Genomic DNA, 57,258 nt, shown 5'->3' with positions numbered 1-57,258 from the left:
CGCCTCGTGGGCATCATCTAGGGGGAGGATCGCGAAACGGACGTCACCTGGGGCAGAGGACATAACCAGGAGAACGATCATGCGAACAGGAACAACCTTCCGCACCGTTCTATTGCTTGCGATCGCGGCCGGGCTGTCGAGCGCACACGCCCTGACACAGGAGGAACTGGTCGCCAGGATTACGGCGGCCGGCTACTCAGAGGTCAGCGACATCAAGTCGACCGCCGAGGGTACGACCGCCAAGGCCGTGAAGAACGGCAAGGAGGTGCGGCTCGTCGTCGACAGCAGCGGCCAGATCAAGGAGCAAAAGTGAGACGCCGGCTGCTGAGGACCCCAAATTGAAGCTCAAGGGAGTTAGATCCATGCGAAAGACAATCTCGGCGCTGATAGGCATCGGCGCGTGCTTCTGCGCGACCAGCGCAAGCGTTCAGATCGTGGATTGGCGAGCGTTCACCGGACTCTTCGTCGCGACAGCTCACGCGCAAGATGCCGATTGGCAGAAGGTCGATGAAACGCTGGGCCGAAAGGCGGCGGTGACCGGCGACGTCCATCGTTACGGCTTTCCCCGCACTGACCTCACGGTGACGCTCGACGGGGTGACCATCAAGCCGGCACTCGCGCTGGGCGGCTGGGTCGCATTCAAGCCCGCTCATGGCGGCGTCACGGCGATGGGCGACCTGGTGCTGCTGGAATCGGAAATCAATCCGGTCATGCTGAAGATGATCGCGAGCGGGCTCGATATCACCGCCGTTCACAATCATCTGCTCGGCGCGAGCCCGGCGACGTTCTACATGCACGTGGCCGGGCACGGCGATCCGGTCAAGGTCGCGACCGCCATCAAAGATGGGCTTGCCGAAAGCAGGACGCCGCTGTCGGCGGCGGCTCCGGCGGCCCCTGCGCCCGCCGTCGATCTCGACACCGCACAGCTCGACCAGATCATCGGCATCAAGGGGCAAGCCAACGGCGGCGTCTATCAGTTCAACGTTCCCCGCCGCGATCCGGTGACCGAGGAAGGGATGCAGTTGAGCCCCGCAGGTCCGCTCGGCGTCGCAACCGGCATCAACTTTCAACCGACCGGCGGCGGCAAGGCGGCCATCACCGGCGATTTCGTTCTGACCGGCGACGAGGTGAACCCCGTGATCAAGGCACTACGATCGCATGGCATCGGCGTGACGGCGCTCCATAGCCACATGCTGGACGAACAGCCGCGCCTTTTCTTCATGCACTTCTGGGCCAACGACGACGCCATCAAGCTTGCCAACGGCTTGCGTGCCGCACTCGACAAGACGGCCAGCACGAAGAGCTGAGGCCAGGGGCGCGCGTGATAATGTTCGTCGAGCCGGGCGCGTGCTTGACCGAGCCCCAAGTCATCCAACGCGCTCGGTCCACGGCGTGGGCCCGGAGCAAGGCACTTGTTCGTGCCGTTGTCCCGCAGTGCCGCGCCAAGGGTTGTGATCCTTTCTGAACTCGTGTGCAGGCCGGTCGTTACCGTTCATCGAACAAAGGAGGAAACCATGCGTGTCCTGACGATGATAGCGGCAGCTCTGCTGTCCTGTACCGTCGGCCCCTCGCTTGGCGAACGCATCCTGACGATCGTGAGCGACGGTGAGTCGACAGCCAGCCGGGACACCCGCAAGCGCGGGTTTGTCCTACGACTGGGTTGAGATATCCATCCGTCGGGTCAGCGCGGCGTGCATTTGACAAATCCCCCCGCTGGGCATTAGTTGCGGGTACGGGGAAGCGATCTCCCCGTGAGGCGACATGCCCAAGAATCGCGTCCCGTTACAACAAGGACGCTGCATGTCTGCCGTTTTCCGATCCCCTCTCCAGGCCCTTTTATCCGTCTCGCGCGCGCTAGGACCTCGCAGTCGGCGATGGGATCGCCGTGCCGATGGCCTCGGCCGAGCAGCCAGGCATCGCGAACGGGCGAACTTGAAACTCTCCTGTGATCTCAATGGAGGACTGCCATGACCTACGTCATGAAGCCGCTGTCGTGCGACCCGAGCCGCATCCGCGGCATGTCGGAGCGGATGATTATCAGCCATTACGAGAACAACTATGGAGGGGCGGTCAAACGGCTGAATCTGATCGAAGAGAAACTTGCCGGGCTCGACTTTGACACCGCGCCTGGCTTTCTGATCAATGGGCTGAAGCGCGAACAGCTCATCGCAGCCAACTCGATGATTCTCCACGAAGTCTTCTTCGATGGTCTGGGCGACGAGAGCGAGCCGGGTGCGGGCCTGAAAGCGGCTCTGGCGCGGGACTTCGGTTCGTATGAGCGGTGGCGGTCCGAATTCATCGCCATGGGCAAGGCGCTCGGCGGTGGCTCCGGCTGGGTCTTGCTGACGTGGTCACCACGCGACCGCAAGCTCGTCAACCAGTGGGCGTCGGATCACTGTCACACCCTCGCCGGCGGAACGCCAATTCTGGCGCTCGATATGTACGAACACTCCTATCACATCGATTATGGCGCCAAGGCAGGTAGCTATGTGGATGTCTACATGGCGGCGGTCAATTGGAGCGTCGTGCAGCGGGCTTATGACGGGATGCAGGGATGAGGCGCGCTTCACGCTATGCTTTGCGCCTGATTGGCTGTGCAGCGATGCTGGTCCCTGCGATCGAAGCACGCGCAGCAGATCAGCTTCGGAAGCTGGACGGCAAACAGATCCGTGCGCGCATGATGGGCAAAGACATCACGGATGGGGCGCACTGGTCGCTTTATCTCCGACCAGACGGCTCGATCGTTGGTTCGGAGTCGGGAGAGTCATGGACCGGAAGCTGGAAAATTCGCGACGACAGGCTCTGCATGACGCAGCCGGGAAGCACCTCGCTTGTGTGCAACGAGGTCTGGATGTCGGGCGCGAATATCAGGATGCGCGCCAGCGGGGATGAGAAGGCCTTGGATGCGATGGTCATGGCTCACCAACCGAAGCAATGAGACGACTTCAGGCACGGCCCAGCAAGCGGGCTGCATTGGATAACACGGCCAGTATCGAAGAAAGTCAAAATGAAGGTTCCGCGCCCCGGGCAGGGCGCACCTCACGAAAGGAAAATCGAATGCGAAATGCGGCTCTTGGTTTATGCATGCTGACGGGTCTCTTGGCTGCGAGCGCGACGGCGCAGGCTCAAACATCCTGCAAGGTATGCGCCGAACAGCAAAAGGCGTGCATGAAGAACTACGCCGGACCGGCCTGCAAGACCGAGTACCAGATGTGCCTCAAAGCCTGCAAGAAGTGAGGGCCATGGAGCCGGGAAGTTTGCGAGCGACTTGTTTCATCGCGGCGCTCGCTGCCGGCGCCCTGGGCCTGATCACCTTCCATGCTGGTTTTGCCGCAGCCAAAGATGTGCAGTTCCTCACCGGTGCGCAGATTCGCGCGGGCTTGACGGGGAAGCAGCTCACGGACGAAGTCCACTACCGTTTCGTCTATGACCGGGACGGCACGCTTCGAAGCTATTCGATGGGCGTGAAGAAGATCTGCAAATGGCGTGTTGAGAAGGACGAATTATGCCTCGATCTCGGAGAGACGGACGATGGCTGCTATCGGGTTACTCTCAGCGGCGAACGGATCGAACTGATGCCGACCGGTCTAGGCGGTTCGCTCGACGGCATTTTGCAGCCGGCATATCGGGACGATAGCGCGGCGAGCCGCATGCCTTCTCGATCGCCTGAACGTCGATGATAGGACAATTGATGATCTGCACCCCCGAAAGCTTTCCGTCGCGATCTTCTGCATGGGCCAAGCTTGCGCTGGCGTCGATGCTGGCTTTGTTAATGGGAGGAAATGCCGTGGCCGAGACTCTGAATTTTGACAACGCTCCTGCCGGAACATCGCCTGAAGGGTGGACTTTGACGATGACCGGCAAGGGAGAACCGAAATGGACCGTTGAGGCGGAGCCCACGGCGCCAAGCAAGCCGAACGTCCTCAAGCAATCCGGACGGGCAACGTTTCCGTTGGCCATCAAGAGCGATACGTCCATCCGCGATGGCTTCGTCGAGGTGAAATTCAAGGCCGTCGCCGGGTCGCAGGATCGCGCAGCGGGGATCATCTGGCGCGCGAAGGATGCCGACAATTACTACGTCGTTCGGGCCAACGCGCTGGAGGACAATGTCGTGCTGTACAAGACAATCAAGGGCATTCGAACGTCGCTGGCGATCGTGGGGCGCAAAGGCGGCTATGGCGTCAGCGCGCGGGTGCCGTCCGGGCAATGGCACGTGCTGCGTTGCGACTTCGCAGGAAGCCGGTTCAGGGTGACCTATGACGGAAAGCAATTATTCGAGGTGGAGGACATCACGATTGCGCAAGCGGGCATGATCGGCCTGTGGACCAAGGCGGATAGCGTGACCCTGTTCGACGATCTGACATATGGTGAGATCAAATAGGCGTTTGGCCAACTTTGCCGGAGATTGCCATGAATGTTCGATGCCTGTCGGTCTCGATAGCCCTGCTGATTGCGTCCATCTGCCCCCTACGGGCGGAAGAAGGTTTGGTCGCCTACAAATCACTCAGTCCGGAGTTGGCGCTCGACCTTGCGCGCGCTGCGTTGGGCAGTTGCCGCGTTCGCGGATACCAGGTTGCAGTCGCTGTTGTCGATCGCTTCGGCGTCACGCAAGTGATGCTGCGCGATCGCTTTGCAGGTCCCCACACACCATCAACGGCAGCTGGCAAGGCGTGGACAGCCGCGTCGTTCAAAGCCAGCACGACCGAGCTGAATGCGATCAGCCAGCCGGGCATGATGCAGTCTGGCATTCGCAATCTTACCGGAGCGGTTATCATTGGAGGAGGATTGATCGTCGAAGCAGGCGGCTCTCTGGTCGGAGCGGTCGGCGTGTCCGGCGCTCCGGGCGGCGACGCGGACGAGGCGTGCGCGAAAGCCGGAATTGACGCCATACAAGACAAGCTGGACTTCTGAGGGGGACGGCAAGATCGCGGACCCGCGTGGCCATCGAGTTAAAATCGCGCGGGCGTGTGAACCGGCTCATACAACCGACCACAGGTCTCTCTTATCTTTGCGATCGCGGTCACGTGGGCAGGCTTATTGCAGCGACCCTCCGTTTGCCCCTGAGGAGCGTCCTCTGGCGCTCTCCCGACCGAAACGGACGCGATAGGACCGAACGTCGCGCACCGCGGAGATAACACCTCGAAAGGAGCTCTCCCATGCTGACCTTTCTGCGACAGGACCCTTCCATTCAGGTTGATATTCAAGACACCGAGTTCGCACGGGATTTGCTCGGCAGATACGTGTGCAGCACCTTCGACGAAGCGGTGAACAGTGGCGGCAGGCCGTTCGATGTCGTGGTCATCGGCGCGGGGATGTTCGGCGCGTACGTCGCCAGCAAGACTTATCGCGCCGGCGCCGATCAGAACCTGCGGGTACTCCTTCTCGACGCGGGAGGCTATTTTGCCCCGACGCACGTGCAGAATATGCCGCATCTCGGCCTGAATGCGCCGGATACCGCGCTGGTGACGCGTAACGATCAGGATCCACGTGCGCGCAATGGTGTCTGGGGCATTCCCTGGCACAGCAACGAGCCGTTCACCGGACTGGCCTATTGCCCGGGAGGAAGGTCGCTATTCTGGGGAGGCTGGGCGCCGCGGCTCATGCCGGCTGACCTGGCTGCGTGGCCCAAAGACGCGCGCGATTTTCTTACCGCGAATTACCCTGACGTCGAGTTCGAAATCGGCGTTCAGGACAAGGCGGACTACCTGTCGGGTCCGCTCAACACGGCGATCAATGCACAGCTGCAAGCCGTCGCGACAAGCTCCAACCCGATCATGCCTGATGTAACGTTAGACGCCGTCGACGAAGCTCCGATCGCGGTGCAGGCGAGCTCGCCCGGGCCCGGGCTGTTTTCGTTCGACAAGTTCAGCAGCGGCCCCATGCTGCTGGAAAGCATCCGGGATGATATCACCAAGCGCTGGACCTTGAATGATAACTCGCGGCGGCGCTTCTTCCTCGTTCCACGGTGCCACGTGATACGGCTACAGACCAGCGGGGGCAGGGTCACCGGCATCGATCTCACCTACAATGGTCAGTTTCGATCGCTTTCAGTTCCGACGAACCTCAGCCCCGATTGCCAGATCATCGTAGCAGCAGGGACGATCGAATCGACACGGCTGGCGATCGAGTCGTTCCCGGTGACGCGCGGCGCGTATAGCATGGGTGCCAATTTCATGGCGCACCTGCGTACGAATCTTACGGTGCGCGTCAAACGCAGCGCGCTCGGGCTTGGAGCAGCCACAACACTCGAGCAGGGCGGCGCGATAGTGCGTGGCGAGATCACGAATCCGGACGGAAGCAAACGCCGCTATCATATTCAGGTGCTCGCATCGGCCGAGAAAGGACAGAACCCGGAAGCGACGATGTGGACGATGGTGCCCGACATCGACCTGTTGCGGAACCTGCTTTCAAACGAGGACCCGGATTGGGTGGCGATCGTCTTTCGTGGCCTCGGAGAGATGGACGGCGACAAGAGGGCCGGACCCGGCGGCGCGACGAGTTTCGTAAATCTCACCAATGCGGCAGATCCACTTCAAAACGATGGCATGAGCGCGCGCGCCTGGGTCAATTTCACGCCGACCTCAAACGACTACGCGGCATGGGGCAAACTCGCCGTCGCGGCGGTCAGGTTGGCCGGACGCCTCGCCAAGAGCGCAGGCGACGTCCAGTACCTGTACAACGGCGGCTGGCAAAGCGCACCGCCACCCGATCCGTTCGCGACCACGAAGGACCAGTTGGGCAACACGCACCACGAAGCGGGCACGCTGTGGATGGGCGATGATCCGGCCACGTCGATTACAGACTCCAGCGGGCGATTCCATCATATCTCGAACGCCTACGTTGCTGGCCCTGCCTTGTTCCCCACCGTCGGCTCGGCCAATCCGTCCTTGACAGGCCTTACGCTCGCGCGTCGGACAAGCGCGGCCGTTGTTGCGGCATTGGCGCCGACGCCTTTGGCGCGTTTCAAGCCGCTATACGCCGGGAGCTTGGCAGACTGGCAGATGTCGGGAGGCGGAAGCTTCCTCCAAGTGTACGACATTCTTGAGTCCGTTGGCGGGCCTGGATTGCTCTGGTACACGCGCGAAAGCTTCTCCGACTTCGTGCTTGAGTTCGAATGGCAATCCGCAAACCGCACGGACAACTCCGGTGTTTTCATCCGCGTGCCCAATCTGAACAGCTCGAATCCGGGCGATTGGATGGCCGCGATCGACCAGAGCTACGAAATCCAGATCGATCCGCGTGGATACAACTCCGAAAAGAACATGGAGAACGATCCTTTGCGAAGCACCGGTGCGATCTACAACCTCAATGCGCCGATCCGCACAGATGTTGCGAAAGGCCCGTGGCAGTGGAACACGTTTTTGATCGAAGCGGTCGGGAGCCGCATCAAGGTGACGCTCAACGGTGTACTGGTGAACGACTTCACGGATCCTAAGCCCCGGTCTCTTCGGGGGCACATCGCGCTGCAAAACCATCACGATGGATCGAAGGTGCAATTTCGAAACATTCGCATCAAGGCGGTGGTGCCGGGGGTCACTGACCTGCCTCTGCCGAGGGTTGCCTAGTCTCTTCACCGCCGCCGTTCTCGCGATCCTGACGATGTCGGTCTCGGCGTGCGAAGCGCGGCGCAAACTGCCAATTCTTCGATGATGGCATTTTGCGCCTGTTTTGCCCGACGAGTCAAAGGACGCTTGGATTGAGACCATCGGGATGGAATCCTGCGGGAGTGTTTGAGCTTGAGCGGGCCGAGGGCTGCGTCCAACCAGCTTTGCCGAGAAGCGACGAAGCGAAATGGAATGGCTGCCAAGCACTTAGCTACTGTGCATGGGGTTGTTTTGCAGCTTTTGTTTCAGCCTGCGAAACGTTCCGCTCAGCACCGGCCGCGCGGAGCTTCGGCCTTGGCCGGCCCGCGGTGAAATCGAGAGACGAGGTGTGGGCCTGGGGTTCTCCCGAAGCGCGGATCAGAAACACCGAAGCGCCCGCGTATCGGCGAGGTACTCTGTTCTGCGCTGATGAAGAAGCTCCGCGTTGAATTGCTCGAAGGCCTATGGATGTTTTGTCTTCGCGATTTCGTTGTCGACGAAGGCTCCTTCAGACGCTTCATGCGGTATTGACCATCCGAAGTAGACCTCCGTGTTATGAATTTGGCCATTCCGGATAGTTAGAATCTCCGTGTTTCGAAAGCCCGAGCCTCTGCTCGAACGGCCTTCATAAGTGACCACCACGAGATCGTCTGCGGGAAGCACACGGACGAATTCGAACCCAGTGATGAAGTTGTGATTGGGCCAGCACCGTTCGAAGAAGGTCGTTCGATCGATGCGATTGTCTCGCGGACTTGTGAAATGGAAGTCGGGCGCGATCAGCCGTTCGATAGCGTCGCGGTCGCCATCGGCAAACGCCTGGTACAAGGCTTTGGCGATTGCAGCCAATTCGTCCTTCTGGCGAGGTGCCCATTCTTTGGCATTGTCGCCCACCGTGCCGCGTCCCCGCCCGAAGTACACAAACACCTCGCGGATTTGGTTGCTTGAACCGAAGAGGATCTCCGTGTTCTGAAAGCTGTCACCGGTGATCGGTGTAAGCTCATAGTGGACAAACACCTCGCCATCTCTCTCCCACAGGCGCTTGATGTCGATCGACCGGGTGCGTTTGCTGTTCGGCCAGCACCTTTCAAGATAGGTCGCCCGGTCGATTCGATCATCCAGCGGGCTTGAGAACCGGAAGTCGGGGTTGAGCAGGGCCTCGATTTCCTCGCGGTCCTTGGTCTCATAGGCGCGGTAATAGCGGCGGACCGCCTCCGCTAAGCTCGACGTCTGGGTCATTGAAGGTCTCCTTTTCGAAGGTTGAGAAAGGTTACGGCGTCATGCCCGGCGCAGGGCGCGAAAGCAGTTCCGTATCTCCTGAACAAAGAGCGCTGGCTGTTCGAGCGCGGCGAAGTGGCCGCCGCGGTCCAGCTCGTTCCAATAGAAGAGGTTGGGGTACATGCGCTCAGCCCAACTGCGCGGCGCGCGATAGACCTCGCGCGGGAAGATGCTGCATCCGACCGGCAGCTCGACGACACCGGCGTTATTCCTTGGCCCCAGCGCGCGCTGCTCGAAATACAGCCGGGCTGAGGACGCCGCGGTGTTGGTCAGCCAGTAGAGGCTGATCTGGTCCAGCATCTCGTCGCGCGTCAGCGCCTGCTCCGGATCGCCGTTGTTGTCTGTCACGCCACGGTAGATGTCGAAGAGCCAAGCCGCCCAGCCCGCCGGCGAGTCCGCGAGCGCATATCCGATGGTCTGAGGCCGCGTCGATTGCATCGTGAAGTAGCCGAAGCCGTCCCGCTGGAACCGCGCCATGCCCTCCACGGCGCGGCGTTCCTCTGACGGCAGTTCGGCCGGAATCTGATCGGGAATGACTTGCGGGAAATTGAGATGGATGGCGGCGAGGCCCGGCGCGCGCTGCTGGGCCATGGCCGTTGTGACGAAGGCGCCCCAGTCGCCGCCCTGAGCGACGTATCGGCGGTAGTCCAGCCCCGACATGAGCGTGGCCCAGGCGCGCGCGATGCGCTTGGCGTCCCAGCCCGGCCCGGCTGGCTTGTCGGAAAAGGCGAAGCCCGGAAGCGAGGGGATAATGACATCGAACCCGTCGCCTGCGCCGCCCCCATGAGCGACCGGATCCGTCAGCGGTCCGATGACCTTCAGGAAGTCGAGCACCGAACTCGGCCAGCCATGGGTGATGATCAGGGGCAGCGCGTTTGGATGTGGCGACCGGACATGCAGGAAATGAATGTTAAGACCGTCGATCTTGGTGCGGTACTGATCGAACCGGTTCAGCCGCGATTCGCACCGCCGCCAGTCATAGCTACTGCGCCAATAGTCGAGCCAGGACCGCAGCTGCGCTTCGGGGACGCCCTGCGTCCAATCCGTGACCGTCTCCCGCTCTGGCCACCGGGTTTGCGCGAGCCGTCCTCTGAGATCGTCGAGCGCCGCCTGCGGTGCGTTGAACCGGAACGGCTTCAGGGCACTCGGCGCCGCCAGGGCCGCCGTGTGGAGCAGCGGGCCGGCTCCGGCAGCCGCCGCGATGGCTGCCGCAAAGGTCCGCCTCGACATGACGAGCGGCTTGAGATGCGATTGAGGTTCAGCGAACAGCGTCATCTCTTTCTCCGGGAGGCGAGCTGGTTGCATTTCGCAATCACTTGACGGATAACAGTTCTGATAGCAAAATGCAACTGCTCTTGAAATGGAGACAGGTGGCGTGCGGGAGGATTTCAAGTCGGGCTGCCCGATCAATCTGACGCTCGAGGTGCTCGGCGACCGCTGGAGCCTGCTGATCATCCGCGACTTCATGTTCGGGAACCGCCGGCACTTCCGCGAGCTGCTCACGAGATCCGAGGAAGGCATCGCGTCCAACATCCTGGCCGCACGGCTAAAGGCCCTGGTCGAGCGTGGGATTCTTTCCAAGGCTGACGATCCCAGCCACAAGCAGAAGGCGATCTACAGCCTGACCGAGCAAGGCATCTCGCTACTCCCGATCCTCGCCCAAATGGGGGCATGGGGCGTGGAGCACCTGCCCGTCACAGAGGAACTGGGGATTCGGGCCCGCGTCCTCGCCGACGGCGGCCCAGCCATGTGGGAGGCTTTCATGGACGAGCTTCGCGAACGGCATCTCGGCGCCCCGAAGCGATCGCGAGGAAACGGGCGGTCCGTGGCCGACCAACTCCAGGCCGCCTACGAGGCCGCCTGTCGGGCCCGCGCTTCTACCGCCAGCAGCAACATCGCTGACGAGACCATCGTGAATTATCTCGATCATGATACCAGGACCGCCAGTGAAGCTTCAGCCACATCCAACGAACCTACCGGCGTCAGCCGGTCTATCATTCAGTCGTCATGACATACCGGTGGTTCGACCAACCGGGTCAGTAGAAATCCGTAGAAAGAGATGTCGCTTGCTTTGGAAGCTCACCCGAACCCTTGGCGAGGGCCATCCGATAGAAGGAGACGGGGCGAATCGGCGGCAGCAGGCTCACGCGGAGCAAAGCCATGGCAACTTCGAACTGTGGGAGACGCGCCTCTTGATTCACCGCGATCATTGAAGCGCCTTCAAACCTCGGCCTCAAAAAACCCGCGGCGGATTGCTCCGCGCGGGTGTTACGAACTTTCGATGTTGCCATTCTGCCAGCGTTTTGCCCGACGAGTCAAAGGCGCATGCGCGCAGTCGATTTGTATCGCCGACCGAACAGCGTTAGTCGAATGATTCCAATGCCTCGGCTACTGTGCATGGGGTTGTTTTGCAGCTTTTGTTTCAGGCCGCCAAAACGTTCCGCATCACCGCCGGCCGCGCGGAGCTTCGGCCTTGGCCGGCGGCTCGGTCTGCGGCGCGCAGGTCGCGGCCGCCAGCGAGCCTTGCGCCTGCTGCATCAGGCCCGGCTCGGGGGCGAGCGCTTTCATCACGATCAGGCCCGTGGTGCTCGGGGAGTCGATGATCAGGCGGTCGGCCGCGGTGACTTCTTCGTCCTCGGGCAGCTCGTCGTGCTGCGCCTCCGTCATCAGGTCGAGCTCGATCACCTTCCTGCCCGCCGAGCGGTCGTTGATCGCGTAATAGGCGATCTCGTTGCGGGTGTAGAACGACACCGAGGTGTAGGCCTGGCTGACGGGCACGGTGAGCTTGATCGGCCCGCCCGACAGATCGTAGCGGCAGATCGCCAGCGCAAAAGCCGGATCCATGAACGGCATCGGCGAGGTGTTGGGATCGGCAAGCGGAAGCTGGGTGACGCCGTTGAGCTTGGTCATCGGCGTCAGCCGCGAATAGGCGTCCTGCGTCGCGATGCGCGGCAGCGCCAGCACGCTGACGAGATGGACCACGAGGCCGAGGACAATGCCGGCAACGATGGTGAACAGCAGCCGGATCATGAGCAGCCCACCGTCGTGATCGTCGGCATCGGCGCATCGCGCTGGGTGCGCGTCGCAACGCCCACCGGCGTGTCGTAGAGCCGAAGCATCAAGGCGTAGCGCTCGATCCCGCCGGTCGGCAGCCAGTTGCCGGCGCGCGAGCGCGAAGCGATGCGGATCTCGAACGTGCCGTCGGACTGGCGGACGATCTCCTGGCTGGTGAAGCCGTAGCGCTGCAGCGAATTGGCGACGAGGTGTCCCTTGCGGTCATAGAGCGTCAGCGTCCAGAACCGCGCCGGCGGCGTCACGCCGGAGACGATGACATCGCAGCGGCCGTCGAGCGCCTTCCTCTTGTCGTCGGCGGTCGCAGTGAAGGCGACGCCGTCGCCAGTGCCGATCGGCAGCTCGCCGTTGCGCACGATGGTGGCGCGCGAATAGGGATCGACGTCGGCGGTGCCGGTGCGCGGACGGGCCTTCCAGGGGCCGATCGTCAGCGCGCCGATCTCGGTACCGCGCGTCGTCGTCATCCAGGTGGCGCCGACGCCGACGACGGTGGCGAGCAGCAACGCCGTCAATGTGATGAGGATCAGCCGCACGGGATTCGTCAGTTCTTGCGCGGGGCGGGGGAGTTCGCGTTCTCTTCCGCGTAGTTCTGCGGAAAGGCGAGCGCGCTCGAGGCCGCCGCGGGCCCGCCCGGCTTCGTCGTGTCGTCGGCGGCCGACGACTTGGTCGCGGTTTTGGCCGCATCGTCGAGCAGCTTCTCGACGCGCACCAGGATATCGGCGCCGCGCTTGGTCAGCACCGGCGGCGGACCGGGCTTGGTCTCCAGCACCTTCGGCGCCGCATTGGCCTGCGCTGCTGTCGGGTGCGGCGGCAGCTTCTGGCCCATGCCGATGCCGGGAATTTCCCTGACCTCGACGCCTTGATGGGCGGCGACCATGATGTCGTGCCAGGTCTGCGCCGGCAGCGAGCCGCCCGTCATGCGGTTGGTCGGCGAATAGTCGTCATTGCCGTACCAGACCGCGCAGGTGAAGTTGCCGGTGTAGCCGACGAACCAGGCGTCGCGATAGGCGTTGGTCGTGCCGGTCTTGCCCGCAGTCGGAATTCCGTCAAGCGCCGCGCGGCGCGCGGTGCCTTCGCTGACGACGTGGCTCATCATGCCGGCCATGTCGGCGGCGATGTTCTGCGGAATGGCCTGCCGCGGCTTCGGGCCATCGCGGTCCCAGCGCCAGACGAGGTCGCCGGCGCCGGTGCGCACCTCCAGCACCGAGTGCGGGGTCACGGCGCGGCCCCTGTTTGGGAAGGTCGCGTAGGCCACCGCGTGCTCGAGCACGGTGACTTCATCGGAGCCGATCGGCAGCGACGGCGTGTCGGGCAGGGGGGCCTTGAGGCCGAAGCGGCGGGCAACCTCGACGATCTTGGCCCGGCCGATCTTGGCCGGGTTCGGCGCCTTCGGCTGTTCCTTCTGGCCGATCGCGATCGACAGCTTCACCGGCACGACGTTGATCGAGCGCGTGATCGCCTGGGTCAGCGTCACCGAGCCGGAATAGGAATGGCCATAGTTCTGCGGGCACCAATTGCCGATGCAGACCGGGCCGTCGACCACGATCGAATTTGGCGTGAAACCGTTCAGGAGCGCGGTAGTGTAGACATAGGGCTTGAATGACGAGCCAGGCTGGCGGTAGGCGTCGACGGCGCGATTGAACTGGCTTGCGCCATAGTCGCGGCCGCCGACCATCGCACGGATGCCGCCATCTAGATCGGACACCACGGTCGCAGCCTGCGTCGCATGATAGTCGCGGCCGAACTGGCGCAGCTGGTTCTCGATCGCGTCTTCGGCGGCTTTCTGAACGTTGGTGTCGATCGCGAGGCGGACCACGAAGACGCGTTCGGTGTAGGACCTCGGGAAGGTGTCGACCAGCTTGCGCATCTCGTCGAAGGCGTAGTCGAGGTAATAGTTCGGCGAGGCCTCGTCGCGGCGATCGACGGCGAAGGCCGGGTTGCGGCGGGCGCCGAACACCTGGCCTTCGGTCATGAAGCCGGCGTCGACGAGGTTGTCGAGCACGACGTTGGCGCGGGCGCGGGCGGCGGGCAGGTTGATGTGGGGCGCGTATTTGGTCGGCGCCTTGAACAGGCCGGCGAGCATCGCGGCTTCCGCCAGGGTCACGTCGCGTGCGGACTTGTTGAAGTAGAAATGCGCCGCGCCGTCGACCCCGAAGGTGCCGCCGCCCATATAGGCGCGGTCCAGATACAGCTTGAGGATCTCGTTCTTGGTCAGCCGCCATTCCAGCCATACCGCAAGGAAGGCCTCGTTGACCTTGCGCTCGATGGTGCGCTCGTTGCTCAGGAACAGGTTCTTGGCGAGCTGCTGGGTGATCGAGGAACCGCCCTGGCGCACGCCGCCGGCCTGGGCGTTGGTGACGAGGGCGCGCGCGGTGCCGGCGATGTCGATGCCGAAATGCTCGTAGAAGCGGCGGTCTTCGGTCGCCAGCGTCGCCTTGATCAGCACGTCCGGAAAGTCTTCCAGCGGGATCGAGTCGTTGTGCTTGATGCCGCGGCTGCCGATCGGGTTGCCGTAGCGGTCGAGGAAGGTGACCGCGAGGTCGGACTTCTTCAGCCAGTCCTCATCCGCCGTCTCGCGGAAAGCGGGAATAGCCAGAGTAAGCATCAGCACCAAGCCGCCGAGCCCGAGGGTCGCCGCCTCCGACAGCGGCTCGATGAACACCCAGCGCTTCCACCGCCCGACATAGAAGCGGTCCATGAAGGTCGAGTAGCGCTCGTAGAGCTCACGGATGCCCTTGGCCGAGGAGAACAGCGAGGAGTCGATGCGCGCATCGAGGTCCAGGAAGAAATTCCGGACCCAGGCCTTCCAATGCGGTGGTATGATCTGGCGCACCTAGAACCCTTGAGGCTCGGTTCGAAAGCGTTCAAGCACCCGGCCGGGGCGGCATCGAGACGTCTTGCGGGAATGTTGCGGCAAACCCAAGGCGCCCGGCTCGCGTCCGTGGGGACTTGCTGTTCCTTCTAGCCGAGCGGGGCCTATAAACCAATGGTCAGGCTCGGGATTTTGAACAACAGGCCTAATTGACCCCGGGTCATTACGGGCCTTACTGGGGCGCTGCTTGCGGCTTGATGGCAGTGCGCCCTAGATGGCGTTACCACTAGCTCTTTCGAACCTTGTTGAGGCGCATGACCGCAGCTCGCAAACGACCTTCAGACCAGGAAGGATTCTTCTGGAAAACCAAGACGTTGGAAGAGATGTCGGGGCCCGAATGGGAAAGCCTGTGCGACGGCTGCGGGCGCTGCTGCCTGAACAAGCTCGAGGATGAGGACACCGGGCAGATCTATTTCACCCATGTCGGCTGCAAGCTGCTCGATGGGGCGACCTGCGGCTGCAAGGACTACCCAAATCGTTCCGACAAGGTTCCGGACTGCGTCCGCCTGACCCCGGCCAATGTCCGCACCCTGAACTGGCTGCCGCCGAGCTGCGGCTACAAGCTCGTCGCGGAGGGGCGCGATCTCTATTGGTGGCACCCGCTGGTGTCCGGCGATCCCAACACGGTGCACGAGGCCGGCGTCTCCGTGCGCGGACGGGTCGAGGGCAGCGAGGTGGAAATCCCGGACGACGAGCTTGAGAACCACATCGTGCAATGGCCGGCGCAGCTGCCCAAGCGGGCACGCCTAAAGCGACGTCCAAAGGACTGACCCGTCGTTCCTCCTCGGGTCACGTCTTCGCGATGACCCCTGGGCGGGATGCTCCCATGCGCCGTGGTGCCTGCCTGAGAAGGACTTTGCTGTTTAGATTGTTTAGATAGAACGAATCCTTCGTGGCATTGCGCCGCAACTCCGACGTCCGATCGAAATGAACAAATTCGAACGGCAGAGCCGTCAATCTGCCGACGCCCAGACATTGCCCGACGATATCGCCGAAGAGCTGTCCCGCCTTCCGACCGAGGTCTTGAGCGTCGATGACGCGCCGTCCATCGCGCCGCCGGCGCCGCTGACCTCCGACGAGGTCCGCACCATCGTCATCAGCCTGATGCTGACGATGTTCCTGGCGGCGCTGGATCAGACTATCGTCGCGACCGCGCTGCCGACCATCGGGCGCCAGTTCAACGACGTATCCAATCTCTCCTGGGTCATCACGGCCTATCTGCTCGCCTCGACCGCGGTCGCGCCGGTGTTCGGAACCTTGAGCGACATCTACGGCCGCCGCGTCATGATCATCATCTCGCTCAGCCTGTTCGTCGCCGGCTCGGTGCTGTGCGCGGTCGCGCCGAACATGCCGATGCTGATCCTGGCGCGCGGGCTCCAGGGGCTCGGCGGCGGCGGCATCATGCCGGTGGTTCAGACCGTGATCTCCGACGTCGTCAGCCCACGCGAGCGCGGCCAGTACCAGGCTTATTTCTCCAGCGTCTGGATGGTCGGCGGCATCCTCGGCCCCGTCATCGGCGGCGTGTTTGCCGAACATCTGCACTGGTCGATGATCTTCTGGATCAACCTGCCGCTCGCCGCTGCGGCGATCGCGATGCTGCTACCGAAGATGAAGAAGATCCCGGTGTTCCACCGCAAGCGCAAGGTCGATTGGCTCGGCGGCGTGCTGCTGATGGCCTCGGCCGTGGTGTTCATGCTGGTGCTGACCTGGGGCGGCACGCGTTATCCGTGGCTCTCGCCGACCGTTCTGTCGATGGTGGGCGGCGCTGTCGCGCTCGCTGTCACCTTCGTCTGGCACGCGCGCCGGGCAGACGAGCCGTTCCTGCCGCTTCCGCTGCTGGGCGGCAAGGTCGCGCCGTTCGCGTTGACGGCCGGTGGCTGCGGGCTCGGTGCGATCACCGGTCTCACCGTGCAGCTCCCGCTCTACTACGAGGCGGTCTATCACCTTAGTGCTAGCGAGGCTGGGCTTGCGCTGATTCCGCTCGCGGCGGTTTCGACCTGCGGCGCGGCGATCGCCGGCCGCACCATGGCGCGCGCCAAGCACTACAAGCGCGTCGCCATCATCGGCACGTCATGGGCCGCGATTTGCGCACTGGGCCTCACGCTCACCACGCTGCCGCTGTGGGGGCTCTTGACCTTGATGGCGGCATTCGCGCTCGGGCTTGGCACGACCTTCCCGGTCTGTGTGGTCTCGCTGCAGAATTCGGTTGCCCGTCCGCAAGTCGGCACCATCACCGGCGCGATGAACTTCTTCCGCTCGCTGATGTCGTCGTTCACGGTCGCAGCGTTCGCCGCCATCCTGCTGATCGCGCTCGGCGCCGACGTCCCGCTCGCCGGCGAGCATCACGCTGTCGGCGCGGTCAATGCGATTCCCGCCGACGACATGCGGCACGCATTCCGCTACGTGTTCGGTGCCGCAACCGCGCTGATGACCACCGCCGCGCTCTGCCTGATTGCGATGGAGGAGCGGCCGCTCGCCGGCCCCTCCACGACGCAACCCGTCGAGATGGCGGAATAGCGGCCGCTAGTCGCGGCCTCTATCCGAAAAGCTGCTGTTCCGCGGCAAGCGGATGATGAACTCGGTGAACTCGCCCGGGCGCGTCTCGACGTCGATGGTGCCGCCGTGCTGCTTGACGATGATGTCGTGGCTGATGGAGAGGCCGAGGCCCGTACCCTCGCCGGCGGGTTTCGTCGTGAAGAAGGGATTGAACATCTTCTCTTTCACATCGGGCGCAATGCCGGCGCCGTTGTCGCGGATGCGGATCTCGACGTCGGCGCCGCGGTCGCGCGTCGCGGCGCTGAGCGTGGGCGCGACGCCTTCGCGGTTGCCGCGCCTTTCCAGTGCGTAGAAGCCGTTCGAGATCAGGTTCAGCAGCACCCGGGTGATCTCCTGCGGAAACAGTTCGGCGGTGCCGGCGTTCGGATCGAGCTCGCGTGCGAGCGTGACGTCGAACTGCGGCCTCTCCGCCCGCGCACCGTGATAGGCAAGGTCGAGGCTCTCCTCGACCAGGGCGTTGATGTCGGTTAGCCGATGCTCGCCCGCGCCCTCGCGCGAATGCAACAGCATGTTCTTGACGATCGAGTCGGCGCGCCGGCCATGCTGCACGACCTTGTCGAGATTGTCCTTCAGTAGCCCCGTCAGCTCGTCGACTTCCGCGCGGACTTCGCTTGCGAGCGGGACGGGCGCAAGCGCCTCGTTCAGCTCGTCCGTCAGCTCGGCGGAGAGCGACGCAAAATTGTTGACGAAGTTGAGCGGGTTCTTGATCTCGTGCGCAATGCCGGCGGTGAGCTGGCCGAGCGAAGCCAGCTTCTCGGTCTGGATCAGTCGGTCCTGAGCGGCGCGCAGATCATCGAGCGATTTGGCAAGGTCCCTGGTGCGGTCCTGCACCTCGTTGAACAGCCGCGTGTTCTCGATGGCGATCACGGCCTGGTCGGCAAAGGTCTTAAGCAGACTGATTGTCTTGTCCGGGAACGGACCTGGCTGAGGTCGCGTGACACCGATGGTTCCGATCGCTAGGCCATCGCGCAGCATCGGGACGACCAGGATGCTGCGATAGCCTCTTGTCCGCGCCAGCTCCTTCATCGCCTCCGTGAGGTCGGCTTCGTTTTGCATGTCGCTGCGGAACGCGAACACACCGCTCCTCGCCACCCGGCTGTGAATGCCAGATGCCGCCAGCGGCGTCGGGAATGAGCCGAGCAGATCGGCGTTGCCGGCCTCCGTGTCGGTGGTGAACGCCGCCAAGTGCAGCATGCCATCGATGACGCGGGTGACGGCAGAGGAATGCCCACCGGCCAGCGCCTTGGCACTGTCGGAGATGGCCTGAAACACCGGGGTCACATCGGACGGCGAGGCGGCGATCACCTTGAGGATATCAGCGGTCGCGGTTTGCCGTTCCAGCGCCTCCCTGGTCGCGTTGAACAGGCTGACATTCTTGATCGCGATCACGGCCTGGTCGGCGAAGGTTTGCAGCAGCCGGACCTGGTGCTCATCGAAGCTGCCGGTCGCCCGGCGCGTGGCGATGATAAGACCGATGGCTTCGCCCTCGCTCATCAAGGGCGCGAACAGCATGCTGCGATAGCCGCGAGCGCGCGCGATGTCGCGTGCAGCCGGCTCGAGCTCGGTGTCGGGCAGTTGTGCCGCCATGCCGCTCGCCACCACCCGATACGGTGGGAACCGGGCGAACGGCACGGGAAACGAAGCCTGGAGCACGCGGTCGCCGGCCGGGTCGGTCGGCGTGAACGCCGCCAGATGCGCGGCGCCGTCGACATAGCGAAGCACCGCCGTGGAAAAGCCGCCGATCAGACGGTTGGCATTGGCGGCGATGGCATCGAACACCGGCTGCACGTCGGATGGCGAGCCTGCCATCACCTTGAGGATATCGGCCGTAGCGGTCTGGCGCTCCAGTGCCTCCTGCGTCTCGTTGAACAGCCGCGCATTCTCGATCGCGATCACCGCCTGATCGGCGAAGGTCTGGAGCAGTTGCACGTGATCCGGTGCAAACGCGCCGGGCTCGGCGCGCGTGACGCTGATCATGCCGACCGGCGTGCCCCGGTTCATCAGCGGCATGAACAAGACGCTGCGGAAGCCGCGCAGCCGCGCCAGATCCCGGTTCAGCTCCGGGACGTCATCGGCTTCGCTGTCGGGAAACTGGATCGTCTCGCCGCCACGAACCAGCGCGAAGGTCGGAAATTCCGCGATCCGCCGCGGGAACGATGCCTTCAGTCCCGCGTCCGCCTCCGGGCTGGTTGGTGTAAACGCCACGAGGTGCAGCTCGTCCCCAATGAACTGAAGCACGGTGGCGGAAAAGCCGCCGAGCAAACGTTTGGAGCTGGACGCAATCGCTTCGAAGACCGGCCGGGCATCGGAAGGCGAGGCCGCGATGGTGCGCAAGATCTCGGCACTGGCGCGATGACGATCGCGAGCAATCGCAAGCTCGCTTCGAAGCTGCGCGTTCTCGGCGGTTGCCGACTGCAATCGGCGCTCGAATTTCTCGATTTCGTTGGAAGGGGTGGTCATTTGCAATCCGGCCTGATGCCGCAACGTGCGCGGCACCAGGGCGGATTATCACATCTCCTGCGGCCGGAGCCAGCGCACGCGACAGCAAGTTTTGCCGCCAAACCGCGTTACGTTCCCGGCCGCGACACCTCCGTCTCCTTGCTGGTGATGAACTCCAGCAGCACAGGGGTGCCTTCCTGCGTCTTCTGGATACCGCGCTTGATCGCCGTGATAATGTCCTCAGCCTTCGTCACCCGTTCGCCATAGCCGCCGAAGGCGCGCGCCATCGCGGCATAGTCGCCGGAAATGTCGGTCGAGCGATATTTTTCGGTCGAGACCGGCATCACCTTCAGCTCGATCGCCATCGAAAAATTGTTGAGCAGGATCGACATGATCGGGATGCGCTCGCGCACCGCGGTCTCGAAATCCATTCCGGTGAAGCCGATCGCCGCATCGCCCCAGACGTTGATGCAGAGCTTGTCGGGTTTTGCGAGCTTGGCGCCCATCGCAAGCCCGAGGCCGTAGCCGAGCTGCGTCGTCTTGCCCCAGCCGAGATAGGACAGCGGCTCGACCGCCTTCCAGAACGGCGAGAGCTGGTCGCGCGGGCTGCCGGCATCGTGGGTGATGATGGTGTTGCGGATGTCGACGGCGTGCTGGAGGTCCCACAGCACGCGATACGGGTTCAAGGGCGCATCATTGCTGGTGAGCTTCGGCATCCATTTCGCCAGCCACTCCCTGTGCGAGGCCGCGATTTCGGCCGCGATCGCCGAGGCATCCCGATCGGAAGTGATGGTCTTGCCGATCTCGTCGAGCAGGGCATCGAGCACGAGGCCGGCATCGCCGACGAGGCCGATCTTCGCCTCCACATCCTTGTTGAGATGGTTCGGATCGAGCGTGGAGTGGATGATGGTCTTGCTCTTGGGCATGGCGATGCCGAAGCTGGTCTCGGTGAAGGAGCAGCCGATGCCGAAGATGACGTCGGCTTCAGCGAGAAACTTCGGCACCGCGCGCGGCACCGCAAGGCCGCCTGAGCCGAGCGAGAGCGGGTGCGTTTCCGGGAATGACGATTTGCCGCCCAAGCTGGTGGTGACGGGAATGGCCAGCCGTTCCGCGAGCCGTTTCAGTTGCGGCCAGGCCTGCGCGTAATGCACGCCCTGGCCGGCGTAGATCACCGGACGCTTTGCGTTGACGAGCAGGGCAGCTGCTTCCTTCACATGCACGGGATCGGCGCCGTAGCGGGTGCGCAGCACCGGCGTGTAGTCGAGCGGCTCCGGCACCTCCTCGTTCCACATGTCGGCAGGGATCTCGACGATGACGGGACCGCCGCGACCGTTCTTCAGTTTTGTGAAGGCGCGGCGGAAGATGTTGGCGACCTCGCTCGCCAGGATGATCGGCTCGGACGATTTGGCAAACGCCTTCATCACCTCGCTGGAATTGAAGTTCGGCTCGATATGCGACAGCCGGCGCTGATAGCCCATCGGCAGCACCAGCACGGGCACGGATTCGCCAAAGCACTGCGCAACGCCGCCCATGGCGTTCTCGGCGCCGGGCCCATGCTGCATGCAGAACGCGCCGATGCTGCGTCCCGACGTCACGCGCGAGATCGCATCCGCCATATGGATGCCGACGCGCTCCTGCCGCACCATCACGGGGCGGATCTCGGCGCTCGCCGCATGCTCGATCAAATGGTTGACGGGGTAACCGCAGAGGATCTCGATCCCCTCGCGCTTCATGATTTCCGCAATCGCGGTGCCGAGCTTCATGGCGTCTCTCTCCCTGGCGAGGCCGGTTGGTCCGGCCGATTGAGGAGAGAGGATCAGGAAATTGGAGAGGCGTAAAGCAGGGGCACGTGAGGGCTGCGGTAGGTCAGGTATGCAGCGCGAGCGTTCAGCGGCTCACCACTTGCCAGCCGTAGGTCGGCCCTTGGCCAACGGTGAAAAACCTCCTACTTGCAGCTTTTGCAGATCGTCAGCTTACGTTTCAACGCCTCATCTTCCTGATCGATCGATTGCTGCGCGGTGGTGCCATTCGTATCCAGATCGGGCTTTGAGCCCTTTGCTGCGCGCGACCTCATCGGTCGCTTCGGCTGATCTGGCGTGTCATGGTCTTCGACGGCGCCGACGCTAAAGCCATCGTAGTCGGCGGTAGGATTCGGCAACGATGGAGGTCCGCTGGTGGCCGGTGTCGACGGCACTCTGTCGGACGCTGTAGGGGAATTTTTGGCGCCCGCTTGTGGTGATGCTTTGGGCGGAGCAAGCGAAACCGGCGGAGCGACTGAAGCCTGTCCTCTCGCGCTGTCCTGCAAACAGGCGCCAACAAACACAAAGCCAAAGGCCAGGAGCGTCGCGCTCTTCATCCGCATCCTCGAACAGGTTGGTTGCGCGATTTATAGCATGACTCTCTGAGCCATGCTGGATTGAAAATATCCAGCATCCACATGGAGATCAAATGGGGGAGCGGATTAAGCGGGATGGTCGCGGCGGTAAGATGGGTAGAGCGAAGCGAAAGCCCATCAAAGACCGGACAATCTGTTCGTTTTTCACGTGATGGGTTTCGCTTTGCTCTACCCATCCTACGAGCTAACCCACCAAGACCAGTGCGAGCAGGCCTGATCCTAGCAACGCGACGCCGGCCACGGTTACGGCCAGAAAAGCGAGCGATGTGAATTCTTCGCGCATGGACGTTTAACCCGAGCTCACCACGCCCCGACCATCACCAAAGTGGCGATGCTCAACAGCGAGCAACAGAGGATGATTGCTGGAGCGACGAAAGCCTGATGCCACCGCATTGTTGCCTCTCCCAACCAGAACAGTCGCAGCGATAGCTAGCTCGGCGATGTTTTCCCGTGACTTCGTGCTCGCAGGAAAGCGGCTTCAATCCGAAGGTCGATTGTTTCGTTCGGCGCCGCTGACGAAGTCTCTTCACGGGTTTGCGAGCGGTAAATTCAACACCGCACTCCGGACACCCGGGAGTGACGGCTCGGCTTGGACAACCCGAACGGCAGCAAGAGCGGCTAATTTGCAGGAGTTCAAAACAATGCGGCGGCGCTCAGAGCCTGTCTGTAGATCATTGCGGCCACAAGTGAGAGCAGTAAGCCCGCTCCCGAGAAGATCATGAGTACTTTTACGGTTTCAACGTCAACGTTGGTTCTCGTCGCGCGGGATATCGCCTTTGCCAATGCAGCCATCATCGCCAGCTCCGAAGCAAGCCGCGCGGAAGCGAGGCCTTACTTCATCTAGCGTGACCGCGCGCGTTTGCGTGTGAAGCAGATTACAGGTGATGCTGCGGCAGCCGCGTGCCCGATCAGGTGGTTGGCGGGGTAACCGGAGATCTCGATCCCCTCACGGGATATCTTTTCGCTTGGAGCTGGATCTCGGATTTTGTTGCGCTTCACGGTCAGACGATGCCGGGCTGCCTATGGCATCGAGCGATGCTCATTATTTCTCCATCTTCGTGAAATCGACGATTTCGCTGCCAAGACGTGCGTCCGCCGTGTTGATCGAATACACCTCCGACATGTGACTATGTTGCGGCAACATGAGCGCACGTATGCATCCGCTCGCCCGCTCGCAACTTGCGCGCTTCAACAAGTCGAATTGCTGCACGAAGCCGGCGGGGTCGAGCTCTGCGGCTACCGTCATCAGCGGTATGGTCGTCATCAGCAAACCCGGCAGTGAGGACTGCTCGGCGTAGCGAGCGGGATCGGCACCGTAGTAAACGCGGTAATCGCTGACCGAAGTCGCCGGCATATCGTATATGCCCGATACAAGGATCGCACCGGCAAGGCCACCGCCTTTCACTTTATGTAATTTGGGGCGGGCCACATAGTCAGCGACGTGCGCGGCGCCAGTCGAATGGCCCATCAGATAGATGCGTGCCGGATCGCCGCCGCGTGTCGCGATTTGGTCTGAGACCCACTGAACCGCTGCGGCCACGTCTTCGGCGCCTGCCGGCCAGACGGCCTGCGGCGCGAGGCGATACGTGGTGTTGACGCCGATGTAGCCATTCTTGACCGCCCACAGCATGATGTTGTCGTTGAACGGGCCGCCCGGGATGCGCCTGTTGCCTCGCACGAAGCCGCCACCGTGCACAAAGATCAACACGGGGCGAGGGGACGAAGCCGCCGCTGGCATGAAGATGTCGAGCAGATTGCGATCGGCAGCGCCGTACTTGGCGTCGCGCTCGACCTTGACGTCCCGGTAGGGCTCCTGCTCCTGCAACGGCTTGTAGAGCTGGCTGGTTTGCGGCGGATCGATGACACGACCGATGTCCTGCAACTTGGCCGCGATCTCGGCGGGCATGGGGCTTTGCTGGGCGTCCGCGGCCTGGGCCGCGGCGACGACAAACCAAACGGCAAGTACCGACTTTGACAACGCCATTGCTGAAATCCATTTTCCTCTTATTCGATCATCATGACTGATCGCGAGTCCAATTGGTACCGCTCCTGGGTTGCGGCATCACACGATCGGCCGCAAAAACTTTAGGCTTTAGGTGCGCGGAAAGGCATGTTCTAAGACAGGAACGTGCATCGCCACGCGTTGATTGCGTGATTGCAAAGGCTCCAGTCCGGTTGGCGTCTTCGGGAGCGGGCCGATGACGTTTGTACGACACGCTACGAGATATTGTATTGATTGATTGCCGCTAATTCGACCATTTTGGAGCCAGATCATGATGAGCAAGTTCTTTGTTGCGGGCACCTTTGCGCTCGCATCCATGCCAGCAGTGATTGCTCAGCAGCAATACGGCAACGCGATAGAGGCTCGCGCAATGCTGGAAAGAGTCGTCGCCGGCATCGAGGCAGATCCCGGCGAGACGATCTCCCAGATCAACAAGGGCGATCCAAAGTTCAGCGACAGGGATCTGTACCCCACATGTGCCGGTCCGGACGGCAAGATGGTTGCAAACCCGAATCCGGCGCGCCTGGGCATTGTTCAAAAGGATAGCAAGGACGCCTCAGGCAAGCCCTACGGCGAGGAATTGGCCAGGGCCCAGGAAGGTGTTGTCACCGAAGTCAGCTTTCTTTCGCCGCGCCCCGGCGCGGACAAGACACCCGTCCAGAAGACCGCATTTGTCACAAAAATTTCGGGCTACATTTGCCTGGTCGGGTACGCGCCCTGATGGCGTTCAAACTTGCGGGCCGTGGCGCCGGCGTGGCCCCGGTTGGGGCGAAGCGTAATCCCGGATCATAGCGTCGCCTGCAGTCAGATCCGATGCAGAAGGAGATCTCCGCATTTCGCTCGGAAAGTAGTGTTGAAACCGCCCACCGAAATATAGGGATTGGACCACAAGCGGTCTATTCGATGACTTCGTTGGCGCGCGCGAGCAGTGACGTCGGCACGGTGATACCGAGCGTATTGGCGGTCTTCAGGTTGACGATCAGCTGAAGCGCGGTGGATTGAATGACAGGCAGATCTGCCGGCTTCTCACCCTTCAGGATCCGTCCGGTGTAAATGCCGGCCAGACGGTACACATCTTCGACACTTCCGCCATAGCTCACCAGCCCTCCGGCCTCGGCGTACTCACGTCGATCGAAAATCGTGGAAATTGCGTAGCGTTTCGTCAGATCGACAAGTTGAGCGCGTCGGCTGAATAGAAACGCATCCGTGTCGATCAGAAGAGCGCCCGTCCGCCGTTCAGCAAGTTGTGCAAGCGCCGCGTCGATTTCGCTTTCAGTTGATGCGCTCACCGTCTCGAGTTGCAGTCCGATCGTGCGAGCCGCGGCTTCCAATGCCCTGGACTGCGTCTTGGCATTGGGATTGACGGGATTGACGAGCGCGGCAACGACGCTCGCGGTCGGGACGAGCTCGTGGAGCAACTCCAGCCGCTTTGAAACCACCTCCACATTCAACGTGACCGCACCGGTCACGTTGCCACCCGGCCGGTCCAGGCTGGCAACAAGACCCAGCTCGACCGGGTCGCTGCTGGTGGTAAACACGACGGGAATTCGCGTCGTCGCCTTCTTTGCGATAAGGTTCGCAGGGGTGCTTGTCGCGACGATAACGGTCACGCGGCGGTCAACCAGATCAGCCGCCAATGCTTGCAAACGCTCGTAGTGGCCGTCCGCCCATCGGTACTCGATCGCGACGTTCTGGCCCTCAATGTAGCCGGTTTCGGCCAGGCCACTGCGAAATGCTGCGACGAAGTGGCCATATCCCTGCGGCGATGTCCCATTGATAAATCCAATAACCGGTGTCGTCGGATGCTGCGCCCACGCTGCAAGGGGCCATGCGGCAGCGGAGCTTCCGACTAACGAGACGAACTCGCGCCGCTTCATTGGATCATCCTTTTGGGAGTGCCTATGGGTTGGTACAGCACCCTGCGCTTATAAACCAGAGATGGAAATAGCTTTTACAGTAGAAGCTGCATCTCCGCCGTCCCGAGCAAGTCCGCTTCGAACGCGAGGTGACGTCTCGGCCGACCCAAGTCGGTGATCCCTTCAACCCTGGAGAGCATAGCTGACAGCTCCGAGACAAGCGGCCAATGCGGGGTTGTGTCTGCTGTTGAAATGCGAACTGAAAGAGGCGGGCCCGCGCTGCCATTCGACTCCTGGGCATCGTGGCGGAATCGACGAACTCGGACGGTCGTCGCCAGCCCGGGCCCCGTCGTTACTTCATCGCCGAGCTGACCGAGTTGAACTTGTTGTTGAGGAGCGCGTTCCCCGTGTTGTTCACGATCGTAACGATGGCAAGTGCGATGCCGGCGGCGATCAAACCATACTCGATGGCGGTGGCACCATTTTCATCGGCAAGGAAAGACCTGAGCAAACGCATTGCCAACTCCTATTCATCCGATCGAATGTACGATTGCGTCGTTTTCGAAGTCGTATATCGGTCGATTAAAATTTGCGCGCGTCAAAAGAAACAGGTTCGGTCGAACTCGCCTGTTACATAGTGTGACACTCATTAAGTTAATGTTTCCTCGGCCGATCCAAATGGACCTAAATCGGCAAACCCTCACGAGATGATATCGTTTGAGCGTACGTCGCGCCCTTGCGGCGGCGTTTCAGGGCGGGCGGCGCGACATCCGACCAGAGTCGCCGTCAGCATGATCGAGCAGTCGTGCTGAACATCACCGTGCCGCTTAACGGATTGTTGAGGCTATTCGTCAACGGGTCGGCAAGGATACCGAGCTTGATATCAAGCTTGGCTCTCATCCATGCCCACCACCGTCCGCGTTCAGCGCCCGCAACATCGCTATGCGGGCAAACAGCAACCAGCCGCCGCCGGCCTCGGCTGCATTGATCAAGGTCTCGATGGCGGTCTGCCAATGAGGTTCATGCTGCGCGTCCTCGGGCAGTTGCATAATGTAGTCGGCCGCCTGCTGAAGCGTGAGCAGCTTGCGCCCGTTACGCAGGGGGACGGGATCGTCGAACGGCATCGACCAGGGCATGTCAGGCCGGCCGCTTCGTCAACGATGTCACGACGCGCTTCGCCCCCGGGCCGTTGTCGCTATCCGGCCTTCTTGGTCCGCGCCGGCTTGTCGGCCTTCTTCGGTGTTTCCCTGGGCGCTTGCTTGGCCGCGGCGGCTTCCTTGCCCTTGCCGGCGATCGGCAACAGCATCTCGCGCTGGCCTTCGACGCGCTTCTTCGGCTTCTTGCCCTTGGCTGTCTCTTTGGCGACCTTCGCTGCTGGAGTTTCGCCCTTCTCGCTCGCGAGACTCTTCTTCAACGCGTCCATCAGGTTGATGACGTTGCCGCCGGTCTTCGGCGCCGCCTTGGCCGCGATCGGCGCTCCGCTGCGCTTCTTGTTGATGAGATCGATCAGCGCAGTCTCGTAGTGATCCTCGAACAGCTCGGGCTCGAACGCGCCGGACTTCTTCTCCACGATGTGCTTGGCGAGGTCGAGCATGTCTCTTGTCAGCTTCACATCCTGGATGTCGTCGAAATATTCCTTCTCGCTGCGCACCTCGTAGGGGTAGCGCAGCAGCGTGCCCATCAGGCCGCTATCGAGCGGCTCCAGCGCGATGATGTGCTCGCGGTTGGTCAGCACCACGCGTCCGATCGCCACCTTGTTCATGCTGCGGATGGTCTCGCGGATCACCGCATAGGCGTCGTGGCCGACCTTGCCGTCCGGCACCAGATAATAGGGGCGGATCAGATAGCGGTTGTCGATATCGGTCTTCGGCACGAACTCGTCGATCTCGATCGTGTGGGTCGAGTCCAGCGCGATTTCGTCGAGCTCGTCCTTGCTGACCTCGATATAGGTGTCGGTGTCGACCTTGTAGCCCTTGACGATATCCTCGGAGGTCACCTCGTCACCGGTCTCGGCATCGACCTTGAGGTACTTGATCCGGTGTCCCGTCTTGCGGTTGATCTGGTTGAACGAAACCTTCTCGGTATCCGAAGTGGCCGGATAGAGCGCGACCGGGCAGGTCACGAGCGACAGACGCAGAAAACCCTTCCAATTGGCGCGGGGGGCCATGGGCTACTCCAAACGCAACAGGGACATCGGACAAGGATACCATCGGGGAACTGCGAATCATAGCAAGCGCCGGGATGGAATCTTGCAACGGCGTTAACCGCCGGCCGCGGCATCCGTTGCCTCTTCCGCAATGGGCGTCTGCCGCAGGGCTCTCTCCGGAACATCGCTCCGGATCGGGCGTTGCCCCGGCACGTATTTTGCCGCGAGACGTCGCGGCAATCGGACGCGATAGCCTGAGATTGAGGTCACCATGGCAACCACGCGAGAGCAACGTCAGATCGTCGAAACGCCGACCGAGGCGCGCCAGGGCGAACCGGGACCTTCGGTGGCGGCGCTGCTCGCCATCTCGACCGGCCTCGCGATCCTGATCCTCGCCGTCGTCTGGTTCGTGTTCTTCCGGACCTGACGGCCAAGTCTCCAGGCCAAGTCTCCGGGCCAAGTGTCCGGCTAAGTCTCCGGCTAAGTCCCGGGCCAGCGACGTTCGGACCATCCGACTCGCCGCGCGACGCGGCACATTACGCCCGCCATGCCCCCGATCTGGCGAGGGGCCCGGCGGGCGCAGTCGGTTCGGCGTGCGAATAGTATATGTCCAAAAAGTAACGTAAACCGGTTCCCCGCGTTCATATTCAGTTCACGCCGGAATTGCTCATCTCTGGCGGTCTATCATGCGGCCTATTCTTGCAGCCTTTGGAGAGAAGCGTGCGCCTGCTCGTTGTGGAGGATGACCCCGATCTCAATCGCCAGCTCACCAAGGCGCTGACCGACGCCGGCTATGTCGTCGATCGCGCCTTCGACGGGGAGGAGGGGCATTATCTCGGCGAGAACGAGCCGTATGACGCCGTGGTGCTCGATATCGGCCTGCCGAAGAAGGACGGCATCTCGGTGTTGGAGGCCTGGCGGCGCAATGGCCGCACCATGCCGGTCCTGATCCTCACCGCGCGCGACCGCTGGAGCGACAAGGTCCAGGGGTTCGACGCCGGCGCCGACGACTACGTCGCAAAGCCGTTCCATCTGGAGGAGGTGCTGGCGCGCATCCGCGCCCTGCTGCGCCGTTCGACCGGCCACGCCCAGAGTGAGCTCAGCTGCGGTCCGGTCACGCTCGACACCAGAACCGGCCGGGTCAGCGTCTCCGGCAACCCCGTGAAGATGACCTCGCACGAATATCGGCTTCTGGCCTACCTGATGCACCATTCGGGGCGCGTGGTCTCCCGCACCGAGCTGGTCGAGCATCTCTACGACCAGGACTTCGATCGCGACTCCAACACCATCGAGGTCTTTGTCGGCCGCATCCGCAAGAAGCTCGACGTTGACATCATCCAGACCGTCCGCGGCCTCGGCTATCTCCTGACCCCGCCGGCAGCGCCCGGCGCTTGAGGCGTTGGGGCTTGACGGGCGGCCGGACACGGGGCCTTGGTCGGGTGATGATGGCCGACGACCCGACATTCTGCGTCTCCCGGGACCCTTCCGATGCCCGCTAGCTCGCTTGCGAACCGGCTGTTCCTGTCGGCGACCGCGTGGCTCGTGGTGATCCTGGCCATCACCGGCGTCGTGCTGTCCTCGGTCTACAAGAACGCCACCGAGCGCGCCTTCGATCGCCGGCTCAACCTCTATCTGCGCACGCTGATCGCCGAGGTCGCCACCCCCGACGAGCCGCCGGACCGCCAGTTCCAGTCGCTGGGTGAGCCCCTGTTCGAATTGCCGTTGTCCGGCTGGTATTGGCAGATCACGCGGACCGACACCGAAAAGCCGGAGGTTCGCTCGTCGCGCTCGCTCTGGGACAAGAAGCTGCCGAAGCTGGAGGAACAGCACACGGAGCTCACCGCCGCCGGCATCCGGCTGGCCTATGTCGATGGGCCCGAGGGCCAGAATCTGCGGATGGTGGAGCGGCCGGTCGATCTCGGCAGCGACGGCAAATATCTCGTTAGCGTCGCGGGTGACGATACCGAGATTTTCGATGAGACGCGCAGCTTCGACTATTATCTCGGCGGGACCTTCATCGCGCTCGGCATCGTGCTGCTGCTGACCACGGTGTTCCAGGTCCGCTTCGGCCTTGCGCCGCTCAAGCGCATTTCCGAATCGATTGCCGACATCCGCTCCGGGCGAGCCGAGCGGCTTGAGGGCGAATTCCCGGTCGAGATCGCGCCCCTGGCGCGCGAGACCAACGCGCTGATCGACGCCAACCGCGAAATCGTCGAGCGAGCCCGCACCCATGTTGGCAATCTCGCCCATGCGATCAAGACGCCGCTCTCGGTCATCGTCAACGAGGCCGGCATACACGCGGCCGATCCGTTCGCGGCCAAGGTCATGGAACAGGCCGATGTGATGCGCGATCAGGTCGCCCATCATCTGGAGCGCGCGCGCATCGCCGCGCGGGTCTCGGTCGTCGCGACCGTTACGGAGGTTGCGCCCGCCATCGAGGCGTTGCGGCGGACGATGGAGAAGATCCATCGCGACCGCGGCATCGTCGTCGGGGCCAGCGCCGATCCGTCCGCAAAGTTCCGCGGCGAGCGGCAGGACCTGGAGGAGATGGTCGGCAATCTCGTCGACAATGCCTGCAAATGGGCCGCTTCGCACGTCTTCATCGAGGTTTTGGTGGAGGCGCCGCAGCAGGCCGGCGTGGGCCCGCGCTTGCGAATCATTGTCGACGACGACGGACGCGGCCTGTCGGAGGCCGAGCGCGCCCAGGTCTCGCGACGCGGCCAGCGGCTCGACGAGTCCAAGCCCGGCTCCGGGCTCGGCCTGTCCATCGTGGTCGACCTGGCGGCACTTTATGGCGGCAACCTCACGCTCGGGAGTGCTCCGATCGGCGGGTTGCGGGCAGAACTTGTCCTCCCCGGAATATAATCCTCTGTTTCCACACGCTTATTTGTCCTGCAGGTCGAAACCGGTGGGATTCAGCGCAGCTTCAACGGCTTCTTAAGGCGAGCGCCCCTATGATCGTGCCCGGACGCATCCCTCGTCCGCCACTTCAGTGCATTAGCCGGGCGTATGAGCCAGACATCGATCGAGCGGCTGAGAGAATATCTCGCGCAGCTCCCGCCGCAGTCGCAGGCGCTGCTGATGCGGGAGTTCGAGCGCGCGCTGGAACGCGGCCAGGAAACCGCTGTGGCGACCCTCGTGCTTGAGCAGCTGCGCAAAATCGTGCGCAAGACGGAGACCGAGGAGGCCCCGCCACCGCGCACCGACGATCTGTCGCGGCTTCTGTTCCAGGTGCTGGAACCATTCCTGGTCGAGGCGGGCGCCCCGATCCGGGTCGGACAGATCCGCCGCGCCTCGCTCCAGCCGATCTGGCAGTGGCTCGGCCGCGATAGCGCCCCGGACAAGGTGAACGAATTCGAGGCCGCGCTGGCGCGGATGCCGGCGGATAGTTCGGGACAGGTCGAAGCGCTGGCGCAGAAGCTCCAGGCCGTGGCTGCGGACGCCATCTTTGCCCTGACCGGGCCGGGCGGCGGCGACAAGTCGCGCGCGCTCGCCCGCGTCGGTGCTCCCAACGTGATCGAGGATCTCTATTCGATCGGAGCCGTGCTCGCCGTGCGCGAGGCCATTGCCACCCTGAACGAAAAGCTGCCGCGCTTCCTGCGCGCCTTCGGCGATTCCCAGATTGTCTCGGTGACTTCAGCGCTCAACATTCCCGTGCTCCAGACGCCGCAGATGCTGCCCTTCGCGCTGTCGATGGTGGTGCAGCGGATGACCGCACCCTGGCAGATCATCCGCCTGGCCATCAAGATTGCCGCGTCCGACGACGAAATCCGCGTCGCGGCCACGCCCTATGGCGTGGCGGTCACCATCGCCCTGCACGATCTGTCCTGCGTTGCCGCAATCCTGCGCATGGACATCAAGCGCGGTCATTTCGACAATGTCGCCGGCAATCTCAAGGCGCTGCACGACGGCGTGCGCGGCCTGCGCACCGAGCTCGATCTGCGCAACGATTCCGCCTGGGGCAAGCAGTTGACCGCAATCCGGGCCGACATCTCCAATGCGCTGCAATCGGAGATCGACAGCGTTCCCGGCCGCGTTCGCCGCATCCTGCGTCAGCGCGCCGAGAAGGACATTCCGCCGGGGGCGCGGATCGACAGCACCGAGGTGGAGGAAACCGCGGCGTTGATCGACTTTGTCGCGACCTGCCGCAACTACGCCAGCGAACTTGCGATCAACGAGGTGACACTGCGCACCTATTCCGACCTCCAGCAATATGTGGAACGCTCGACCGAGCAGCTGGTGCAGTCGCTTCGCGCCGCCGATCACAAGGTCCGCGCCTACCGGCAGCAGCAGGTGCAGGCCGCGATCCGCTTCTGCGAGGTGCTGTTCGGCGACGATTACGCCTCGCTGATGAGTCGCGCTGCGGAGAACGCGCTGACCGGCGAGCGTAAATCGTCGCGCGCGAGCTGATCCAAGCGCATATTTTCGCGCTCACAATTTCTGGTTGACGGTGCCGGTGCCGGGCCCTACGGTCGCCGTGCAAGTCCGGGGAATTTCTATCTGTGGGCGCATGAAAGCACTTATCAGCTTCGTTGAAATCGAGAACCGCGTCATCTTGGCGAAGTACCAGAGATTGATGGTCAGGGCGAAGGTGGTGCTGGTCGAGAAGGGGAGCGGTCGGCCGTTGCCGGAGACCGCAACAACGATCGCTTCGCCGGTTCCAGTTGGTGCGTTGCGCATCAGGTTGCCGGATGCGATCGAGCCGGGAACGTATTTCCTGAAGGCCATCAACGGGCATGGCGAGGACGCCGCCCGGAGTGTAGACTTCGAGATACACTAAGCCGTTGGATTCCCACGACTTCAAGACGGCATCCGGTCGCGGAAGATTGACAATTGTCAATTGCCGCAGCGTCCAGCCGTGGTGTAAAGCCACGTGTGGGCGCGGCTCGCGCGCTGCCGGAAGTTTGCCTGATGACGCTATGGTTCGTGTTCGCGCTGATGACGGTCGCGGCGATCTTCGCCGTGCTTTGGCCGCTCGGCCGTCGCGCGCGCGCGCAGAGCCAAGGCTCTGAAGGCCAAGGCTCTGAAGGTCAAGACTCTGAAGGTCAAGACACTGAGAATCGGGGCAGCGAGGTCGCGGTCTACAAGGACCAATTGACCGAGATCGAGCGCGATCTCGGTGCAGGCCTGATTGCGGCGCCGGAAGCCGAGGCTGCACGCGTCGAGATCAGCCGCAGGCTGCTAGCCGCCGCCGCCCATGAGCCCGCGCCAGTGCCGAAGTCGAGTCTCAAATGGCGCCGTGCCGCGGCTGTACTGGCGCTCGTCGGGCTGCCGCTCGTTGCGATCGGCGTCTACATGCCGCTCGGTTCGCCCAAGCTTCAGGACTTTCCGCTGGCGCAGCGCGGGTCCGGGTCCGGCATGGCGCGGTCACTCGAAACTCTCGTTGTGCAGGTCGAGCAGCATCTGGAAAAGAATCCGACCGATGGGCGCGGCTGGAACGTGCTCGGGCCGGTGCTGGAGCGACTCGGCCGTTTCGACGATGCGGCGCGCGCCTACCGGAACTCGCTGACCTACAACGGCGAGAGCGCCGAACGAAGGGCCAACCTCGGCGAGGCGCTGTCGGCTGCCGCCGGCGGCGTGGTGACCGCCGAGGCCAAGACCGAATTCGAACGCGCGCGCGCGCTGGACGCCGACGATCCCAAGGCGAATTATTTCCTCGGGCTCGCCGCCGAGCAGGACGGCCGCAAGGACGATGCGGCCACCATCTGGCGCGCGCTGCTTGCGAAAGCGCCGGCGGATGCGCCGTGGCGTCCCGTGGTGCAATCCGCGCTGGCGCGGGTCGGCGGCAGTGGCGGCGCGCTGCCGGCACTGCCGGACGAGACGATCACAGCCTCCAGGGATATGAGCGAGGGCGATCGCGGCGCGATGGTGCGCGGCATGGTCGAACGCCTGGCCATGCGGTTGAAGCAGAACGGCGACGATGTCGAGGGCTGGCTGCGCCTGGTGCGCGCCTATCTCGTGATGGGCGATCGCGACAAGGCAATGGGCGCCTCGACCGACGCCCGTCAGGCAATCGCCAACGACGCCGAGCGCTTGCGCCAGCTCAACGAAGGTCTCAAGACGCTCGGGCTCGACGGATGACGATGTCGGGACGAGACTCGCGAACAACGGATACGCCATGACCCGCAAGCAGCGACGTATGACCATCATCGGCGGCTCGCTCGCCGTGCTGGCGCTGGCGGCCGCGCTCGTGCTCAACGCCCTGCGCGATTCCATCGTGTTCTTCTCCACCCCGACCATGGTGGCGGAGAAACACGTCGAGCCCGGCAAGCGGTTTCGCCTCGGCGGCCTGGTGCAGCCCGGCTCGCTCCAGCGCGGCGACAATCTCGCGGTGACGTTCGAAGTCGCCGATGGCGGCGCGAAGCTCCCCGTGGCCTACAAAGGCATCTTGCCCGATCTGTTCCGTGAAGGGCAGGGCGTCGTCGCCGAAGGCTCGCTCGATGCCCATGGCGTGTTCAAGGCCGACACCGTGCTCGCCAAGCACGACGAAACCTACATGCCCAAGGACGTCGCCGATGCCCTGAAGAAGCAGGGGCACTGGAAGGACGATTATGGAGCGAAACCTGCGGCCACGACCGCGCAGGGCAACCCGCAGGGAGCGGTACGGTGATCGCGGAATCCGGACATTATGCGCTGGTGCTCGCGCTTGGACTGGCGCTGATCCAGTCGATCGTGCCGCTGATCGGCGCGCGCTTGCGCGACGTTGCCCTGATGAACGTGGCGCGCTCCGCCGCGCTGGCGCAGCTCCTGTTCGTTGGTGCCTCGTTCACAGCCCTCGTGATGCTGCACGTGAACTCGGATTTCTCCGTCGCCAACGTCTACGAGAACTCCCATTCCATGAAGCCCCTGATCTACAAGATCACCGGCGTGTGGGGAAACCATGAAGGCTCGATGCTGTTGTGGGTGTCGATCCTGGCGCTGTTCGGCGGGCTGGTGGCGGCATTCGGCAACAACCTGCCGCTGTCGCTGCGCGCGCATGTGCTCGCCGTCCAGGCCTGGATCGCCAGCGCGTTCTATCTTTTCATCCTGGTGACCTCCAACCCGTTCCTGCGCATCGCCAATCCGCCCATCGAGGGACGCGATCTCAACCCGGTGCTCCAGGACATCGGCCTCGCCGTGCATCCGCCGATGCTCTACCTCGGCTATGTCGGCTTCTCGATCTCGTTCTCCTTTGCGATCGCGGCGCTGATCGAGGGGCGGATCGACGCGGCCTGGGCGCGCTGGGTGCGGCCGTGGACGCTGGTCGCCTGGATATTCCTCACCCTCGGCATCGCCATGGGCTCCTACTGGGCCTATTACGAGCTCGGCTGGGGCGGCTGGTGGTTCTGGGATCCCGTCGAGAACGCCTCGCTGATGCCGTGGCTTGCGGGCACCGCGCTGCTGCATTCGGCGCTCGTGATGGAGAAGCGCAATGCGCTGAAGGTCTGGACGCTCCTGCTGTCTATCCTGACCTTCTCGCTGTCGCTGCTTGGCACCTTCCTGGTGCGCTCGGGCGTCATCACCTCGGTGCACGCCTTTGCCACCGATCCGACGCGCGGCGTGTTCATCCTCCTGATCCTCTGCCTGTTCATCGGCGGCAGCCTGTCGCTGTTCGCAGGGCGCGCGACCGCGTTGAAGCAGGGCGGCCTATTCGCGCCGATCTCGCGCGAGGGCGCGCTGGTGTTGAACAATTTGCTGCTGACGGTGGCCTGCGCGGTCGTACTGTTTGGCACGCTCTATCCGTTGGCGATGGAAGTGCTGGCCGATTTCAAGATGTCGGTCGGCGCGCCGTTCTACAACCTCACCTTCGTCCCGCTGTTCACCCTGCTGCTGCTGGCCGTGCCATTCGGACCGATGCTGGCGTGGAAGCGCGGCGACCTGCTCGGCGTCACCCAGCGCCTGCTTGCGGCGGGTGTTGCCGGGCTCGTCGTGATCGCCATCGTCTGGGCCTGGACGCGTGGTGGCAGCGCGCTGGCGCCATTGGCAATTGGGCTTGGAGTCTTCGTCATCGCTGGCGCGATCACGGACCTCGCCGAACGGACCGGCCTGTTCCGCCTGCCGGTCGCAACGGCGCTGCACCGCGCCCGCGGCCTGCCGCGCTCGGCCTGGGGGACGGTATTCGCGCATGCCGGCCTTGGCGTCGCGCTGATCGGAATCGTCTGCGAGACCACCTGGAACAGCGAATACATCGGGACGATGAGGCAGAACGAGGTCGCCCATATCGCCGGCTACGATCTGAAGCTGGACGGGCTGTTCCAGCGTCAGGGGCCGAACTACCGCGAGATGATTGCCGAGTTCAACGTCAGCCGTGACGGCGAGACGCACAGCGTCATGACGCCGTCCAAGCGCAGCTTCACCACCCGCGGCTCCTCGACCACTGAGGCCGCGCTGCTGACGCGCGGCGCGAGCCAGCTCTACGTCTCGCTCGGCGATACCACCGCCGAGGGCGCAATCGCCGTGCGCATCTATCACAAGCCGCTGGTGCTCCTGATCTGGTGGGGGCCGGTCCTGATGGCATTCGGCGGCGTCTTGTCGCTGTCCGACCGGCGCTTGCGGGTCGGCGCGCCGAAGCCGGCGCGGGCCAAGCAACGCCTTCAGCCGGCGGAGTGATCCGATGCGTCGGATCTGGCTCGTGATCATTGCGCTAACGCTGCTGTCGTGGCCCGCGGCCTATGCCGTGCAACCCGACGAGATCATGTCGGATCCCGCCAAGGAGGTCCGCGCGCGCGAATTGTCGCGCGAGCTGCGCTGCATGGTCTGCCAAAATCAGTCGATCGACGATTCCGACGCGCCGCTCGCGCGCGATTTGCGTCTCCTCGTGCGGGAGCGGATCGCAGCCGGCGACAGCAATTCGCAAGTCCTCGACTTCCTGGTGGCGCGCTATGGCGAGTTCGTGCTGCTGAAGCCGCGCTTCGAGCGTCAGACCTTGCTGTTGTGGCTGCTTGCGCCGCTGCTGCTGGCCGGCGGCGGCCTGGCGCTGTGGCTGCAAATCCGGCGGCGTGCGCAGAGTGGAGCAGACATACCGGCCCCGCCGCTCACGCCGGACGAAGAGGCGCGGCTCGCCGCCTTGATGTCCGACGACGCCCCATCGCGCTAGCTAATTGCGACGCTAATTGCGCATCATACGCAGGCTGCGATGCGCAGCGCGGGCGCTCCGGCGCGCGTCACCGGAACCCTGTTAAGTTCCTGCGGAATCGCGATTTTTGGACTGCGATAAACTGCCGCATCGGCTCGGGCGTTCATTACGAAAGTTTAACCCCATCGCCAGCGCACGGTAAGGCGGGAGCCCCCATCTTTAGGTCCGTATGGTGCTGCCATCCGGCACCAAAAGGAATTCAAGGCCCTGGAGACATCTGCATGACCGACCGTGATCTTTCGAACCTTCCGTCCTACCGGCAGCCCCGCCGCTCGGCGTTCTCCGCGCGCAAGATCGCGCTGATGGCCTCGGTCGTCGCCGGCCTCGGCGTCGCCGTCTATGGCTTCAGCCCATCGACCTCGCCTGCCGACCTGTTCTCCAGCCCGGCGCATGCGCAGGTCAACAACGAGGTTCGGAAGGTCGAGCGCCCCATCGGTTTCGCCGATATCGTCGAGCGCGTGAAGCCCTCCGTGATCTCGGTGAAGGTCAACATCAAGGAGAAGACCGCGAGCAACGACAGCGATGACGATTCTTCTCCGTTCCAGCCGGGCTCGCCGATGGAGCGATTCTTCCGCCGCTTCGGCGGACCGGATGGCTTCCCGGGTCAGAAGGGCGGCCGCGGCCGCGTGGTCCAGGGCCAGGGCTCCGGCTTCTTCATCTCCGCTGACGGCTATGCCGTCACCAACAACCATGTGGTCGACGGCGCCGACAAGGTCGAGGTCACGACCGATGACGGCAAGACCTATACTGCGAAGGTGATCGGCACCGACCAGCGCACCGACGTGGCCCTGATCAAGGTCGAGGGCAGCTCGAACTTCCCGTTCGCCAAGCTTGCCGACGGCAAGCCGCGGATCGGCGACTGGGTGCTCGCGGTCGGCAATCCCTTTGGCCTCGGCGGCACCGTGACTGCGGGCATCGTCTCGGCCAGCGGCCGGGACATCGGCAACGGTCCATATGACGATTTCATCCAGATCGACGCGCCCGTGAACAAGGGCAATTCCGGCGGTCCGGCATTCAACACCGAGGGTGAGGTGATGGGCGTCAACACCGCGATCTACTCGCCCTCCGGCGGCAGCGTCGGCATCGCGTTCTCGATTCCGGCCAGCACTGTCAAGAGCGTCGTGGCGCAGCTCAAGGACAAGGGCTCGGTCAGCCGCGGCTGGATCGGTGTGCAGATTCAGCCGGTGACATCCGATATCGCCGACAGCCTCGGCATGAAGAAGGCCGAAGGCGCGCTGGTTGCTGAACCGCAGGCGAATGGTCCGGCTGCCAAGGCCGGCATCGAGTCCGGCGACGTGATCACGGCGGTCAATGGCGAACCCGTCAAGGACGCCCGCGAGCTCGCCCGCACCATCGGCGGCTTGGCGCCCGGCGCGACCGTGAAGCTCAACGTGCTGCACAAGGGTCAGGACAAGGTCGTGAACCTGACGCTTGGCCAGCTGCCGAACACCGTCGAGGCCAAGTCCGACACCGATACGGACACCAACAAGGGTGCGAACCGCGGCACTGACGTGCCCAAGCTCGGCATGACGGTCGCGCCCGCAAATTCTGTAGCCGGCGCCGGCAAGGATGGCGTCGTGGTTACCGAAGTCGACCCGAAGAGCGCCGCGGCCGAACGCGGCTTCAAGGAGGGCGACGTGATTCTCGAAGTCGGCGGCAAGAGCGTGAGCACCGCCGGCGACGTCCGCGACGCGATCAACACGGCGCGGACCGACAACAAGAACAGCGTCCTGATGCGCGTGAAGAGCGGCGGCCAGTCGCGCTTCGTCGCAGTGCCCCTCGCCAAGGGCTAGGCCTCAGGAGGCTTACGAGATGAAGGGTGTCGCCGGCATCAGTCGCCCCCGCCGGCGGCGCCCTTCGGGGGAGCAACACAAAGTTTGCTTCCCCTGTCTACCTTCCGGTGGAATTACGCCCCCCTCCGTCGGAAGGCCTAGGGCGGTGAGGTCCCCCCAGCTTCACCGCCCGCCTTTTTCCCGATGCAAGATCGTCCCGCTCCGCTTGCATGCGATTGCCGCTCGCGCCATGTTCAGAGAAGGTTGACCTCCTTGACCGCCGCCGACCGCACAATGCGCCTCCTCATCATCGAAGACGACCGCGAATCCGCCGACTACCTCGTGAAGGCGTTTCGCGAGGTCGGCCACATTGCCGACCACGCCAGCGACGGCGAGGAAGGCCTCGCCATGGCCGAGAGCGGCGAATACGACGTGCTGGTGGTCGACCGCATGCTACCCAAGCGCGACGGCCTGTCGCTGATCGGCGCGCTCCGCGACAAGGGCGAATCGACGCCGGTGCTGATTCTCTCCGCGCTCGGGCAGGTCGACGACCGTATCAAGGGCCTGCGTGCCGGCGGCGACGACTATCTGCCAAAACCGTATTCCTTCGCCGAGCTGCTGGCCCGCGTCGAGGTGCTGTCGCGCCGCCGCGGCGGCCCTGCCGAGGACACGCTCTACCGGGTCGGCGATCTCGAGCTCGACCGGCTCTCCCATCGCGTCGCCCGTGGCAAGGACGAGCTGACGCTTCAGCCGCGCGAATTCCGCCTGCTCGAATACCTCATGAAGCATGCCGGCCAGGTGGTGACCCGTACCATGCTACTGGAGAACGTCTGGGACTATCATTTCGATCCGCAGACCAACGTGATCGACGTGCACATTTCGCGGCTGCGCTCCAAGATCGACAAGGGCTTCGAGCGGCCGCTGCTGCATACGATCCGCGGCGCCGGATACATGATCCGTGACGGCATTCGGTAAACTCGTCCGCACCACGGCGTTCCGGCTGACGCTGGTCTACCTGTTTCTGTTTGCGATTTTCGCGGCCTCGCTGCTGGGCTATTTCGCCTGGAATACGCGGCGGCTGATCACCGAAGAGATTACGCAGACGGTGAATGCCGAGACCTCAGAGATCAACGAGATCTACGGCCGTCGCGGCCTGCTCGGTCTTTCGCGCGCGATCGAATATCGGGCGCTGCGGCCCGGCGCCAACCTCTATCTCGTGACCACGCCGACGGGGCAGGCGGTCGCCGGCAATGTCGGCGCGCTGGCGCCCGGCGTCATGGCGACGACGGGATGGTCGGAGACGGCCTATCGGCGAATGGAGGAGGCGGACGAGCGCGATCATCGCGCGCTGGTGCGCGTCACCGAGATGCCGAACGGTTTCCGGCTCTTGATCGGCCGCGATCTCGATGAGCGGCGACGGCTGTTCGGTATCGTGGCGAAGGCCGCGCAATGGTCGATCCTGATCGTCGTAGTGCTCGGTCTCGGCGGCGGCGTCTTCGTCGCGCGCAGGGTGCTGACGCGCATCGACGCGATGTCCGGCACCGCGCATCGCATCATGACGGGCGATCTCAGCGAGCGCTTGCCCGTTGGGCGCAGCGGCGACGAACTCGACCGCCTCGCCGAAAACCTCAATGCCATGCTGGAGCGTATCGAGGCGCTGATGGCGGGGCTGAAGGAGGTCTCCGACAACATCGCCCACGACCTCAAGACGCCGCTGACGCGCCTGCGCAACCGCGCCGAGGAGGCGCTGGCGAAATCGGGCGGCGAGGCCGACTACCGCGCCGCGCTGGAACGGACCATCGAGGAATCCGACGGCCTGATCCGCACCTTCAACGCGCTGCTGATGATCGCGCGTGCGGAGTCCGGGCAGGCGCGCGGAAATATGGATGATTTCGATGCCGCCGAGGTCGCCAACGGCATCCACGAGCTCTATGAGCCGCTTGCCGAAGACGATGGCATGACCTTGAATGTCAGGTGCGAGCCGACGCCGGTTCACGCCAACCGCGAGCTGATCAGCCAGGCGCTCGCCAATCTGGTCGAGAATGCGATCAAATACGGCAAGCCGGTGGCTCAGGCGGCGGGAACCGTGGTGAGCCTGGACAGCCGGCAGATCACGATCGAGGCGAAGCGCGAGGGCGATCAGGTGCTGCTCAGCGTCACCGATCGTGGCCTCGGCATCCCCGAGGCCGACCGCAAGCATGTCGTCGAGCGATTCGTGCGGTTGGAGGCCAGCCGCACGCTGCCGGGCTCCGGGCTCGGCCTCAGCCTCGCCTCGGCGGTCGCGACATTGCATGGCGGCGAATTGCGGCTGGGCGATGCGCAGCCCGGTCTCGTCGCCACGCTGGTACTGCCGGCGCGCGCTGGCGACAGGGTTGCTCCTCCGATGCAGGATGTGCCACAGAAGGTGGCATGAACCACTCCGCGCCGGGAAACGCGGACAAGCATGGCGAGGGCCTGGCCGCGCGTTTCGCGGAGGCTCCCCATATTGCCGCTTCCGCAACCGACGAACGACGTTTTGAAAATTGGCTGGCCGAGCTCGAGCCGGCACAGTCCGTCCGTCTTGAAGCATTTCTGGTCCATCCCCTGGCGCGGGATATCCTGGCCGGCATCGCGGAATTCTCGCCTTATCTGTTCGAGCTGATGCGCGCCGATCCGCCGCGCCTGATCCGGCTTCTGCAATGCGATCCGGATACGCATCTCGAGGCGTTGATTGCAGAGGCGAGAAGCGCGGTGCTCGCTGCAGCCGATGAGGCCGAAGTGATGCGGCTGCTTCGCCGCACGAAGGCGGAGGCGGCGCTTCTGACCGCGCTATGCGATATCGGCGGGGTCTGGCCGGTGATGCGCGTGACAGCGGCTCTGACCGATGTTGCCGTGTCCTCCGTGCAGGCGGCGCTCCAGTTTCTGCTGCGGCAGGAGGCCGCACGCGGAAAACTCTCGCCACCCGATCCCGAGGTGCCGGAAGAGGGCTGCGGCCTGATCGTGCTCGCGATGGGCAAGATGGGCGCGGGCGAGCTGAATTATTCCAGCGACATCGACCTCATCGTGTTCTTCGATCCCGACGCCACGACACTGGCGCCCGACATCGAGCCGCAACCGTTCTTTGTCCGGGTGACGCAAGCCATGGCGCGCATTCTCCAGCAGCGCACCTATGACGGCTACGTCTTCCGCGTCGATCTGCGCCTGCGTCCCGATCCGTCCTCGACGCAGGTGGCGATCTCACGGGACGCTGCGCTCGATTACTACGAGCGGGAAGGGCGCACCTGGGAGCGCGCCGCGATGATCAAGGCGCGTGCTTGCGCCGGTGATCTCAAAGCAGGCGAGGCGCTGCTCGCCGAAATCTCTCCCTTCGTCTGGCGCAAGCATCTCGACTTCGCCGCGCTTGCCGACGTTCACGACATGAAGCGGCAGATGCAGACCTATCGCGGGCAGAGTGAAATCGCGGTCGAAAGCCATAACGTCAAGGTCGGGCGCGGCGGCATCCGCGAGATCGAATTTTTTGCGCAAACCCAGCAATTGATCGCGGGCGGCCGCCATCCGGAGTTGCGGGTGCGGCCGACCCTCGCCGCGCTCGACGTGCTCGCCGCCAGCAACTGGATCACCTTCACGGCGCGCGACGAGTTGGCCATGGCATACGCGTTTCTGCGCCGGGTCGAGCACCGCCTCCAGATGATCGCCGACGAGCAGACCCATGCGCTGCCCGAAGACAAGAAGGCAGTCGAGCGCTTTGCCTGGTTCTTCGGCTACCCGGATCGCGAGGCCTTCGCGCGCGACATGCTGCGCCAGCTGGAAATCGTCCAGGGACACTACGAAAAGCTGTTCGAGAGTGACGACCCGACCGGCACGGCGAAATTGCCGGCGATCGATTACCGCGCCGGTCCCGAGGAGCCGCGCCTGCTCCAGCATCTGGCGTCGCTCGGCTTCAAGAAGCCCGCTGCCGTCGCGCAGACCATGCGCGACTGGATCGACGGCAACTACCGCGTGTTCCGCGTTGAGGCGACGCGAAGCGCCTTTGTCGAGTTTCTTCCAGCCCTGATCGACGGCCTCGCGCATGCGGAGGAGCCGGACCGCGCGGTGGTTGCGTTTGATCATTTTCTTCAGGCGCTGCAGCGCGGCGGGCGGCTGGTCACGCTGCTCGGCCAGAACCGCGAACTCGTCGCGCTGGTGGCGCTGGTGCTCGGTGCGGCACCGCGGCTTGGCGAGATGCTGGCGCGGAAGCCCCAGCTGATGGACGGTCTGATCGATCCACGCTTCTTCGGCGCGATGCCGGACCGGCAGGAATTGTCGGAGCGGCTCGCGGCCACGGTGCAGGACGCGAGTTCATACGAGGAGTTTCTGGATCGCCTGCGCCTGTTCGGACAGGAGAGCCTATTCCTGATCGGCACGCGCATTCTTTCCGGCACCGTCTCGGCGCAACAGGCGAGCACGGCGTTTGCCGACGTCGCCGAAGGCATCGTCCACACCGTGCACGGCCTCGTTGCCGACCGCTTCGCCGCCCAGCACGGCCGTATCCAGGGCCAGGAAACCGCGATCCTCGCCATGGGCCGGCTCGGCAGCCGCGAAATGACCGCGTCCTCCGATCTCGACCTGATCCTGCTCTATGATTTCGACAGCGACCATCCGGACTCGGATGGGCCGAAGTCGCTGCAGGGTGCGCATTACTTCGCCCGCTTCACCCAGCGCCTGATCAGCGCCTTCACCACGCGAACCAATTACGGCGTGCTCTACGAGGTCGACATGCGGCTGCGTCCTTCGGGGCGCGCCGGTCCGGTGGCGTCAAGCCTCGTCTCCTTCGCGGACTACCAGGCCAACGAGGCCTGGACCTGGGAGCACATGGCGCTGACGCGCGCGCGCGTGGTGTCGGCATCGCCGGAGTTTCGCGAACGGATCGAGGCCGTGATCCGCGACGTCCTGACCCGCCGCTGCGACCCCGTGATCATCGCGACCGACGTCGCGGACATGCGGCGTGCGATCGCGCAGGAGAAGGGCGAGACCGATTACTGGGATCTGAAATATGCCGCCGGCGGCATGATCGACATCGACTTCATCGCGCAATATCTCCAGCTCGTCCATGCTCACGCAAAGCCGGAAATCCTGGATGTCGGCACGATGCAAGTGCTGGAGAACGCCGCCAGGCTCGGTGTGCTGCCGCAATCTGAGGCCGAAATCCTGCGCGCTGCCACGCGGCTCTATTACGACCTCACGCAGATCCTGCGGCTTTGCGTCAGCGACCGCTTCAGGCCGGAGACGGCCGGCACCGACCTTCAGCGGATGATGGCGCGGGCCGGCGATGCGCCGGATTTCTCATCGCTCGAGGCGCGCGTGAAGGAAACGCAGGCCGAAGTACGGCGCGTGTTCAGGGCGCTGTTGGAAGCAACATCGCCTGCTTCAGCGCGATAAGGGCCTCGCGGACATTCGGCTCCAGGCCCGCACCGCCGGCATCGAGATGGGCGAAGATCGCCCGCTTCATCCGGGGATCCCAGAACTTCTTGATGTGCTCGGCGATCCCCGGCACGGCCTTGTCGTGGCCCTGGCTGCGGAAGAACGTGCCAATCTGGTTGGCCATGTAGATCAGGCGGTCAGGCGACATCGGCAACCTCCGTGGCATGGGCCACGACCCGGCTGCCATGCGTAAACACTTCGAACCCGTCCTGCCGCGCAATCGCAATCAGCGTGATACCGGCTGCCTCCGCGGTGCGTACCGCAAGCGCGGTGGGCGCGGAGACTGCGACCATCACCGGCGCGCCGATTGCGGCGGTCTTCTGCACCATCTCCACCGAGACGCGGCTCGTCAGCAGCACCAGGCCGCCGCTTGCATCCGTCCGGCTGCGCGCCAGCGAACCGGCGAGCTTGTCGAGCGCGTTATGGCGGCCGACATCCTCGCGCAGTGCGACGATGCCGCGGGGCGGTGCCCAGAACGCCGCGGCGTGGACGGCGCGGGTTTGCAGATTGATCGACTGTAGCGGCGCGATGGCCTGCATCGCCGCCATGATCTGCTCCGGCGTGAAGGTCTGCCCCTGCGGCACCACCGCTGCCGGCCGCACGGCTTCCGCAATGGAATCGATGCCGCAGATCCCGCAACCGGTCGGGCCTGCAATGTGGCGGCGGCGCTCGCTGATCCGCCCGACGTCCTCCGATGCCAGCCACATGCGCAGTTCGATCCCCTCGTCGAGACGGACCACCTCGAGCGATCGGATTTCATCGACGGATTTGACGATGCCTTCGTCCAGGCTGAAGCCGACGGCAAAATCCTCCAGGTTCTGCGGCGTACCCATCATGACGGCATAGGTGCCGCCATTATAGGTCAGCGCCAGCGGCGTCTCCTCGGGGACCAGCCGCGCCCCTTCGGACGCGACGTCGTTGCGCCATATTTCGCGGTCGATGGCCTGGACCGGCACGTGCATGCCGCTACTCCGCGGCTTCGGCCGGCGCGATGCGGCGGGAGTGCCGCGCCTGCGCGTCATAGGTCTTCTGCCAGTCGGACGGGCCGTTCGACGGCGAGATCTGCACCGCCGTGACCTTGTATTCGGGACAATTGGTCGCCCAGTCCGAATAGTCCGTGGTGATGACGTTGGCCTGCGTGTCCGGGTGATGGAACGTGGTGTAGACCACGCCCGGCGCGACCCGGTCGGTGATCTCCGCGCGCAGCGTGGTCTCGCCGGCGCGGCTCTGCAGCCGCACCCAGTCGCCGTCGCGCACGCCGCGCTGCTCGGCGTCGTGGGGATGGATCTCCAGCCGGTCCTCGGCATGCCAGACCACGTTCTCGGTGCGGCGGGTCTGCGCACCGACATTGTACTGGCTGAGGATGCGGCCCGTGGTCAGCAGCAGCGGAAAGCGGGGGCCGGTGCGTTCGTCGGTGGCAATATATTCAGTGACGACGAACTTGCCCTTGCCGCGGACGAAGCCGTCGATGTGCATCACCGGCGTACCCTCCGGCGCCTTTTCATTGCAGGGCCACTGCACCGAGCCGAGCTCGTCGAGCTTGGCGTAGGAGACGCCGGCGAAGGTCGGGGTCAGCGCCGCGATCTCGTCCATGATCTCGGACGGGTGATTGTAGTGCATGTCGAGGCCCATGGCCTTGGCAAGGCCGATCGTGACCTCCCAGTCGGCGAGCCCGTTCTTCGGCGTCATCACCTTGCGCACGCGCTGGATGCGGCGCTCTGCATTGGTGAAGGTGCCGTCCTTCTCGAGGAAGCTCGAGCCGGGCAGGAAGACGTGGGCGTAGTTCGCGGTTTCGTTCAGGAACAGGTCGTGGACGATGACGCATTCCATCGCGGAGAGCGCCGCGACCACATGCTTGGTGTTCGGGTCGGATTGCAGGATGTCCTCGCCCTGGACATAGATGCCCATGAACGTGCCTTCGATCGCGGCATCGAACATGTTGGGAATGCGCAGGCCCGGTTCGGGGTTGAGCTTGACGTTCCACAGCGCCTCGAACTGGTCGCGCACGGCATCGCCCGAGATGTGGCGATAGCCGGGCAGCTCATGCGGGAACGAGCCCATGTCGCAGGAGCCCTGCACGTTGTTCTGGCCGCGCAGCGGGTTCACGCCGACGCCGGGACGGCCGATATTGCCGGTCGCCATCGCGAGGTTGGCAATCGCGATCACGGTGGTCGAGCCCTGGCTGTGCTCGGTGACGCCGAGGCCGTAATAGATCGCGCCGTTGCCGCCGGTGGCGTAGATGCGTGCGGCTTCGCGCAGGTCCTTCGGATCTACGCCGGTCAGGATCGCGGTCGCCTCCGGGCTGTTCTTTGGCTGAGCGACGAACGCAGCCCATTCCTCGAACTCGCTCCAGTCGCAGCGCTCGCGCACGAAGGCTTCGTTGACGAGGCCTTCGGTGACGATGACATGGGCCAGCGCCGTCACGACGGCGACGTTGGTGCCGGGCATCAGCGGTAGATGCAGCGCCTTGACGTGAGGCGATTCCACCATCTCGGTGCGACGCGGATCGATCACGATCAGCTTTGCGCCCTGGCGCAACCGCTTCTTCAGGCGCGATGCGAAGACGGGATGAGCCGAGGCCGGATTTGCGCCGATGATCATGGCGACGTCGGTATTCTCCACCGAGTCGAAGTCCTGCGTGCCAGCGGACGTGCCGAAGGTCTGCGACAGGCCATAGCCGGTCGGTGAATGGCAGACGCGTGCGCAGGTGTCGACGTTGTTGTTGCCGAAGCCGGCGCGGATCAGCTTCTGCACCAGATAGGTTTCTTCGTTGGTGCAGCGCGACGAGGTGATGCCGCCGATGGCATCGCGGCCATATTTCTCCTGGATGCTGCGCATCTTCGTGGCGGCAAACGAGAACGCCTCATCCCACGACACTTCGCGCCAGGGATCCTCGATCCTTTCGCGGATCATCGGCTTGAGGATGCGTTCCTTGTGGTTGGTATAGCCCCAGGCGAAACGGCCCTTGACGCAGGAATGGCCGCGATTGGCCTTGCCGTCCTTATAGGGCACCATGCGCACGACTTCCTCGCCGCGCATCTCGGCCTTGAAGGTGCAGCCGACGCCGCAATAGGCGCAGGTGGTGACCACGGAGTGCTCGGGCTGGCCGATCTCGATCACCGACTTTTCCGTCAGCGTCGCGGTCGGGCAGGCCTGCACGCAGGCGCCGCAGGAGACGCATTCGGAGCCGAGGAAGCTCTCGCTCATGCCGGGCGAGACGCGGCTGTCGAAGCCGCGCCCGGAGATGGTCAGCGCGAAGGTGCCTTGCACCTCCTCGCAGGCGCGGACACAGCGCGAGCAGACGATGCACTTGGAGGGATCGTAGGTGAAATAGGGATTGGACTCGTCCTTCGGCATCCAGGCGGGATTCACCTCGCCATTTGATTTTGCGAAGACGTGGTTCTCGCCTTCATAGCCGTAGCGCACGTCGCGCAGGCCCACGGCACCGGCCATGTCCTGCAATTCGCAATCGCCATTGGCGCCGCAGGTGAGGCAGTCGAGCGGATGGTCCGAGATGTAGAGCTCCATCACGCCCTTGCGCAGCGTCTTCAGCCGCTCCGTCTGGGTGTACACGACGAGGCCGGGCACCACCGGCGTGGTGCAGGAGGCCGGCGTGCCGGCTCGGCCCTCGATCTCGACGAGGCAGAGACGGCAGGAGCCGAACGCATCCACCATGTCGGTCGCGCAGAGCTTTGGGATCTGGTGGCCTGCGTCCATCGCGGCACGCATGATCGAGGTGCCCTCGGGCACCGTGACCTCTTTGCCGTCGATGGTCAGGGTGACCATCGTTTCCGATTTCGAGCGCGGCGTGCCGAAGTCGATTTCTTCGATCAGAGACATCGTCGTTCTCCTATTCCGCGGCCTGAAGCGTGCTTGGGGCCGGGACGAAATCCTCCCGGAAGTGCTTCAATGCGCTGAGCACGGGGTAGGGCGTGAAGCCGCCGAGCGCGCAGAGCGAGCCGAATTTCATGGTGTTGCAGAGGTCCTCGACGATCGCGAGGTTTTCGCTCACGCGCTCGCCGCGCATGATCTTCTCGATGGTCTCGACGCCGCGGGTCGAGCCGATCCGGCAGGGCGTGCACTTGCCGCAGGATTCGACGGCGCAAAATTCCATCGCGAAGCGGGCCTGCCTGCGCATGTCGACGCTGTCGTCGAACACGACGATGCCGCCATGGCCGATCAGGCCGTCGCGCGCAGCGAAGGCCTCGTAGTCGAACGGCGTGTCGAACAGCGCGCGGGGGAAATAGGCGCCGAGCGGGCCGCCGACCTGGACCGCGCGGACCGGACGGCCCGTGGCGGTGCCGCCGCCGATGTCGTCGACGAGTTCGCCGAGCGTTACGCCGAACGCGGTCTCGAACAGCCCGCCATGGCGGATGTTGCCGGCAAGCTGGATCGGCATCGTGCCGCGCGAGCGGCCCATGCCGAAATCCGCATAGGCCGTGGCGCCTTCGGCGAGGATGAAGGGGATGGCTGCGAACGACAGCACGTTGTTGATCACGGTCGGCTTGCCGAACAGGCCGTGATGCGCCGGCAGCGGCGGCTTTGCGCGCACGAGACCGCGGCGGCCTTCGAGGCTTTCCAGCAGCGACGTCTCTTCGCCGCAGACGTAAGCGCCGGCGCCGACCCGCACTTCGAGATCGAAGCTGTGCGTGGAGCCGCCGATCTTGTCACCGAGATAGCCACCGCGCTTTGCCGCATTGATCGCCGCGCTCATTGCTTCGACCGCGTGCGGATATTCGCTGCGGATGTAGATGTACCCCTTGGTCGCGCCGACGGTGATCGCGGCGGTCGTCATGCCCTCGATGACGAGAAAGGGATCGCCTTCCATGATCATGCGGTCTGCGAAAGTGCCGCTGTCGCCTTCATCGGCGTTGCAGACGATGAACTTACGATCCGCCTTCGCTTGCGCGACCGTCTTCCACTTGATGCCGGTCGGAAAGCCCGCGCCGCCGCGGCCGCGCAATCCGGACGCGGTGACCTCGGTGAGGATCGCATCGGAGCCGAGCGACAGCGCGCGCTCCAGGCCCTTGTAGCCGCCATGGGCGCGGTAATCCCCAAGCGAGCGCGGATCGATCACGCCACAGCGCGCGAAGGTCAGGCGAGTCTGGCGCTTCAGCCAGGGGATCTCGTCGGTCGCCCCTAACCGCAGCAGATGCGGGGTGTTGCTGGCGAGCGCATCAAGCAGCGAGGGCACGTCGCTCTCGGTGACCGGTCCGAACGCGATCCGGCCGTGCGGCGTCGCGACCTCGACCAGCGGTTCCAGCCAGTACAGGCCGCGAGAACCGGTCCTGACGATCTCGACGGCGACGCCACGCGTGGCCGCAGCCTGTTGCAGCGCCAGCGCGACCTCGTCGGCGCCGACGGCAAGCGCACCCGCATCGCGCGAGACGAACAGACGCATGCTCATCGTTGGGCCTCCGCCATCAGTGCATCGAGGCGCTTCTCATCGAGCCGGCCGACGAGGCGTCCGTCGAGCATTGCCGACGGCGCAGTCGCGCACAGGCCGAGGCAGTAGATCGGCTCCAGCGTAACGCGATCATCGGCCGTGGTGTTGCCGAGCGACACGCCGAGCCTGGCCTCGGCGCGTGCAGCCAGCGCATCGCCGCCCGCAGCCTGGCAGGCTTCGGCGCGGCAGAGTTTCAGGACATGGCGGCCCGCCGGCTTGTGGCGGAAATCATGGTAGAACGTGAACACGCCATGGACCTCGGCGCGCGACAGATTGAGCGCCTGAGCCACCATGGGAATGGCTGCCTCCGGCACGTAGCCGAATGCCTTTTGGAGCGCGTGCAGGACGACCAGCGTCGCGCCTTCCTGGCTGGCATGTTCGGCGATGATCTCGGCGCCGCGCGTTTCATCCCAAGGTTCGTGACGAGCTTCGTAAACCGCTGTCATTCTTCATTCTCGGCCGGAGTGACTGACCCCTATGAGTATTTGGAATCGTTCGAAGATCAATAAAGCTGTCTCATGCTGCGATTGCGAATTCAGATCGATTTCCGAGCGCAATCGGTCGATACGAAAATGCGATTGGCGCCGTTCGGTCCGGCGGTTTTTGCGTGTTGAGAGGGGCTGGGCCGTGCTAGCTTGCATGCCACGACAGAATCCAAGGGGATGCGCGGTTGCTCGACAAGCTTGAACTGTTGCTGGCGCTGGCAAAGGAGCGGCATTTCGGCCGGGCCGCTGAGGTGTGCGGCGTGACGCAACCAACCATGTCAACCGGGCTGAAGCAGCTCGAGGAGATCCTCGGCGTGATGCTGGTCCAGCGCGGGTCGCGCTTCCAGGGCTTCACCCCGGAAGGCGAGCGGGCGCTGGATTGGGCGCGGCGCATCGTGGGCGATGCCCGCGCCATGCGCCAGGAGATCAATTCGCTGAAGGACAAGCTTTCCGGCGAGATCCGCATCGCGGCGATTCCGACCGTGCTCGGCATGGTCGCTGCGCTGACGACGCCGTTCCGCGCCAGGCATCCCGACGTGCGCTTCCGCATCCAGTCCACCACCTCGTCCGAGGTGCTGGGATTGCTCGAAAATCTCGAGGTCGATGCCGGGCTGACCTACATCGAGAACGAGCCGATCGGCAAGGTCCGCACCATTCCGCTCTACAACGAGAGCTATCGTCTTCTGACCGCGCCGGACGGGATGTTCGGCGACCGCGAGACCGTAACGTGGAAGGAGGTCGGGCAGGTGCCGCTATGCCTCCTGACGCCTGACATGCAGAACCGCCGCATCATCGATCGCGCGCTGCGCTCGGTCGGCGCGGAGGCGACACCGACGCTGACCTCGAACTCGTTGCTCGTGCTGTTCACGCATGTGAAGACGGGGCGCTGGGCGAGCGTGATGCCGGCGAAGCTGGCCGAGACGCTCGGCCTTTCCGATACTGTGCGCTCGATCCCGATCATCGATCCCGAAGTCAATTACAGCATCGGCATGGTGATCCCGCAGCGCGATCCGATGACGCCGCTGATCGCCGCGCTGGTCAATGTCGCGCGCGAGGTGGCGCCGACGTTGCAGCTCTAGCCCGGCTTCACGCCGCGGCGGAAACTCCGGTTGCCGCCTTCTTGGCGTCGCGCGGCAGGGTCACGCGCACGACGGTGCCGACCTCGAGCTTGGAGCGCAACCGCATCGAACCGCCGTGGAGCTGTGCCAGCGAGCGCGCGATCGCGAGCCCCAGTCCCGAGCCGTGATAAGTCTTCGTGAGCTGGCTCTCAACCTGCTCGAACGGGCGCCCCAGCCTCGCCAGCGAGTGCGGCGCAATCCCGATGCCGGTATCGGCGATCATCAGCACGATCCTGTCGTCGAGTTCCCGGCTACGCACCACTATGCGCCCGCCGTCCGGCGTGAACTTCACCGCATTCGAAAGCAGGTTGACGATGATCTGCTTGGTGGCCCGCCGGTCGGCGACGACGGAGATGGATTTTGCGATGTCGGCATCGAGCGTCAGGAGCTTGTCTTGCGCGCGGCCGGAGACGACGCGCAGGGATTCGGCGAGCGTCCGTGCCAGGTCGAGCTCTTCCATGTCGAGCTTCATGCGGCCGGCCTCGATCTTGGACATGTCGAGGATGTCGTTGATGACCTCGAGCAGGTAATGCCCGCTGGTCAGGATGTCGTGGCAATATTCCTGGTACTTCTCCGAGCCGAGATCGCCGAACATGCCTGAGCCCATGATCTCGGAGAAGCCGATAATCGCGTTGAGCGGCGTGCGCAGCTCGTGGCTCATATTGGCGAGGAATTTCGACTTGGTCTGATTGGCTTCCTCGGCGCGGGTCTTCTCGCGCTGATATTTCTCGGCGAGGTCGGCCAGCTCGCCCGCCTGGCGTTCGAGCGCCGCCTGGGAGCGCTTCAGGTCGATAACGGTGGCGCGCAGGCGCAGGTCGTTGTCGACGAGCTTCTGCTCGTGCTCCTTGATGCGGGTAATGTCGGTGCCGACCGAGACGTAGCCGCCGTCCTTGGTGCGGCGCTCGCTGATGTGCAGCCAGCTGCCGTCGTCGAGCTGCGCCTCGAAGGTGCGCGCGCCCGGGCTCTGGCTTGCGGTCTCGTTGTGACGGGTGCGGACCTCCGGCATGCGGCCGACTTCGAGCACGGTCTCGTAGGACGTGCCGGGAATGACGGCGCTGTCGGGCAGTCTGTGCAGGCGCTGGAAGTGGGAATTGCAGAGCACGAGGCGGTCGCTCGCGTCCCACAGCACGAAGGCCTCGGGAATGGTCTCGATCGCGTCGCGCAGCCGCAGGTCGGCTTCCACGGTCCTCTCGGCGAGGCTCTTCTGCTCGGTGATGTCGACCGCAATCCCGATCAGGTGGACGCTGGAGTCGGTCGCGCCGCGCGTCTTTTCGCAGCGGACGCGCAGCCAGATCCAGTGGCCGTCGACATGCTGCATGCGGAAGGTCTGGTCGATGTGGTCGATCTTCTCGGAGATGAGCTGATCGGCGATCGCGAACAGGTCGATATCGTCGGACTTCACCAGCGCGTTGACTTCGCCGAAGGTCAGGAGCTCGTTGCGGCCGTCGAGGCCGAGCATCGAGAACATCGACTGCGACCAGAAGATTCGGCCGCGCGACAGATCCCAGTCCCAAAGGCCGCAGCGGCCGCGGTTGAGCGCGGTATCGATGCGGCCGCGCACGGCGTCGTTGATCAGGTCGCCCTCACGGGCGCGGGTCGACTGCCAGTGAAAGGCGAAGCCGAGGATCAGGACCACGAAGCCGGTGGTCGCCGAAAGAGTTACCGAGAGCGCGGCGTCCGAGCCCCAGATCGGCTCGTTGCGCTCCTGGATCACGGTGATGAGGCCCGGCAGCGACTTGATCGGGCGCGAGGTCGCCATCGCGGCGTTGCCGTTCGGCAGCGTCATGTCGGCAACGTTGGTGTCGCGCGGCGGTGCCGCCAGCAATTGCGCGGTCGTGATCGAATCGAGCAGGCGATCGTTGCCGGCAGGATCGCCGCCGACGGGAATGCGCGCGAGGATGCGGCGATCGACGCCGGCGGAGGTGACGATGACGTGGCGGCCCGAAGCGGTGCCCCAGGACGGGATCAGGTCGGGCAGCAGCGTCGGCAGGCTCTCGATGTTCTTCAGCCGCTCCTGCCGTGCGGAGGTGAGGCGATCGATGCGTTCGGCGAGCAGGTCGGCCAGCGCCGAGATGTCGTGCCGGATCACCAGCCGCTTCTGGCGCGTCTGATCGACGACCTGGACGAAGGCGCCGAGGCATATCGTGATGAGGAAGGCAATGATCAGCGTCGGCACGGCGCGCCGCAGCGCCGGCTCCGCGATCAGGAGCCGATGATAGGCAGGTTTCGCGATCGATTGCGCCAATCCTTTGATCGAATCGGATTGGACACACGCGTTCGCGGCGTCTGCACGCGCCATGCCTTCGGCCCCCTGAAAACCTGCTTGCGACTAGGTCCGGAAAGCAGCCCCACGTCGCTTCCGAATCACAGCGATTTGAATCCAGTTTTCGCAGGCTGTCGAGAGTCAACGAATCGTTAATGCGAATTTATTCTTATCCAGCGCAGAATTTGCGCGGCCCTCGTCCGCAATATGACGCGCGCCGCGAGTCCGAAACGAGAACGTGCGACTCCTCGCGCACTCTGCGTCACGCCCGCGGTGGTTCGGCATGACTGATGACGCGCTTCACGCTAGGGAACGCGCGTCGCAACGCGCGTTCGATCGCATCGACATGCTCGTGCACCCTGGTCACGCTCATCGACGGCGCGGCGCGGCAGTGGAAGTTGACGACCTCGCCGGCGTCGGTGTTGCGGACGCGGACATTGTGGATGTCGTGGATCTCGCCGCGGGCGGCATATTCCGTGAGTGCAGCGGCAATGGTGTGGACCCGTTCCGGCGCTGCATCGACACCGAACGGGAGTTCCGGTTCGAGCGGCTCGATATGGACATCGACTTCCACATCGGCGCCGAACTCCTCCTGGATGTTGCGCTCCAGCATGTTGGCGATCTCATGGGCGGCATCGAGTTGCATCTCGGCGTCGACCTCGAGGTCGATGCCGACGATCAGCTTGGCGCCGAGGTCGTGCACCGTGACGTGGTGGACCGCGAGGCCCGAATTGCGCGCAATCACCATGATGCGGTCGCGCACGGTCTCGTTGTCGCGCGCGACCGGCGCCGCGGTGAAGGTAAGGTCGGCATCGCCGAATACCTTGTCGACGGCGGCTTGCGCGTTGCGCTTGATGTCCTCGACGCGGTCGATCGGGTAGGTCCGCGGCACCTTCGCGATGGTGTCGATGAACGTGGTCGCGCCGACCATGCGCACCCGCAGCCGCTCGACGTCGATCACGCCCGGCACGCCGCGGATCGCGGCCGTGGCCGTCTCCTGCGCACCTTCCGGCGCGCGATCGACCAGCGTCTGCACCGTCGAGCCGGCCATGCGCAGGCCGAGAGCCGCAATCATCACGGCGACGGCCGCGGCCGCGGCCGCATCGCCCCACCAGAAGCCGAGGGCGGCGAGGATCAGGCCGACGATCACCGCGAATGAGCCCATGACGTCGGACGCGAAATGCAGCGCATCCGCCGCGAGCGCCTGGCTGCGGGTTTCCCGCGCCGCACGGTGCAGGGCGCGGGCTCGCCACAGGTTGACGGCGATGTCGATCACCAACACCACGAACGGCACGGCGGAGATCGTCAGCGGCGGGGTTCCCTCACGCAGCCGGCTATAGGCCTCGACCAGGATGCCGCCGGCCAGTACGTAGAGCAGGGCGGTGACGCCAAGCGCGGAGATGCTCTCCAGCTTGCCGTGGCCGTAATGGTGCTCGTGGTCGGCCGGCTTGTCCGACACCCGCACCACCGCCCAGGTGATGATGGTCGCGACCAGGTCGATCGAGGAGTGCAAGGCCTCCGAAATCAGCGCGAGCGAACCGATCGCGATACCGACCGCGAACTTGGCCGCGGCCATGCCGCCGCTGGCGAAGATCGAGATCGCCGCAACCGACGCCTTACTGTGCTGGGAGGTCATGGCGGGGATTTAGCAGCCCGGGCGTGAACATCAAGCGGCAGTCCACAGCTGTAGTCGCAAGTGAGTTGCAGGAGCGGCTTTCGTAGGGTGGGCAAAGACGCGAAGCGTCGTGCCCACCACCGGGCTTTTTCGGATCATCGGGATATGGTGGGCACGCTTCGCTTTGCCCACCCTACAAAACTTCGGCGAGGCGAAGGCCCGGGCATCCACGTTCTTCTGCGCGAGGGGTCGAGGGGTAAAGACGTGGATGGCCGGGACAAGCCCGGCCATGACGAGCGGAGGGAGTGGGGCCATGCCGCTCTCGCTCCGCTGCCGCACCCCTCACACCGTCACAACGATCTTCCCCAGATGCTTGTTCGCTTCCATGTGCTCGAACGCCTTATCGATGTCGGCGAACGCGAACACCTTGTCGATCGGCAGCTGCAGCTTTCGCGACTCCACCGCACCCCAAATGTCCTTCTTGACCTCGTCGAAGATCTCGCGGACCTCCTCGATGGTACGGGTGCGGAAGGTGACGCCGACATAGTTGATGCGGCGCGCGGCGTGCAGGTCGAAGTTGAAGTCGGCATGCGTGCCGCCGAGCCGGCCGACATTGACGATGCGGCCCTTGACCCTGGTGGCGGCGAGGTTCTGGCTCGCGACCTTGCCCGAGACCTGATCGACGATGAGGTCGACCCCTTCGCCGTTCGTTGCCTTCAGCACCTCGTCGACCCACTTTGGATCGGAGGAGTCGATTGCGAGATCGGCGCCATACGCGGTGAGCCGGCGACGGCGAGTGGCGTCAGTGGAGGAGCCGATCACGAGCTTTGCACCTTTCAGCCTTGCGATCTGCATCGCCATCAGGCCGACGCCGGAGCTTGCGCCCTGGATCAGCACGGCTTGTCCCGGCTGCACACCGCCGACGGTGACGACGGCGTTGTGCATGGTCGCAAGCGCTACGGGGAGGCTGGCCGCTTCCTCGAAATTCATGTTCGAGGGCGCGTGGAACAGCCGGCCGTGGTCGGCCAGGGTATATTCCGCGAACGCCGCACCGCCCGAACCCATGATGCGGTCGCCGACCTTCACGCCCTTCGCATCCGAGCCGAGCTCGGCGACTTCACCGGCCCATTCCATGCCGAGGACGGTGCCGGCGCCGCCGGCCGCGCCATGAGCGTGGCCCTTGCGCATGCCGGTGTCGGCGCGGTTCAGCCCGCAGGCGCGGACGCGGACCAGCACCTGCGTGCCCTTTGGCGTGGGCTTTGCGATCTCGGAAATCGCAGCTCCATCAGGGCCATAGACATAAGCCTTCATGCGTTACCTCTGAACTGAGTAAGTTTGTAGGCGAAGAGCGGTACTGTCCTTCGCCTCGCTCCGCTTGCGGGGCCGGAATGCGCGCACAGCGCGGATTCCGGGTGAGGCGAGAATGCAGGAGACGCGACTGTCTCCACATCGTCATTGCGAGCGCAGCGAAGCAATCCAGCGTCCCTCCGTAGGTGCAGTCTGGATTGCTTCGCTGCGCTCGCAATGACGGGCGCCTGCTACTCCGCCGACAGCCGCACCATCGGGCGGCCGCCGTTCATTTCCTTGAGGTTGTTGACGAAGTTTTCCGGACGCTGCCAGCGGTACGGGACCTTCAATCCCATGAACTCCGCGATGTCACCGATGAAGCCCGTGCAGTTGGTGGTCTCGGCGTTCCAGACCGGCGAGCTCGCCTGCAGCTTCTTGATGTAGGCGAACACGCGCTTTGCGTCGGCTTCGTTGAGGTAGACGCGATAGCTGGCCGTCAAATAGTCCGGATCGAGATCGCCG

Annotated in this window: 51 protein-coding genes and 1 pseudogene (2 of these 52 cut by a window edge); 28 read left to right on the top strand and 24 right to left on the bottom strand. The window is 64.0% G+C overall.

Going from position 1 to position 57,258, the window contains the following annotated elements; genetic code table 11:
* From FXV83_RS44920 to FXV83_RS14570, 10 genes are all read left to right on the top strand, one after another.
* Positions 1 to 21, top strand: partial view of a hypothetical protein gene (locus tag FXV83_RS44920; protein ID WP_283811709.1) — the final stretch only. The gene continues 105 nt to the left of window position 1, outside the view; only the last 21 of its 126 coding nucleotides appear in the window; the start codon falls outside the window, past its left edge; its stop codon occupies positions 19 to 21.
* A gap of 58 nt (positions 22 to 79) precedes the next feature.
* Positions 80 to 313, top strand: a complete 234-nt coding sequence (locus FXV83_RS14610; protein ID WP_148740027.1) for a hypothetical protein — start codon at positions 80 to 82, stop codon at positions 311 to 313.
* Between the two features lie 49 nt (positions 314 to 362).
* Positions 363 to 1,307: a DUF1259 domain-containing protein gene (locus tag FXV83_RS14605; protein WP_187435901.1), complete on the top strand. Its 945-nt coding sequence runs from the start codon at positions 363 to 365 to the stop codon at positions 1,305 to 1,307.
* Between the two features lie 207 nt (positions 1,308 to 1,514).
* On the top strand, positions 1,515 to 1,664 hold the full coding sequence (locus FXV83_RS42675; RefSeq protein ID WP_187435900.1) for a hypothetical protein: 150 nt from the start codon (positions 1,515 to 1,517) through the stop codon (positions 1,662 to 1,664).
* A 303-nt stretch (positions 1,665 to 1,967) separates the two neighbouring features.
* Positions 1,968 to 2,558 (top strand): superoxide dismutase, encoded by a 591-nt coding sequence (locus FXV83_RS14600; RefSeq protein WP_148740023.1) that lies wholly within the window; start codon positions 1,968 to 1,970, stop codon positions 2,556 to 2,558.
* Positions 2,555 to 2,938 (top strand): META domain-containing protein, encoded by a 384-nt coding sequence (locus FXV83_RS14595; protein WP_235939566.1) that lies wholly within the window; start codon positions 2,555 to 2,557, stop codon positions 2,936 to 2,938. Before FXV83_RS14600 ends, FXV83_RS14595 begins: the two co-directional genes overlap by 4 nt.
* 142 nt (positions 2,939 to 3,080) lie before the next feature.
* On the top strand, positions 3,081 to 3,680 hold the full coding sequence (locus FXV83_RS14585) for a hypothetical protein (protein ID WP_187435899.1): 600 nt from the start codon (positions 3,081 to 3,083) through the stop codon (positions 3,678 to 3,680).
* A gap of 11 nt (positions 3,681 to 3,691) precedes the next feature.
* Positions 3,692 to 4,381, top strand: coding sequence for a 3-keto-alpha-glucoside-1,2-lyase-like domain-containing protein (locus FXV83_RS14580; protein ID WP_347341060.1), 690 nt, complete (start codon positions 3,692 to 3,694; stop codon positions 4,379 to 4,381).
* Positions 4,382 to 4,410: 29 nt separating this feature from the next.
* A complete protein-coding gene (locus tag FXV83_RS14575; protein ID WP_187435898.1) occupies positions 4,411 to 4,911 on the top strand; it encodes a GlcG/HbpS family heme-binding protein in 501 nt (166 codons plus the stop codon).
* Positions 4,912 to 5,156: 245 nt separating this feature from the next.
* Positions 5,157 to 7,565: a 3-keto-alpha-glucoside-1,2-lyase-like domain-containing protein gene (locus tag FXV83_RS14570; protein ID WP_148740017.1), complete on the top strand. Its 2,409-nt coding sequence runs from the start codon at positions 5,157 to 5,159 to the stop codon at positions 7,563 to 7,565.
* Positions 7,566 to 8,045: 480 nt separating this feature from the next.
* Here the strand turns inward: FXV83_RS14570 and FXV83_RS43505 are convergent, their stop codons facing one another.
* Together FXV83_RS43505 and FXV83_RS14555 are read right to left on the bottom strand one after the other, a co-directional pair.
* A complete protein-coding gene (locus tag FXV83_RS43505; protein WP_210250732.1) occupies positions 8,046 to 8,819 on the bottom strand; it encodes a nuclear transport factor 2 family protein in 774 nt (257 codons plus the stop codon).
* A gap of 39 nt (positions 8,820 to 8,858) precedes the next feature.
* Positions 8,859 to 10,133, bottom strand: coding sequence for an epoxide hydrolase family protein (locus FXV83_RS14555; protein ID WP_210250731.1), 1,275 nt, complete (start codon positions 10,131 to 10,133; stop codon positions 8,859 to 8,861).
* An 85-nt stretch (positions 10,134 to 10,218) separates the two neighbouring features.
* Here FXV83_RS14555 and FXV83_RS14550 point away from each other — a divergent pair.
* A pseudogene (locus FXV83_RS14550) lies at positions 10,219 to 10,743 on the top strand (winged helix-turn-helix transcriptional regulator); the annotation flags it as partial.
* Positions 10,744 to 10,894: 151 nt separating this feature from the next.
* Here FXV83_RS14550 and FXV83_RS14545 read toward each other — a convergent pair.
* The 4 genes from FXV83_RS14545 to FXV83_RS14530 form a co-directional block, all read right to left on the bottom strand.
* The gene (locus FXV83_RS14545; protein WP_148740013.1) at positions 10,895 to 11,149 is read right to left on the bottom strand and encodes a hypothetical protein; all 255 of its coding nucleotides are present in this window, start codon (positions 11,147 to 11,149) and stop codon (positions 10,895 to 10,897) included.
* A gap of 154 nt (positions 11,150 to 11,303) precedes the next feature.
* Positions 11,304 to 11,888: a DUF1254 domain-containing protein gene (locus FXV83_RS14540; RefSeq protein WP_148740011.1), complete on the bottom strand. Its 585-nt coding sequence runs from the start codon at positions 11,886 to 11,888 to the stop codon at positions 11,304 to 11,306.
* A complete protein-coding gene (locus FXV83_RS14535; RefSeq protein WP_148740009.1) occupies positions 11,885 to 12,463 on the bottom strand; it encodes a DUF1214 domain-containing protein in 579 nt (192 codons plus the stop codon). Before FXV83_RS14535 ends, FXV83_RS14540 begins: the two co-directional genes overlap by 4 nt.
* A gap of 8 nt (positions 12,464 to 12,471) precedes the next feature.
* Positions 12,472 to 14,763 (bottom strand): transglycosylase domain-containing protein, encoded by a 2,292-nt coding sequence (locus FXV83_RS14530; RefSeq protein WP_148740007.1) that lies wholly within the window; start codon positions 14,761 to 14,763, stop codon positions 12,472 to 12,474.
* 293 nt (positions 14,764 to 15,056) lie between these two features.
* Here FXV83_RS14530 and FXV83_RS14525 point away from each other — a divergent pair, with 293 nt between their 5' ends.
* Positions 15,057 to 15,572, top strand: coding sequence for a YcgN family cysteine cluster protein (locus FXV83_RS14525; protein ID WP_148740006.1), 516 nt, complete (start codon positions 15,057 to 15,059; stop codon positions 15,570 to 15,572).
* 157 nt (positions 15,573 to 15,729) lie between these two features.
* Entirely contained in the window at positions 15,730 to 17,319 is a 1,590-nt protein-coding gene (locus tag FXV83_RS14520) for an MDR family MFS transporter (RefSeq protein WP_148740004.1), read from the top strand.
* 6 nt (positions 17,320 to 17,325) lie between these two features.
* Here FXV83_RS14520 and FXV83_RS14515 read toward each other — a convergent pair whose 3' ends face one another.
* From FXV83_RS14515 to FXV83_RS14500, 5 genes are all read right to left on the bottom strand, one after another.
* Positions 17,326 to 19,818 (bottom strand): GAF domain-containing sensor histidine kinase, encoded by a 2,493-nt coding sequence (locus tag FXV83_RS14515; protein WP_187435897.1) that lies wholly within the window; start codon positions 19,816 to 19,818, stop codon positions 17,326 to 17,328.
* A 107-nt stretch (positions 19,819 to 19,925) separates the two neighbouring features.
* On the bottom strand, positions 19,926 to 21,614 hold the full coding sequence (locus tag FXV83_RS14510; protein ID WP_283811710.1) for a thiamine pyrophosphate-requiring protein: 1,689 nt from the start codon (positions 21,612 to 21,614) through the stop codon (positions 19,926 to 19,928).
* A 128-nt stretch (positions 21,615 to 21,742) separates the two neighbouring features.
* The gene (locus FXV83_RS14505) at positions 21,743 to 22,153 is read right to left on the bottom strand and encodes a superantigen-like protein SSL4 (RefSeq protein ID WP_187435896.1); all 411 of its coding nucleotides are present in this window, start codon (positions 22,151 to 22,153) and stop codon (positions 21,743 to 21,745) included.
* 672 nt (positions 22,154 to 22,825) lie between these two features.
* Entirely contained in the window at positions 22,826 to 22,987 is a 162-nt protein-coding gene (locus FXV83_RS42670) for a hypothetical protein (RefSeq protein ID WP_187435895.1), read from the bottom strand.
* A 247-nt stretch (positions 22,988 to 23,234) separates the two neighbouring features.
* Complete coding sequence (locus FXV83_RS14500; protein ID WP_148739996.1) at positions 23,235 to 24,176, bottom strand: alpha/beta hydrolase; 942 nt, start codon at positions 24,174 to 24,176, stop codon at positions 23,235 to 23,237.
* 289 nt (positions 24,177 to 24,465) lie between these two features.
* Between FXV83_RS14500 and FXV83_RS14495 the strand changes: the two genes are divergently transcribed.
* Positions 24,466 to 24,915 carry a cache domain-containing protein gene (locus tag FXV83_RS14495; protein WP_148739994.1) on the top strand — a complete coding sequence of 150 codons (450 nt, stop codon included), beginning with the start codon at positions 24,466 to 24,468 and terminating at the stop codon, positions 24,913 to 24,915.
* A gap of 175 nt (positions 24,916 to 25,090) precedes the next feature.
* Here FXV83_RS14495 and FXV83_RS14490 read toward each other — a convergent pair whose 3' ends face one another.
* From FXV83_RS14490 to ku, 4 genes are all read right to left on the bottom strand, one after another.
* Entirely contained in the window at positions 25,091 to 26,071 is a 981-nt protein-coding gene (locus tag FXV83_RS14490) for an ABC transporter substrate-binding protein (protein ID WP_148739992.1), read from the bottom strand.
* Positions 26,072 to 26,402: 331 nt separating this feature from the next.
* Positions 26,403 to 26,567, bottom strand: coding sequence for a Flp family type IVb pilin (locus tag FXV83_RS14485; RefSeq protein WP_148739990.1), 165 nt, complete (start codon positions 26,565 to 26,567; stop codon positions 26,403 to 26,405).
* A 379-nt stretch (positions 26,568 to 26,946) separates the two neighbouring features.
* Positions 26,947 to 27,186: a hypothetical protein gene (locus FXV83_RS14480; RefSeq protein ID WP_148739988.1), complete on the bottom strand. Its 240-nt coding sequence runs from the start codon at positions 27,184 to 27,186 to the stop codon at positions 26,947 to 26,949.
* Between the two features lie 59 nt (positions 27,187 to 27,245).
* Positions 27,246 to 28,217 (bottom strand): non-homologous end joining protein Ku, encoded by a 972-nt coding sequence (gene ku / locus FXV83_RS14475; RefSeq protein WP_148739986.1) that lies wholly within the window; start codon positions 28,215 to 28,217, stop codon positions 27,246 to 27,248.
* A 250-nt stretch (positions 28,218 to 28,467) separates the two neighbouring features.
* On the opposite strand from ku, the gene FXV83_RS42665 reads away from it, so the two are divergent.
* From FXV83_RS42665 to FXV83_RS14415, 13 genes are all read left to right on the top strand, one after another.
* Entirely contained in the window at positions 28,468 to 28,623 is a 156-nt protein-coding gene (locus FXV83_RS42665; RefSeq protein ID WP_187435894.1) for a hypothetical protein, read from the top strand.
* A 293-nt stretch (positions 28,624 to 28,916) separates the two neighbouring features.
* On the top strand, positions 28,917 to 29,591 hold the full coding sequence (locus FXV83_RS14470; protein ID WP_148739984.1) for a response regulator transcription factor: 675 nt from the start codon (positions 28,917 to 28,919) through the stop codon (positions 29,589 to 29,591).
* 93 nt (positions 29,592 to 29,684) lie between these two features.
* On the top strand, positions 29,685 to 31,061 hold the full coding sequence (locus tag FXV83_RS14465; protein ID WP_148739983.1) for a sensor histidine kinase: 1,377 nt from the start codon (positions 29,685 to 29,687) through the stop codon (positions 31,059 to 31,061).
* A gap of 144 nt (positions 31,062 to 31,205) precedes the next feature.
* Positions 31,206 to 32,606 (top strand): hypothetical protein, encoded by a 1,401-nt coding sequence (locus FXV83_RS14460; RefSeq protein ID WP_148739981.1) that lies wholly within the window; start codon positions 31,206 to 31,208, stop codon positions 32,604 to 32,606.
* 100 nt (positions 32,607 to 32,706) lie between these two features.
* A complete protein-coding gene (locus FXV83_RS14455; protein ID WP_187435904.1) occupies positions 32,707 to 32,976 on the top strand; it encodes a hypothetical protein in 270 nt (89 codons plus the stop codon).
* Between the two features lie 131 nt (positions 32,977 to 33,107).
* The gene (ccmI, locus tag FXV83_RS14450; RefSeq protein ID WP_148739979.1) at positions 33,108 to 34,277 is read left to right on the top strand and encodes a c-type cytochrome biogenesis protein CcmI; all 1,170 of its coding nucleotides are present in this window, start codon (positions 33,108 to 33,110) and stop codon (positions 34,275 to 34,277) included.
* 37 nt (positions 34,278 to 34,314) lie between these two features.
* Positions 34,315 to 34,806 (top strand): cytochrome c maturation protein CcmE, encoded by a 492-nt coding sequence (ccmE, locus tag FXV83_RS14445; RefSeq protein WP_148739977.1) that lies wholly within the window; start codon positions 34,315 to 34,317, stop codon positions 34,804 to 34,806.
* Complete coding sequence (locus tag FXV83_RS14440; RefSeq protein WP_148739975.1) at positions 34,803 to 36,785, top strand: heme lyase CcmF/NrfE family subunit; 1,983 nt, start codon at positions 34,803 to 34,805, stop codon at positions 36,783 to 36,785. The genes ccmE and FXV83_RS14440 overlap by 4 nt, the downstream gene beginning before the upstream one ends.
* Before the next feature lie 4 nt (positions 36,786 to 36,789).
* Positions 36,790 to 37,272 carry a cytochrome c-type biogenesis protein gene (locus FXV83_RS14435; protein WP_148739973.1) on the top strand — a complete coding sequence of 161 codons (483 nt, stop codon included), beginning with the start codon at positions 36,790 to 36,792 and terminating at the stop codon, positions 37,270 to 37,272.
* Between the two features lie 260 nt (positions 37,273 to 37,532).
* Positions 37,533 to 39,104, top strand: a complete 1,572-nt coding sequence (locus FXV83_RS14430) for a Do family serine endopeptidase (RefSeq protein ID WP_148739971.1) — start codon at positions 37,533 to 37,535, stop codon at positions 39,102 to 39,104.
* Between the two features lie 273 nt (positions 39,105 to 39,377).
* Positions 39,378 to 40,058, top strand: coding sequence for a response regulator transcription factor (locus FXV83_RS14425; protein WP_148739969.1), 681 nt, complete (start codon positions 39,378 to 39,380; stop codon positions 40,056 to 40,058).
* On the top strand, positions 40,042 to 41,496 hold the full coding sequence (locus tag FXV83_RS14420) for a sensor histidine kinase (protein ID WP_148739967.1): 1,455 nt from the start codon (positions 40,042 to 40,044) through the stop codon (positions 41,494 to 41,496). The genes FXV83_RS14425 and FXV83_RS14420 overlap by 17 nt, the downstream gene beginning before the upstream one ends.
* Positions 41,493 to 44,480: a bifunctional [glutamine synthetase] adenylyltransferase/[glutamine synthetase]-adenylyl-L-tyrosine phosphorylase gene (locus FXV83_RS14415; RefSeq protein WP_148739965.1), complete on the top strand. Its 2,988-nt coding sequence runs from the start codon at positions 41,493 to 41,495 to the stop codon at positions 44,478 to 44,480. The genes FXV83_RS14420 and FXV83_RS14415 overlap by 4 nt, the downstream gene beginning before the upstream one ends.
* Here FXV83_RS14415 and FXV83_RS14410 read toward each other — a convergent pair.
* The 5 genes from FXV83_RS14410 to FXV83_RS14390 are packed head-to-tail and all read right to left on the bottom strand — an operon-like array spanning position 44,437 to position 50,414.
* Complete coding sequence (locus tag FXV83_RS14410) at positions 44,437 to 44,670, bottom strand: formate dehydrogenase subunit delta (protein ID WP_187435893.1); 234 nt, start codon at positions 44,668 to 44,670, stop codon at positions 44,437 to 44,439. The genes FXV83_RS14415 and FXV83_RS14410 overlap by 44 nt on opposite strands.
* Positions 44,660 to 45,484 (bottom strand): formate dehydrogenase accessory sulfurtransferase FdhD, encoded by an 825-nt coding sequence (fdhD, locus tag FXV83_RS14405; protein WP_148739961.1) that lies wholly within the window; start codon positions 45,482 to 45,484, stop codon positions 44,660 to 44,662. The genes FXV83_RS14410 and fdhD overlap by 11 nt, the downstream gene beginning before the upstream one ends.
* 4 nt (positions 45,485 to 45,488) lie before the next feature.
* Positions 45,489 to 48,362: a formate dehydrogenase subunit alpha gene (fdhF, locus tag FXV83_RS14400; protein WP_148739959.1), complete on the bottom strand. Its 2,874-nt coding sequence runs from the start codon at positions 48,360 to 48,362 to the stop codon at positions 45,489 to 45,491.
* 10 nt (positions 48,363 to 48,372) lie between these two features.
* Positions 48,373 to 49,929 carry a formate dehydrogenase beta subunit gene (locus FXV83_RS14395; protein ID WP_148739958.1) on the bottom strand — a complete coding sequence of 519 codons (1,557 nt, stop codon included), beginning with the start codon at positions 49,927 to 49,929 and terminating at the stop codon, positions 48,373 to 48,375.
* Positions 49,926 to 50,414 (bottom strand): formate dehydrogenase subunit gamma, encoded by a 489-nt coding sequence (locus tag FXV83_RS14390; RefSeq protein ID WP_148739956.1) that lies wholly within the window; start codon positions 50,412 to 50,414, stop codon positions 49,926 to 49,928. The genes FXV83_RS14395 and FXV83_RS14390 overlap by 4 nt, the downstream gene beginning before the upstream one ends.
* 224 nt (positions 50,415 to 50,638) lie before the next feature.
* On the opposite strand from FXV83_RS14390, the gene FXV83_RS14385 reads away from it, so the two are divergent.
* A complete protein-coding gene (locus tag FXV83_RS14385; RefSeq protein ID WP_148739954.1) occupies positions 50,639 to 51,532 on the top strand; it encodes a LysR family transcriptional regulator in 894 nt (297 codons plus the stop codon).
* A gap of 7 nt (positions 51,533 to 51,539) precedes the next feature.
* Here the strand turns inward: FXV83_RS14385 and FXV83_RS14380 are convergent, their stop codons facing one another.
* The 4 genes from FXV83_RS14380 to FXV83_RS14360 form a co-directional block, all read right to left on the bottom strand.
* Positions 51,540 to 53,870: a PAS domain-containing sensor histidine kinase gene (locus FXV83_RS14380; RefSeq protein ID WP_148739952.1), complete on the bottom strand. Its 2,331-nt coding sequence runs from the start codon at positions 53,868 to 53,870 to the stop codon at positions 51,540 to 51,542.
* A 226-nt stretch (positions 53,871 to 54,096) separates the two neighbouring features.
* Positions 54,097 to 55,470 carry a cation-efflux pump gene (locus FXV83_RS14375; protein ID WP_148739950.1) on the bottom strand — a complete coding sequence of 458 codons (1,374 nt, stop codon included), beginning with the start codon at positions 55,468 to 55,470 and terminating at the stop codon, positions 54,097 to 54,099.
* Positions 55,471 to 55,791: 321 nt separating this feature from the next.
* A complete protein-coding gene (locus FXV83_RS14370; protein ID WP_148739948.1) occupies positions 55,792 to 56,760 on the bottom strand; it encodes a quinone oxidoreductase family protein in 969 nt (322 codons plus the stop codon).
* A gap of 227 nt (positions 56,761 to 56,987) precedes the next feature.
* A protein-coding gene (locus FXV83_RS14360; RefSeq protein WP_148739945.1) for a hypothetical protein crosses the window boundary here: on the bottom strand, positions 56,988 to 57,258 show its 3' portion. 380 nt of this gene lie beyond the right edge of the window; only the last 271 of its 651 coding nucleotides appear in the window; its start codon lies beyond the right edge, outside the window; its stop codon occupies positions 56,988 to 56,990.

Source organism: Bradyrhizobium hipponense, from assembly GCF_008123965.1.
In the GTDB taxonomy this organism is placed as follows: Bacteria; Pseudomonadota; Alphaproteobacteria; order Rhizobiales; family Xanthobacteraceae; genus Bradyrhizobium; species Bradyrhizobium hipponense.
Note: the sequence above shows the minus strand (reverse complement) of the source record. Positions and strands in the feature narration are given on the sequence as shown.

Bases quoted from the DNA above. Each gene is read 5' to 3' on its own strand.
- FXV83_RS14610 (WP_148740027.1), top strand. From the start codon at position 80: ATGCGAACAGGAACAACCTTCCGCACCGTTCTATTGCTTGCGATCGCG.
- FXV83_RS14605 (WP_187435901.1), top strand. From the start codon at position 363: ATGCGAAAGACAATCTCGGCGCTGATAGGCATCGGCGCGTGCTTCTGC.
- FXV83_RS42675 (WP_187435900.1), top strand. From the start codon at position 1,515: ATGCGTGTCCTGACGATGATAGCGGCAGCTCTGCTGTCCTGTACCGTC.
- FXV83_RS14600 (WP_148740023.1), top strand. From the start codon at position 1,968: ATGACCTACGTCATGAAGCCGCTGTCGTGCGACCCGAGCCGCATCCGC.
- FXV83_RS14595 (WP_235939566.1), top strand. From the start codon at position 2,555: ATGAGGCGCGCTTCACGCTATGCTTTGCGCCTGATTGGCTGTGCAGCG.
- FXV83_RS14585 (WP_187435899.1), top strand. From the start codon at position 3,081: ATGCATGCTGACGGGTCTCTTGGCTGCGAGCGCGACGGCGCAGGCTCA.
- FXV83_RS14580 (WP_347341060.1), top strand. From the start codon at position 3,692: ATGATCTGCACCCCCGAAAGCTTTCCGTCGCGATCTTCTGCATGGGCC.
- FXV83_RS14575 (WP_187435898.1), top strand. From the start codon at position 4,411: ATGAATGTTCGATGCCTGTCGGTCTCGATAGCCCTGCTGATTGCGTCC.
- FXV83_RS14570 (WP_148740017.1), top strand. From the start codon at position 5,157: ATGCTGACCTTTCTGCGACAGGACCCTTCCATTCAGGTTGATATTCAA.
- FXV83_RS43505 (WP_210250732.1), bottom strand. From the start codon at position 8,819: ATGACCCAGACGTCGAGCTTAGCGGAGGCGGTCCGCCGCTATTACCGC.
- FXV83_RS14555 (WP_210250731.1), bottom strand. From the start codon at position 10,133: ATGACGCTGTTCGCTGAACCTCAATCGCATCTCAAGCCGCTCGTCATG.
- FXV83_RS14545 (WP_148740013.1), bottom strand. From the start codon at position 11,149: ATGGCAACATCGAAAGTTCGTAACACCCGCGCGGAGCAATCCGCCGCG.
- FXV83_RS14540 (WP_148740011.1), bottom strand. From the start codon at position 11,888: ATGATCCGGCTGCTGTTCACCATCGTTGCCGGCATTGTCCTCGGCCTC.
- FXV83_RS14525 (WP_148740006.1), top strand. From the start codon at position 15,057: ATGACCGCAGCTCGCAAACGACCTTCAGACCAGGAAGGATTCTTCTGG.
- FXV83_RS14520 (WP_148740004.1), top strand. From the start codon at position 15,730: ATGAACAAATTCGAACGGCAGAGCCGTCAATCTGCCGACGCCCAGACA.
- FXV83_RS14515 (WP_187435897.1), bottom strand. From the start codon at position 19,818: ATGACCACCCCTTCCAACGAAATCGAGAAATTCGAGCGCCGATTGCAG.
- FXV83_RS14505 (WP_187435896.1), bottom strand. From the start codon at position 22,153: ATGAAGAGCGCGACGCTCCTGGCCTTTGGCTTTGTGTTTGTTGGCGCC.
- FXV83_RS42670 (WP_187435895.1), bottom strand. From the start codon at position 22,987: ATGATGGCTGCATTGGCAAAGGCGATATCCCGCGCGACGAGAACCAAC.
- FXV83_RS14500 (WP_148739996.1), bottom strand. From the start codon at position 24,176: ATGGCGTTGTCAAAGTCGGTACTTGCCGTTTGGTTTGTCGTCGCCGCG.
- FXV83_RS14495 (WP_148739994.1), top strand. From the start codon at position 24,466: ATGATGAGCAAGTTCTTTGTTGCGGGCACCTTTGCGCTCGCATCCATG.
- FXV83_RS14490 (WP_148739992.1), bottom strand. From the start codon at position 26,071: ATGAAGCGGCGCGAGTTCGTCTCGTTAGTCGGAAGCTCCGCTGCCGCA.
- FXV83_RS14485 (WP_148739990.1), bottom strand. From the start codon at position 26,567: ATGCGTTTGCTCAGGTCTTTCCTTGCCGATGAAAATGGTGCCACCGCC.
- FXV83_RS14480 (WP_148739988.1), bottom strand. From the start codon at position 27,186: ATGCCCTGGTCGATGCCGTTCGACGATCCCGTCCCCCTGCGTAACGGG.
- ku (WP_148739986.1), bottom strand. From the start codon at position 28,217: ATGGCCCCCCGCGCCAATTGGAAGGGTTTTCTGCGTCTGTCGCTCGTG.
- FXV83_RS42665 (WP_187435894.1), top strand. From the start codon at position 28,468: ATGGCAACCACGCGAGAGCAACGTCAGATCGTCGAAACGCCGACCGAG.
- FXV83_RS14465 (WP_148739983.1), top strand. From the start codon at position 29,685: ATGCCCGCTAGCTCGCTTGCGAACCGGCTGTTCCTGTCGGCGACCGCG.
- FXV83_RS14460 (WP_148739981.1), top strand. From the start codon at position 31,206: ATGAGCCAGACATCGATCGAGCGGCTGAGAGAATATCTCGCGCAGCTC.
- FXV83_RS14455 (WP_187435904.1), top strand. From the start codon at position 32,707: ATGAAAGCACTTATCAGCTTCGTTGAAATCGAGAACCGCGTCATCTTG.
- ccmI (WP_148739979.1), top strand. From the start codon at position 33,108: ATGACGCTATGGTTCGTGTTCGCGCTGATGACGGTCGCGGCGATCTTC.
- ccmE (WP_148739977.1), top strand. From the start codon at position 34,315: ATGACCCGCAAGCAGCGACGTATGACCATCATCGGCGGCTCGCTCGCC.
- FXV83_RS14435 (WP_148739973.1), top strand. From the start codon at position 36,790: ATGCGTCGGATCTGGCTCGTGATCATTGCGCTAACGCTGCTGTCGTGG.
- FXV83_RS14430 (WP_148739971.1), top strand. From the start codon at position 37,533: ATGACCGACCGTGATCTTTCGAACCTTCCGTCCTACCGGCAGCCCCGC.
- FXV83_RS14425 (WP_148739969.1), top strand. From the start codon at position 39,378: ATGCGCCTCCTCATCATCGAAGACGACCGCGAATCCGCCGACTACCTC.
- FXV83_RS14415 (WP_148739965.1), top strand. From the start codon at position 41,493: ATGAACCACTCCGCGCCGGGAAACGCGGACAAGCATGGCGAGGGCCTG.
- FXV83_RS14410 (WP_187435893.1), bottom strand. From the start codon at position 44,670: ATGTCGCCTGACCGCCTGATCTACATGGCCAACCAGATTGGCACGTTC.
- fdhD (WP_148739961.1), bottom strand. From the start codon at position 45,484: ATGCACGTGCCGGTCCAGGCCATCGACCGCGAAATATGGCGCAACGAC.
- fdhF (WP_148739959.1), bottom strand. From the start codon at position 48,362: ATGTCTCTGATCGAAGAAATCGACTTCGGCACGCCGCGCTCGAAATCG.
- FXV83_RS14395 (WP_148739958.1), bottom strand. From the start codon at position 49,929: ATGAGCATGCGTCTGTTCGTCTCGCGCGATGCGGGTGCGCTTGCCGTC.
- FXV83_RS14390 (WP_148739956.1), bottom strand. From the start codon at position 50,414: ATGACAGCGGTTTACGAAGCTCGTCACGAACCTTGGGATGAAACGCGC.
- FXV83_RS14380 (WP_148739952.1), bottom strand. From the start codon at position 53,870: ATGGCGCGTGCAGACGCCGCGAACGCGTGTGTCCAATCCGATTCGATC.
- FXV83_RS14375 (WP_148739950.1), bottom strand. From the start codon at position 55,470: ATGACCTCCCAGCACAGTAAGGCGTCGGTTGCGGCGATCTCGATCTTC.
- FXV83_RS14370 (WP_148739948.1), bottom strand. From the start codon at position 56,760: ATGAAGGCTTATGTCTATGGCCCTGATGGAGCTGCGATTTCCGAGATC.